This window comes from Anoxybacillus ayderensis, from assembly GCF_013761015.1.
Classification (GTDB): Bacteria; Bacillota; Bacilli; order Bacillales; family Anoxybacillaceae; genus Anoxybacillus; species Anoxybacillus ayderensis.
The window spans coordinates 57,672-115,342 of the sequence record NZ_JACDUV010000006.1 but is presented as its reverse complement, the minus strand read 5'-3'; the positions used below and the strand labels follow the sequence as shown (position 1 = coordinate 115,342).

Annotated in this window: 64 protein-coding genes and 1 CRISPR repeat array (2 of these 65 cut by a window edge); of the genes, 12 read left to right on the top strand and 52 right to left on the bottom strand. The window is 41.8% G+C overall.

The genetic code is table 11. From position 1 onward, the window contains the following. Positions 1–210: the 5' end (the start) of a metal ABC transporter ATP-binding protein gene (locus HNR63_RS09945; protein WP_181520596.1), read on the bottom strand. 546 nt of this gene lie to the left of the window's left edge; only the first 210 of its 756 coding nucleotides appear in the window; its start codon is at positions 208–210; the stop codon falls past the left edge of the window. 58 nt (positions 211–268) lie between these two features. Further along, positions 269–1,162, bottom strand: a complete 894-nt coding sequence (locus HNR63_RS09940) for a YitT family protein (protein ID WP_181520595.1) — start codon at positions 1,160–1,162, stop codon at positions 269–271. Positions 1,163–1,228: 66 nt separating this feature from the next. Between HNR63_RS09940 and HNR63_RS13885 the strand changes: the two genes are divergently transcribed. Continuing rightward, positions 1,229–1,483 carry a DUF2624 domain-containing protein gene (locus tag HNR63_RS13885; protein WP_021095181.1) on the top strand — a complete coding sequence of 85 codons (255 nt, stop codon included), beginning with the start codon at positions 1,229–1,231 and terminating at the stop codon, positions 1,481–1,483. A gap of 23 nt (positions 1,484–1,506) precedes the next feature. On the opposite strand, the gene HNR63_RS09930 is transcribed toward HNR63_RS13885, so the two are convergent. Further along, positions 1,507–2,394, bottom strand: coding sequence for a deoxyribonuclease IV (locus HNR63_RS09930; RefSeq protein WP_181520594.1), 888 nt, complete (start codon positions 2,392–2,394; stop codon positions 1,507–1,509). A 13-nt stretch (positions 2,395–2,407) separates the two neighbouring features. After that, the gene (locus tag HNR63_RS09925; protein ID WP_085788238.1) at positions 2,408–3,685 is read right to left on the bottom strand and encodes a DEAD/DEAH box helicase; all 1,278 of its coding nucleotides are present in this window, start codon (positions 3,683–3,685) and stop codon (positions 2,408–2,410) included. Between the two features lie 157 nt (positions 3,686–3,842). Here HNR63_RS09925 and vrrA point away from each other — a divergent pair, with 157 nt between their 5' ends. Together vrrA and HNR63_RS09915 are read left to right on the top strand one after the other, a co-directional pair. Next, on the top strand, positions 3,843–4,313 hold the full coding sequence (vrrA, locus tag HNR63_RS09920) for a VrrA/YqfQ family protein (RefSeq protein WP_181520593.1): 471 nt from the start codon (positions 3,843–3,845) through the stop codon (positions 4,311–4,313). Between the two features lie 67 nt (positions 4,314–4,380). Further along, on the top strand, positions 4,381–5,328 hold the full coding sequence (locus HNR63_RS09915) for a 4-hydroxy-3-methylbut-2-enyl diphosphate reductase (RefSeq protein ID WP_009374006.1): 948 nt from the start codon (positions 4,381–4,383) through the stop codon (positions 5,326–5,328). Between the two features lie 9 nt (positions 5,329–5,337). On the opposite strand, the gene HNR63_RS09910 is transcribed toward HNR63_RS09915, so the two are convergent. The 33 genes from HNR63_RS09910 to gpr all read right to left on the bottom strand — a co-directional run bounded on the left by HNR63_RS09910 (position 5,338) and on the right by gpr (position 35,019). Beyond that, positions 5,338–6,456, bottom strand: coding sequence for a Nif3-like dinuclear metal center hexameric protein (locus tag HNR63_RS09910; protein ID WP_181520592.1), 1,119 nt, complete (start codon positions 6,454–6,456; stop codon positions 5,338–5,340). Beyond that, positions 6,453–7,163 carry a tRNA (adenine(22)-N(1))-methyltransferase gene (locus tag HNR63_RS09905; protein WP_220127487.1) on the bottom strand — a complete coding sequence of 237 codons (711 nt, stop codon included), beginning with the start codon at positions 7,161–7,163 and terminating at the stop codon, positions 6,453–6,455. The genes HNR63_RS09910 and HNR63_RS09905 overlap by 4 nt, the downstream gene beginning before the upstream one ends. A gap of 84 nt (positions 7,164–7,247) precedes the next feature. Further along, positions 7,248–7,610 (bottom strand): cytochrome c550, encoded by a 363-nt coding sequence (cccA, locus tag HNR63_RS09900; protein ID WP_181520591.1) that lies wholly within the window; start codon positions 7,608–7,610, stop codon positions 7,248–7,250. Between the two features lie 110 nt (positions 7,611–7,720). After that, positions 7,721–8,254, bottom strand: a complete 534-nt coding sequence (locus tag HNR63_RS09895; protein ID WP_181520590.1) for a hypothetical protein — start codon at positions 8,252–8,254, stop codon at positions 7,721–7,723. A 74-nt stretch (positions 8,255–8,328) separates the two neighbouring features. Next, complete coding sequence (gene rpoD, locus HNR63_RS09890; RefSeq protein ID WP_085788233.1) at positions 8,329–9,447, bottom strand: RNA polymerase sigma factor RpoD; 1,119 nt, start codon at positions 9,445–9,447, stop codon at positions 8,329–8,331. Next, positions 9,440–11,251, bottom strand: coding sequence for a DNA primase (gene dnaG, locus HNR63_RS09885; protein WP_085788232.1), 1,812 nt, complete (start codon positions 11,249–11,251; stop codon positions 9,440–9,442). Before dnaG ends, rpoD begins: the two co-directional genes overlap by 8 nt. Before the next feature lie 296 nt (positions 11,252–11,547). Then, entirely contained in the window at positions 11,548–12,354 is an 807-nt protein-coding gene (locus HNR63_RS09880; RefSeq protein ID WP_042534258.1) for a pyruvate, water dikinase regulatory protein, read from the bottom strand. Between the two features lie 12 nt (positions 12,355–12,366). Continuing rightward, complete coding sequence (gene ccpN, locus HNR63_RS09875) at positions 12,367–12,996, bottom strand: transcriptional regulator CcpN (protein WP_181520672.1); 630 nt, start codon at positions 12,994–12,996, stop codon at positions 12,367–12,369. Between the two features lie 90 nt (positions 12,997–13,086). After that, positions 13,087–13,848, bottom strand: coding sequence for a DNA repair protein RecO (gene recO, locus HNR63_RS09870; RefSeq protein WP_085788231.1), 762 nt, complete (start codon positions 13,846–13,848; stop codon positions 13,087–13,089). Positions 13,849–13,867: 19 nt separating this feature from the next. Beyond that, complete coding sequence (locus HNR63_RS09865) at positions 13,868–14,011, bottom strand: YqzL family protein (RefSeq protein WP_019416900.1); 144 nt, start codon at positions 14,009–14,011, stop codon at positions 13,868–13,870. A 99-nt stretch (positions 14,012–14,110) separates the two neighbouring features. Then, positions 14,111–15,019, bottom strand: coding sequence for a GTPase Era (gene era, locus HNR63_RS09860; protein ID WP_181520589.1), 909 nt, complete (start codon positions 15,017–15,019; stop codon positions 14,111–14,113). A gap of 66 nt (positions 15,020–15,085) precedes the next feature. After that, a complete protein-coding gene (locus HNR63_RS09855; protein WP_021095106.1) occupies positions 15,086–15,472 on the bottom strand; it encodes a diacylglycerol kinase family protein in 387 nt (128 codons plus the stop codon). Between the two features lie 6 nt (positions 15,473–15,478). Further along, complete coding sequence (gene ybeY, locus HNR63_RS09850; protein WP_085788230.1) at positions 15,479–15,946, bottom strand: rRNA maturation RNase YbeY; 468 nt, start codon at positions 15,944–15,946, stop codon at positions 15,479–15,481. Positions 15,947–16,006: 60 nt separating this feature from the next. Then, positions 16,007–16,969, bottom strand: coding sequence for a PhoH family protein (locus tag HNR63_RS09845; RefSeq protein WP_181520588.1), 963 nt, complete (start codon positions 16,967–16,969; stop codon positions 16,007–16,009). 3 nt (positions 16,970–16,972) lie between these two features. Continuing rightward, on the bottom strand, positions 16,973–18,160 hold the full coding sequence (gene yqfD, locus HNR63_RS09840; RefSeq protein ID WP_181520587.1) for a sporulation protein YqfD: 1,188 nt from the start codon (positions 18,158–18,160) through the stop codon (positions 16,973–16,975). An 11-nt stretch (positions 18,161–18,171) separates the two neighbouring features. Then, positions 18,172–18,456: a sporulation protein YqfC gene (gene yqfC, locus HNR63_RS09835; protein ID WP_021095110.1), complete on the bottom strand. Its 285-nt coding sequence runs from the start codon at positions 18,454–18,456 to the stop codon at positions 18,172–18,174. A 53-nt stretch (positions 18,457–18,509) separates the two neighbouring features. Continuing rightward, positions 18,510–18,842, bottom strand: a complete 333-nt coding sequence (locus HNR63_RS09830; RefSeq protein ID WP_181520586.1) for a hypothetical protein — start codon at positions 18,840–18,842, stop codon at positions 18,510–18,512. A 7-nt stretch (positions 18,843–18,849) separates the two neighbouring features. After that, a complete protein-coding gene (gene floA, locus HNR63_RS09825; protein ID WP_021095112.1) occupies positions 18,850–19,839 on the bottom strand; it encodes a flotillin-like protein FloA in 990 nt (329 codons plus the stop codon). Then, positions 19,836–20,498: an NfeD family protein gene (locus HNR63_RS09820; protein WP_181520585.1), complete on the bottom strand. Its 663-nt coding sequence runs from the start codon at positions 20,496–20,498 to the stop codon at positions 19,836–19,838. The genes floA and HNR63_RS09820 overlap by 4 nt, the downstream gene beginning before the upstream one ends. Before the next feature lie 92 nt (positions 20,499–20,590). Then, complete coding sequence (locus HNR63_RS09815) at positions 20,591–21,034, bottom strand: GatB/YqeY domain-containing protein (protein WP_003393899.1); 444 nt, start codon at positions 21,032–21,034, stop codon at positions 20,591–20,593. Between the two features lie 14 nt (positions 21,035–21,048). Then, positions 21,049–21,222: a 30S ribosomal protein S21 gene (gene rpsU, locus HNR63_RS09810; protein WP_003393897.1), complete on the bottom strand. Its 174-nt coding sequence runs from the start codon at positions 21,220–21,222 to the stop codon at positions 21,049–21,051. Between the two features lie 99 nt (positions 21,223–21,321). Further along, positions 21,322–22,674 (bottom strand): tRNA (N(6)-L-threonylcarbamoyladenosine(37)-C(2))-methylthiotransferase MtaB, encoded by a 1,353-nt coding sequence (gene mtaB, locus HNR63_RS09805; RefSeq protein WP_085788224.1) that lies wholly within the window; start codon positions 22,672–22,674, stop codon positions 21,322–21,324. Positions 22,675–22,684: 10 nt separating this feature from the next. Beyond that, entirely contained in the window at positions 22,685–23,434 is a 750-nt protein-coding gene (locus HNR63_RS09800) for a 16S rRNA (uracil(1498)-N(3))-methyltransferase (protein ID WP_181520584.1), read from the bottom strand. A 14-nt stretch (positions 23,435–23,448) separates the two neighbouring features. Further along, a complete protein-coding gene (prmA, locus tag HNR63_RS09795) occupies positions 23,449–24,387 on the bottom strand; it encodes a 50S ribosomal protein L11 methyltransferase (protein ID WP_085788222.1) in 939 nt (312 codons plus the stop codon). A 23-nt stretch (positions 24,388–24,410) separates the two neighbouring features. Continuing rightward, complete coding sequence (dnaJ, locus tag HNR63_RS09790) at positions 24,411–25,532, bottom strand: molecular chaperone DnaJ (protein WP_085788221.1); 1,122 nt, start codon at positions 25,530–25,532, stop codon at positions 24,411–24,413. A gap of 131 nt (positions 25,533–25,663) precedes the next feature. Beyond that, on the bottom strand, positions 25,664–27,481 hold the full coding sequence (dnaK, locus tag HNR63_RS09785) for a molecular chaperone DnaK (RefSeq protein ID WP_009374037.1): 1,818 nt from the start codon (positions 27,479–27,481) through the stop codon (positions 25,664–25,666). Positions 27,482–27,494: 13 nt separating this feature from the next. After that, positions 27,495–28,076, bottom strand: a complete 582-nt coding sequence (grpE, locus tag HNR63_RS09780) for a nucleotide exchange factor GrpE (protein ID WP_021095118.1) — start codon at positions 28,074–28,076, stop codon at positions 27,495–27,497. A gap of 66 nt (positions 28,077–28,142) precedes the next feature. After that, on the bottom strand, positions 28,143–29,177 hold the full coding sequence (hrcA, locus tag HNR63_RS09775; protein ID WP_085788219.1) for a heat-inducible transcriptional repressor HrcA: 1,035 nt from the start codon (positions 29,175–29,177) through the stop codon (positions 28,143–28,145). A gap of 77 nt (positions 29,178–29,254) precedes the next feature. After that, positions 29,255–30,397, bottom strand: a complete 1,143-nt coding sequence (gene hemW / locus HNR63_RS09770) for a radical SAM family heme chaperone HemW (RefSeq protein WP_181520583.1) — start codon at positions 30,395–30,397, stop codon at positions 29,255–29,257. Between the two features lie 47 nt (positions 30,398–30,444). Beyond that, positions 30,445–32,271 carry a translation elongation factor 4 gene (gene lepA, locus HNR63_RS09765; protein ID WP_085788217.1) on the bottom strand — a complete coding sequence of 609 codons (1,827 nt, stop codon included), beginning with the start codon at positions 32,269–32,271 and terminating at the stop codon, positions 30,445–30,447. A 95-nt stretch (positions 32,272–32,366) separates the two neighbouring features. Next, positions 32,367–32,672 (bottom strand): YqxA family protein, encoded by a 306-nt coding sequence (locus HNR63_RS09760; RefSeq protein ID WP_181520582.1) that lies wholly within the window; start codon positions 32,670–32,672, stop codon positions 32,367–32,369. Positions 32,673–32,681: 9 nt separating this feature from the next. After that, positions 32,682–33,851 carry a stage II sporulation protein P gene (gene spoIIP / locus HNR63_RS09755; protein ID WP_425485172.1) on the bottom strand — a complete coding sequence of 390 codons (1,170 nt, stop codon included), beginning with the start codon at positions 33,849–33,851 and terminating at the stop codon, positions 32,682–32,684. 64 nt (positions 33,852–33,915) lie between these two features. Beyond that, entirely contained in the window at positions 33,916–35,019 is a 1,104-nt protein-coding gene (gpr, locus tag HNR63_RS09750; protein ID WP_085788214.1) for a GPR endopeptidase, read from the bottom strand. Between the two features lie 192 nt (positions 35,020–35,211). On the opposite strand from gpr, the gene rpsT reads away from it, so the two are divergent. Both rpsT and HNR63_RS09740 read left to right on the top strand, forming a co-directional pair. Beyond that, a complete protein-coding gene (gene rpsT, locus HNR63_RS09745) occupies positions 35,212–35,478 on the top strand; it encodes a 30S ribosomal protein S20 (RefSeq protein ID WP_181520581.1) in 267 nt (88 codons plus the stop codon). Between the two features lie 59 nt (positions 35,479–35,537). Then, a complete protein-coding gene (locus HNR63_RS09740) occupies positions 35,538–36,221 on the top strand; it encodes a Crp/Fnr family transcriptional regulator (RefSeq protein WP_181520580.1) in 684 nt (227 codons plus the stop codon). A gap of 9 nt (positions 36,222–36,230) precedes the next feature. Here the strand turns inward: HNR63_RS09740 and holA are convergent, their stop codons facing one another. Further along, positions 36,231–37,211, bottom strand: a complete 981-nt coding sequence (holA, locus tag HNR63_RS09735; RefSeq protein WP_425485171.1) for a DNA polymerase III subunit delta — start codon at positions 37,209–37,211, stop codon at positions 36,231–36,233. A 239-nt stretch (positions 37,212–37,450) separates the two neighbouring features. Between holA and HNR63_RS09730 the strand changes: the two genes are divergently transcribed. After that, positions 37,451–37,585: a YqzM family protein gene (locus HNR63_RS09730; RefSeq protein WP_003393868.1), complete on the top strand. Its 135-nt coding sequence runs from the start codon at positions 37,451–37,453 to the stop codon at positions 37,583–37,585. Positions 37,586–37,633: 48 nt separating this feature from the next. Here the strand turns inward: HNR63_RS09730 and HNR63_RS09725 are convergent, their stop codons facing one another. The 3 genes from HNR63_RS09725 to HNR63_RS09715 all read right to left on the bottom strand — a co-directional run bounded on the left by HNR63_RS09725 (position 37,634) and on the right by HNR63_RS09715 (position 40,985). Beyond that, a complete protein-coding gene (locus tag HNR63_RS09725; protein ID WP_343047710.1) occupies positions 37,634–39,808 on the bottom strand; it encodes a DNA internalization-related competence protein ComEC/Rec2 in 2,175 nt (724 codons plus the stop codon). Positions 39,809–39,880: 72 nt separating this feature from the next. Then, positions 39,881–40,348: a ComE operon protein 2 gene (locus HNR63_RS09720; protein ID WP_181520577.1), complete on the bottom strand. Its 468-nt coding sequence runs from the start codon at positions 40,346–40,348 to the stop codon at positions 39,881–39,883. 46 nt (positions 40,349–40,394) lie between these two features. Continuing rightward, entirely contained in the window at positions 40,395–40,985 is a 591-nt protein-coding gene (locus tag HNR63_RS09715) for a helix-hairpin-helix domain-containing protein (protein WP_085788210.1), read from the bottom strand. A gap of 77 nt (positions 40,986–41,062) precedes the next feature. On the opposite strand from HNR63_RS09715, the gene comER reads away from it, so the two are divergent. Beyond that, complete coding sequence (gene comER, locus HNR63_RS09710; protein ID WP_181520576.1) at positions 41,063–41,893, top strand: late competence protein ComER; 831 nt, start codon at positions 41,063–41,065, stop codon at positions 41,891–41,893. Between the two features lie 52 nt (positions 41,894–41,945). Here comER and HNR63_RS09705 read toward each other — a convergent pair whose 3' ends face one another. Genes HNR63_RS09705 through HNR63_RS09670 form a run of 8 tightly spaced genes read right to left on the bottom strand, consistent with a single transcriptional unit; the run spans position 41,946 to position 46,933 of the window. Beyond that, positions 41,946–42,686 (bottom strand): class I SAM-dependent DNA methyltransferase, encoded by a 741-nt coding sequence (locus HNR63_RS09705; RefSeq protein WP_181520575.1) that lies wholly within the window; start codon positions 42,684–42,686, stop codon positions 41,946–41,948. Then, positions 42,683–43,039 carry a ribosome silencing factor gene (gene rsfS / locus HNR63_RS09700; RefSeq protein WP_021095133.1) on the bottom strand — a complete coding sequence of 119 codons (357 nt, stop codon included), beginning with the start codon at positions 43,037–43,039 and terminating at the stop codon, positions 42,683–42,685. The genes HNR63_RS09705 and rsfS overlap by 4 nt, the downstream gene beginning before the upstream one ends. After that, complete coding sequence (gene yqeK, locus HNR63_RS09695; protein WP_181520574.1) at positions 43,036–43,611, bottom strand: bis(5'-nucleosyl)-tetraphosphatase (symmetrical) YqeK; 576 nt, start codon at positions 43,609–43,611, stop codon at positions 43,036–43,038. Before yqeK ends, rsfS begins: the two co-directional genes overlap by 4 nt. Beyond that, positions 43,601–44,167, bottom strand: coding sequence for a nicotinate-nucleotide adenylyltransferase (locus HNR63_RS09690; protein ID WP_021095135.1), 567 nt, complete (start codon positions 44,165–44,167; stop codon positions 43,601–43,603). The genes yqeK and HNR63_RS09690 overlap by 11 nt, the downstream gene beginning before the upstream one ends. Positions 44,168–44,177: 10 nt before the next feature. Further along, a complete protein-coding gene (gene yhbY / locus HNR63_RS09685; RefSeq protein WP_021095136.1) occupies positions 44,178–44,471 on the bottom strand; it encodes a ribosome assembly RNA-binding protein YhbY in 294 nt (97 codons plus the stop codon). Continuing rightward, positions 44,465–45,292 (bottom strand): shikimate dehydrogenase, encoded by an 828-nt coding sequence (aroE, locus tag HNR63_RS09680; protein ID WP_181520573.1) that lies wholly within the window; start codon positions 45,290–45,292, stop codon positions 44,465–44,467. Before aroE ends, yhbY begins: the two co-directional genes overlap by 7 nt. A gap of 19 nt (positions 45,293–45,311) precedes the next feature. Further along, complete coding sequence (gene yqeH, locus HNR63_RS09675) at positions 45,312–46,415, bottom strand: ribosome biogenesis GTPase YqeH (protein WP_181520572.1); 1,104 nt, start codon at positions 46,413–46,415, stop codon at positions 45,312–45,314. 5 nt (positions 46,416–46,420) lie between these two features. Beyond that, positions 46,421–46,933 carry a YqeG family HAD IIIA-type phosphatase gene (locus HNR63_RS09670; RefSeq protein ID WP_043965468.1) on the bottom strand — a complete coding sequence of 171 codons (513 nt, stop codon included), beginning with the start codon at positions 46,931–46,933 and terminating at the stop codon, positions 46,421–46,423. Between the two features lie 279 nt (positions 46,934–47,212). On the opposite strand from HNR63_RS09670, the gene sda reads away from it, so the two are divergent. Next, on the top strand, positions 47,213–47,353 hold the full coding sequence (sda, locus tag HNR63_RS09665) for a sporulation histidine kinase inhibitor Sda (protein ID WP_021095140.1): 141 nt from the start codon (positions 47,213–47,215) through the stop codon (positions 47,351–47,353). A gap of 11 nt (positions 47,354–47,364) precedes the next feature. On the opposite strand, the gene HNR63_RS09660 is transcribed toward sda, so the two are convergent. Beyond that, positions 47,365–48,162, bottom strand: coding sequence for a phosphatidylserine decarboxylase (locus HNR63_RS09660; RefSeq protein WP_042534230.1), 798 nt, complete (start codon positions 48,160–48,162; stop codon positions 47,365–47,367). Between the two features lie 124 nt (positions 48,163–48,286). Here HNR63_RS09660 and pssA point away from each other — a divergent pair, with 124 nt between their 5' ends. The 3 genes from pssA (at position 48,287) to motB (ending at position 50,486) form a co-directional block, all read left to right on the top strand. Continuing rightward, on the top strand, positions 48,287–48,826 hold the full coding sequence (gene pssA / locus HNR63_RS09655) for a CDP-diacylglycerol--serine O-phosphatidyltransferase (protein ID WP_009374081.1): 540 nt from the start codon (positions 48,287–48,289) through the stop codon (positions 48,824–48,826). Positions 48,827–48,946: 120 nt separating this feature from the next. Further along, positions 48,947–49,747 (top strand): flagellar motor stator protein MotA, encoded by an 801-nt coding sequence (gene motA / locus HNR63_RS09650; RefSeq protein ID WP_181520571.1) that lies wholly within the window; start codon positions 48,947–48,949, stop codon positions 49,745–49,747. Continuing rightward, positions 49,731–50,486, top strand: coding sequence for a flagellar motor protein MotB (gene motB, locus HNR63_RS09645; RefSeq protein WP_181520570.1), 756 nt, complete (start codon positions 49,731–49,733; stop codon positions 50,484–50,486). The genes motA and motB overlap by 17 nt, the downstream gene beginning before the upstream one ends. Before the next feature lie 26 nt (positions 50,487–50,512). Here motB and HNR63_RS09640 read toward each other — a convergent pair whose 3' ends face one another. Beyond that, positions 50,513–51,826, bottom strand: coding sequence for a TrkH family potassium uptake protein (locus tag HNR63_RS09640; RefSeq protein ID WP_181520670.1), 1,314 nt, complete (start codon positions 51,824–51,826; stop codon positions 50,513–50,515). A 178-nt stretch (positions 51,827–52,004) separates the two neighbouring features. Here HNR63_RS09640 and sigK point away from each other — a divergent pair, with 178 nt between their 5' ends. Next, on the top strand, positions 52,005–52,718 hold the full coding sequence (gene sigK / locus HNR63_RS09635; RefSeq protein WP_042534225.1) for an RNA polymerase sporulation sigma factor SigK: 714 nt from the start codon (positions 52,005–52,007) through the stop codon (positions 52,716–52,718). A 30-nt stretch (positions 52,719–52,748) separates the two neighbouring features. Here sigK and HNR63_RS09630 read toward each other — a convergent pair whose 3' ends face one another. Continuing rightward, positions 52,749–53,516 carry a DUF4405 domain-containing protein gene (locus tag HNR63_RS09630; protein WP_181520569.1) on the bottom strand — a complete coding sequence of 256 codons (768 nt, stop codon included), beginning with the start codon at positions 53,514–53,516 and terminating at the stop codon, positions 52,749–52,751. Between the two features lie 141 nt (positions 53,517–53,657). Further along, a CRISPR array of direct repeats spans positions 53,658–57,671; the repeat unit is 29 nt; unit sequence CTTTACATCCCACTACGTTCAGATAAAAC (it continues 1,261 nt past the right edge of the window).

Genomic DNA, 57,671 nt, shown 5'->3' with positions numbered 1-57,671 from the left:
CTGCTCAATCGGCGTGCCGAATAAAAAAATGCGCCCTGTTTGCGGTTTTAACAACCGCAAAATGCATTTTAATAGCGTTGATTTCCCTGACCCGTTCGGGCCAACTAAACCAACGAAAGCGCCTTTCGGAATGCGAAAATCAATATGTTGTAGCACATCTTCATCATCATATCGAAACGATACGTCTTCTATCCGTAAAATATCATCCATCGTTTGACCACCTTAATTCAAAATGATTCCGATTCATAGTATAACGCATTTGTTTTCATTAATGAATAGCAGACTTAAATTTCGCTCCACGCACTTCTTGTGTATTCATAATCGTAATAAAGGCATTTGGGTCAATTTCATATACAATTGATTTCAGCTTCGTCACTTCCAGACGAGTAACAACAGCATAAATCACTTCTTTTTGTTCGTCCGTATATCCGCCTTTTCCCATCAACTTCGTCGTTCCACGGCCAAGTCGGTTTAAAATAGCATCTGACACTTCTTCATAACGATCTGATACGATGAGCACTGCTTTTGTTTCATCTAATCCTTGAATGACGGTATCAATCGTTTTAAAAGCGATATAATAAGTTAAAACGGAGTACATCGCTTGCTTCGGTCCGAATACAAATGCGGCCCAAGTAAAAATAAAAACGTTTGTAAACATGACAAATTCTCCCACAGAAAACGGCAACTTTTTCGTCATTAAAATACCTAAAATTTCTGTGCCATCTAATGAACCACCATGGCGAATTACAAGCCCTACACCTGCGCCAAGAATAGCTCCGCCAAACACCGTTGCTAAAATGGAATCTGTTGTAAATGGGGATACATGATGAAACAACCGCTCCATCACAGCTAATACAACGATTGAATAGAGGGAAGAGAGCATAAACGTTTTTCCGATTTGTTTATAACCGAAATACATAAACGGCGCATTGAGTAAAATGACAAGCGTGGCAAAGTTCAACCATGCGTAGTTTGGAAGAATGCGATCAAGAATAAGCGATATACCGATGACCCCACCATCAATAATTTCATTAGGCACTAAAAACAATTCAATCGATAACGCAGCAAGCGTCGCGCCGACCGTCATCATTACAACACGATACATTAAATGGCTAATGGTCTCTTTTTTATGTTGTCTTTTCAAACAAATCTCCCCCTTCATCTATTTCATTATACCATTGCACCCTTCCTTCTTTCCTCTCATATGGTAAATAAGGAGGGATGTTACGTGAATGTGTATCATAAAATCGTCCAGCATAAAATGAAATCCATCACCGCAAATGAATTAATGATGTATGCCAAGGAATACAACGTTTCGCTTTCCCAAAAAGACGCGGAAACGATCATTCAAATGATGCGCGAAAAAACGATCGATATGTTTAATGAACAAGCGAGGAAAAATTGGATTCGTGAACTCGCCCAGCGCACATCACCACAACTTGCTAAACAAGCTAATGACTTCATTCGACAATTTATACAGTAAGAAGGCTGCCTACAGACAGCCTTCTACTCCGCAATTTTTTCCCGAACGTTTCGGTCAAACTGTTGCGCACGCAACATCGCAATTTCAAATTGATATGGCGGTTTCGCATCTTTTTTCTCTCCAACATATGGCGTTTCTAAAATTTTTGGCACGTGCATAAGCTGCGGGTGATGGACAATATAATTTAGCGCATCAAAACCGATATAACCAAAACCGATATTTTCATGACGGTCTTTCCGACTTCCACACGGATTTTTACTATCATTAATATGCAATACTTTTAGACGATCAAGCCCGATAATGCGATCAAATTGTTCTAATACGCCATCAAAATCGTTCACAATATCGTATCCCGCATCGTGTGTATGACATGTATCAAAACAAACAGAAAGCTTATCGTTACGCGTGACACCGTCAATGATTTTTGCTAACTCTTCAAAGCGGCTGCCACATTCAGACCCTTTTCCTGCCATCGTTTCTAAAGCAATTTGCACTTGTTGGTCATTGGTAATGACTTCGTTTAACCCTTCAATAATTTTTGCAATGCCTGCTTCCACGCCTGCACCGACGTGCGCACCAGGATGGAGGACGAGCTGCTTCGCACCAATCGCTTCTGTTCGTTCGATTTCCGAACGTAAAAAAGAAACGCCAAGCGAAAACGTGTCTGCATTGATTGTATTGCCGATATTAATAATGTACGGGGCGTGCACAACAATTTCTTCAATCCCATGTTGTTTCATATGGGCAAGCCCTTGATCAATGTTTAGTTCTTCGATTGGTTTACGTCTCGTATTTTGTGGCGCACCGGTATAAATCATAAACGTATTTGCTCCATATGATACTGCTTCTTTACTTGCGGCTAACAACATTTCTTTTCCGCTCATCGATACGTGTGAACCGATTTTTAACACGTCTTTCTCTCCCTTATTTCTTTTTCGCTCTTTGTTTTTTCAACTGTTCTCGCAATTTTTTCTTATATCCCGGTTTGACTTTCTTTTGTTTTTTCGCTATTTTTTCAACGAGTTGCTCAACTTCATCTTTTTTCTCTTTTTTCCGCCCGTTCCATGCATCGAGCTCAATCCATTCGCCATGACGGAAATCGCGATGAAGGAAATGAATTCCCTTTTTCTCTAACTTCACTAGCGCATGTTGATCAGATGGTTCGTAAATCGTTGTTGCTGTACCAGCATAACCTGCACGGCCCGTTCGGCCCGTACGATGTACGTAAAAATCTAAATCCGTTGGCAGTTCATAGTTGATGACGTGGCTGACGCCTTCAATATCAATTCCACGCGCCGCCAAATCTGTTGCGACAATGTATTGAAATTGTAAATCACGAATCGCTTTCATCATCTTTTTCCGCTCGCGTGGAGTTAAATCTCCATGTAACACTCCTACTTTTAATCCTTTTTCAATTAAACCGTTCGCTACTTCATCGGCCGTTTTACGCGTGTTTACAAAAACAATCGCTAAATATGGGTTGTAACTAACTAATATATCGTGTAAAAGCTGCAAACGATCACGATGGCGAAGCGGGATTAAAATATGTTCAATGGCTGGTGCGGCTACTTGTTTCGGAGCAATATGAATATGTGTTGGGTGCTCCATATATTTTTTCAAAAACGGCTTTAACTTTTCTGGAATCGTCGCTGAAAAGACGAGCATTTGTAAATCTTCTGGCATTCGTCCTGCCACTTGGTCGACATCTGTAATAAATCCCATATCAAGCATGACATCTGCCTCATCAATAACAAGCATCCGAGCCGTATGAACAAATAGCGCTTGTTCGCGAACGAGATCATACACGCGCCCCGGCGTGCCAATGACGATATGAGGTTGTGTTTTCAACTTTTCAATCGATCGTAATTTATCCGTTCCACCGACAAAACAACGCGCTGTAATGCGATGATCATTTGGACAAAATTTCGTTATTTTTAACACTTCATGATAAATTTGTGTAGCTAACTCACGCGTCGGCGCTGTAATAACCGCTTGTACTTCATCAACGTGTGGATCAATGCGCTGAATGATTGGCAATAAATATGCATGCGTCTTTCCTGTTCCCGTTTGTGATTGTCCGATCACGCTCTCTCCACGCAAGACAGCGGGAATGACACGCTCTTGAATGGGTGTTGGTTTATGAAACTTTAAATGATGAAGCGCCTCTATAATAAACGGATGAAACGAAAAACGTTCAAACATAGTTTCTCATCCCCTTTCTTCTTCAGTAAAAAAATAGACCAGTTACATATTATATACGAACATAAACGGTTCATTCAACTATATGAGCTTTTCTGCATATCGTAGTATAGATAAGAAAAGCGCAAACCTTCACTTCATACAGAAAGGAGGAACTTCATTGCGACATCCATTTATGTTTCCACCTTCCCGTTCGCCTATGCCGCCTATGTGGCAGCAACCGATGATGCGCCAAGTACAAGGGGGCATGTTTTCCCGATTGTTTGGAAGCCAATTTCCTGCTCAAACGTTTGGTGCTGGCGGTGCATTGCCAAGTATCGATTCGATGTTAACGAATGTACAAAAAATGTTAAACATGGTCCAAACGATTACACCAATGGTGCAACAATACGGTCCACTCATTAAAAGCGTTCCATCGATGATGCGCCTTTTTCGCGAATTTAAACAATCAGACACAACAAACGAAACAACTAAAACAGCAAGCGAAACAAACGAAACAGCACGCGCAACGAGCGCGGCAACGACAGAGCAACAACCCCTAAAAAAACAATGCCCAATTCCAACAAAACGCCAACGAAAACAAGAAAAAACGAATGAAAAAGGGAAATCTGTGCCAAAACTATATATTTAACTTTTGTATGTTCGCTCCTTCTTTTATATAATGAATACGACAAACACGCCAAGAAGGAGCGATCCATATGGAAGTCATTAAAATTACGCCACGCGGATATTGTTACGGAGTCGTTGATGCGATGGTCATCGCCCGCAACGCCGCCCTTGATCCGACGCTGCCAAGACCGATCTACATTTTAGGCATGATCGTTCATAATAAACATGTGACAGATGCGTTTGCAGAAGAAGGAATTATTACACTTGACGGTCCAAATCGACTTGAAATTTTAGAAAACATTGACCGCGGCACAGTCATTTTTACTGCTCACGGCGTTTCACCTGAAGTAAAACAGCGAGCAAGAGAAAAAGGGCTTGTCACTATTGACGCTACATGCCCAGATGTGACAAAAACACACGAGCTTATTCGCGAAAAAGTGGCGAACGGATACGAAGTCATTTACATCGGAAAAAAAGGGCACCCTGAACCGGAAGGGGCTGTCGGCGTTGCGCCACACGCCGTTCATTTAATTGAAAAACCTGAAGATGTAGAACAACTAAATATTCAAGCCAAACATATTATTGTGACGAACCAAACGACAATGAGCCAATGGGACGTTGCACATATTATGGAAAAAGTAAAAGAAAAATATCCACATGTTGAAATGCATCGTGAAATTTGTTTAGCGACACAAGTGCGGCAAGAAGCGGTCGCTGAACAAGCAAAAGAAGCAGATGTCACGATCGTTGTCGGTGATCCGAGAAGCAATAATTCAAACCGACTTGCTCAAGTATCTGAAGAAATTGCTGGAACGAAAGCATATCGTGTAGCGGATGTGACTGAAATCGACATCGAATGGATTAAAGACGCCAAAAAAGTTGCAGTTACTGCCGGTGCATCTACACCGACACCGATTACGAAAGAAGTCATTGACTTTTTGGAACAGTTTGACCCGAACAATCCTGAGACATGGAAAAGAGAACGAAAAGTTCCGCTTACAAAAATTTTACCAAAAGTGAAAAAAAGAGGCGAATAAGCCTCTTTTTTATATAAACATAAACGGTTCCGTTTGGGCTTGTGATATGTATATATCGACATCAAATTTTTGTTTCGTAAACATCGTTCTTAATACGTTTGCTACCCCTTCTTTCATCACTTTTTCGACATGATGTCCCGGATCAACGACATTCAAACCTAACATTAACGCATCATGGGCGACATGATAATATAAGTCGCCAGTGACATACACATCCGCACCGCTCATTTTTGCTTGATGAATATATTTATTTCCATCTCCACCGATAACTGCAACTTTTCGTACGCGACTCGTCAATTCACCAACAACACGAACAGCTGGTACATGTAATGCAAGTTTGACATGTTCAGCAAATTGTTGCAATGTCATTTCTTCGCTTAACGTCCCAATTCGTCCAAGCCCATATGTCGTTCCTTTATTTTCAAGCGGATATATATCATATGCCACTTCTTCGTACGGATGTGCTTGTAACATCGCTTGAACGACTTTTCTTTGCAGACGGGCAGGAACAATCGTTTCTACGCGCACTTCTTCCACTGTTTCTAACGTTCCTTGTTGACCGATAAACGGATTAGCGCCTTCCTCTGGTCGAAACGTTCCGATTCCTTCGCTATTAAATGTACAATGGCTATAATTTCCGATATGTCCAGCCCCCGCATCACCAATCGCTTTTCTTACTGCATCCGCATGTGTACGCGGCACATATACAACAAGCTTTTTCAGCGGTTCTTCATACGTCGGAACAAGGACGTCAACGTTTTGCAATTGAAGCGCTTCAGCGAGCCAATCATTTACCCCACCTTTTGCAATATCTAAATTTGTATGCGCCGCATAAATCGCAATATCATGTTTTATACATTTTTCAATCATACGACCGTACGGCTGATCGGTAACAATATGTTTGAGGGGACGAAAAATCGGCGGATGGTGCGCAATAATTAAATCAATGTTTTGTTCGATCGCTTCATCGACAACATGTTCTAATACATCTAACGTAATCATGATACGGCGAATCGGTTTATTTAGCGTGCCGATTTGCAACCCGATTTTATCATCTTCCATCGCCAAATGTTTTGGGGCAAACTGTTCAAATAGTTGAATGACTTCATATCCGTTTGGTGTCTTCATCGCTTCAAAACCTCCTCTACCATTTGTAATGTGTCAACAAATTGTTGTCTTTTTTTGACCGCTTCTTCCGTTTTCGCATATTTCAATTGCTCGATAACGTTTTGCCAATGCTTCATTTCCATTGCCCATTTTTTTTCAAATACTTCGTTTCGTTCTTTCAATAAAAACGGACCGAGCAACAGTTCAACACGAAGCTGCGTGTACGGACGATAAGGATCGCCACGCTCTGCAACGAGCACTTCATACGTTTGCCCATCTTCCTCTAAAATGCGTTCATCAATTAATTCCCACTCATTGTCTAGCAGCCATTTTCGCACAATATGCGCACCGACATTCGGTTGTAAAATTAAACGTTGAACGGATGTCAATTTTTCCTTTCCTGCTTCTAAAATGTTTGAGATGAGCGTTCCTCCCATCCCTGCAATCGTTACACAATCGACTTCATTCGGCGCTACAACTTGTAGCCCATCCCCTTTTCGAACGGAAATGACGTGAGAAAGCCCACACTTTTCGACTTGTTGTTTGGCAGAGCGAAACGGTCCGTCCGCTACTTCCCCTGCCACTGCTTTTGTTATGTATCCGTGCAAATACGCATAACACGGCAAATACGCATGGTCTGAACCGATGTCTGCTAGTACGCTTCCTTTTGGAATAAATGAAACAACTGTTTGCAATCGCTTAGATAGCTGTAATTCGTTCACGATCATCACCACACTTTTTTCTTCAGTTTATCATGTTTTATAAGAAACGAAAAATCCCTTCACCGAAGTAAAGGGATCTTTCCTCTCCGCTTATTTTAATTCAGCAAGCCATTTTGCCATTTCTTCTGCTTGATCTGCAGGAACTAATCCAGCTGGCATGCTTCCGCGACCGTTTGTTATCACTTCTTTAATTTGGTCAACAGATAGACGATCACCGACACCTTTTAATGACGGACCAACGCCACCTTCATAGTTCGCGCCGTGACATGCAACACAGCTTTTTTTGTAAATGTCTTCTGGACCTGCAGCTGCTGTTTCTTCTGTCTTCGCGCCGCCTTCTTTCTCTTTCGCAACTTCTTTCATATCCCCAAGGCCTTTCACAGACAGAAAGAAAATGAGACCAATTCCCATCACCATAATGAGTGCAAATGGGATTAACGGATTGCGATTCATACTTTACCCTCCCTTATGTAATAAAGCATGTTTTTCAAAATGAAAACGTTACAAACAATTTTATTGTACTTTAAATTCCCATAAAGGAAAAGCCCTGTATGTAAATTTTTTTAAATGAAAAACGAAGAAAAAAGAAGAACGATGCCGATCACGCCCGAAATGACGAAATACATAAGCGAAAAACGCCAACCGATAAACAACCAGACGAAACAATTGCCCATCACGGTGAGCGCTAATGCGCTTGTGCTCCCAGAAAAATAAACATCGCATGCGCGAATAGAGAGCAGAAGAAGTGATAAAGCACCACCGATAAGAGCGATATGAACAACGATTTTATGTTTTGCAAAAAAACGAACTGAAACAAAACAAATTATGACAAAAAGTGACAAAATGAGCGTTTGCAAAACGAACGACAATTCAGTAAAATAAATGACAAGAAGGGCGAAAAGTAAACATATACCGATCATCGCTGCGGTTGCACGAATCGCCCACGCTGGAACTTGCTTCGTTGGTGTCTCAACATCATCGCGATTTCCTTCCGTGTACAACGCAAGCAAAAAATCGCAATATTGTTCCGGCAGCAATCGCGTTTGTTTCCAATATTTAATTTCATTAATAATGATTTCTTTTCGTTTTTGTTCCATTGAATACGCATTCCTTCCTAAATAAAGAAATAGCTTACTTCCATTGTAAGAAGTAAACTATTTCTTGTAAACGGTTATTCTAAAAAGTCTTTTAAACGTTTGCTACGGCTTGGGTGGCGTAGTTTTCGCAACGCTTTTGCTTCAATTTGGCGAATGCGTTCGCGCGTAACACCAAACACTTTGCCCACTTCTTCAAGCGTTCGCGTACGTCCATCATCAAGACCAAAACGAAGACGAAGCACATTTTCTTCTCGGTCTGTTAACGTATCTAACACATCTTCGAGTTGTTCTTTTAACAACTCATACGCTGCGTGTTCAGCTGGAGATGTCGCATCTTGATCTTCAATAAAGTCGCCTAAATGAGAGTCGTCTTCTTCGCCAATTGGCGTTTCAAGCGATACAGGCTCTTGGGCAATTTTTAAAATTTCGCGCACTTTTTCCGGCGTTAAGTCCATCTCTTCCGCAATTTCTTCAGGAGATGGCTCGCGGCCGAGGTCTTGTAAAAGTTGACGTTGAACGCGAATAAGCTTGTTAATCGTTTCAACCATATGAACAGGAATACGGATCGTACGCGCTTGGTCAGCAATGGCACGAGTAATCGCTTGGCGAATCCACCATGTTGCATATGTGCTAAATTTATATCCTTTGCGGTAATCGAATTTTTCGACCGCTTTAATTAAACCCATATTTCCTTCTTGAATTAAGTCAAGGAAAAGCATGCCGCGACCAACGTAACGTTTCGCAATACTAACAACGAGGCGAAGGTTTGCCTCAGCTAGACGACGTTTCGCTTCTTCGTCTCCTTGTTCAATGCGTTTCGCTAGCTCAATTTCTTCTTCTGCTGATAATAGCGGTACGCGACCAATTTCTTTTAAATACATGCGAACAGGGTCGTTAATCTTTACCCCTGGGGGAACGCTTAAATCATTTAAATCGAACTCTTCGTCTTTTAAATCATCGAAGTCTGGGTCGTCTAAATCTGCCTCATCTAAATCGGACTCGCCGACGACTTCGATCCCTTGTTCATTTAAATACTCATAATATTCATCCATTTGATCGGAATCAAGATCAAATGCAGATAATCGCTCAGCGATTTCTTCGTAGGTAAGAACGCCACGTTTTTTACCTAGCTCGACTAATTGTTCTTTTGCTTGTTCTAACGTTAAATCGGAATGTGTTGACTTTTCAGCCATTTATTCCCCTCCTTCCAAAATGCAAAGACTTTCGCAACGCAATCATTTCGCTTGCAATGCGTTTCGCGCGCTCATAATCTTTTTGCCGTTCGGCATCGCGCAACTGCGCTTCTTTTTGCTTGAGCAACTGCTCTTTTGGGTAGTTGAGCACGCATTGAATGTAATCTCGTAACTCGGCTGACGAGATGTCTTCGTTGATCGGCATCATAGACAGTTCTGTAACGATGCGTTTTAATTGCGGATCATGAATGCGTTCAAGTAACGAGCTTACATCGGGTTCGTGTCCTTCTTCGTAAAACGCATATAAATAGGCGGCAATAGCGCGATGTTCTTCGACGTTAAATGCGCCTTCAATCGCTTCTTGAACAGCGAATGCAATTGCTTTATCGCGCAACATATGAGCAATTAACATCCGCTCTGCTTTTTGAAAAGCCGGTAACAGTTTCGCCCTCACAGGCACAACAACCGTTTCACGACGTTCTTGCTTTTGTTCTACTTGCTTTTTTCCATAAATCGTCATTTGTTCGCGTAGCGCATCCATAGAAATGGAAAACTCATTAGCTAGTTGTCGTAAATAATAATCCGCTTCAATTGCATTAGATAACCGGCTAATTTCTTTCACTGCTTCTTCAATGTAACGAAGACGCTCACTTTCGTTTTGTAAATGGCGGCCGCGCTTTAAATATTCAAGCTTAAACGCTGTCAGCGACAAACTGGCATCAAGCACATGATGGCGAAAACGATCCGCGCCATATCGGCGTACATACTCATCAGGGTCGAGCCCATCTGGCATCATCGCGACTTTTACATAGCAGCCAGCTTCAACGAGCGTTTCCGATGCTCTCAAAGCAGCGTCTATTCCCGCTCGATCGCCATCATAACAAACAATGACCGATGAAGCATTGCGACGAAGCATGCGCGCCTGTTCTTCCGATAAAGCTGTTCCCATCGTTGCTACAGCGTGGGAAATGCCAGCTTGCACAGCAGCAATCACATCTGCAAATCCTTCAAACAGTACCACTTGCTGTTTTTGACGCATCGGCAAACGCGCTTCATGAAAGTGATATAAAATATGGCGTTTATTAAAAATTGGCGTCTCGGGGCTATTCATATACTTCGGCTCTTCGTTTCCGAGCGCTCTCCCCGAAAAAGCAACTGTTTCTCCTTGATGGTTATGGATGGGAAACATAATGCGATGACGGAAACGATCAAAATATGAGTCCTCTCCCGATTTTTTCACAATGAGTCCGGCCTGTTCCATAAGCGGAAGTGAGAAGCCTTTGTTTGCTAAAAATGTGACAGCTGCATTCCAAGACGGCAAAGCATAGCCAATTTCAAACTGCTCAATGAGCTCGCGCGTAAAGCCTCGTTGAAGCAAATAGTTTAATGCTTCTTCCCCTTCATTTGTATGCATAAGCAAATGATGATAAAACTTTTTTAATAACTCATGCGCAGCAATCATCGTCGCTGTTTCTTTCCGTTCCGCTGTCGGATGCTCATCAACGACGTGCGATAAATCGACATTCGCTCGCGGTGCTAATCGCTTCACTGCCTCTATGAATGTAATCCCTTCGATGTCCATCAAAAACGAAAACACATTTCCGCCTGCTCCACAGCCAAAACAATGATAAATTTGCTTTTCTGGTGAAACAGAAAAAGAAGGTGTTTTCTCCCCGTGGAAAGGACATAACCCAAAGTAGTTGCGTCCTTGCTTTTTTAGTGAGACATACTGTTGGATGATGTCTACAATATCGACTGAGCGACGAATGTGCTCAACCGTTTCCTCAGGAATGCGTTGTCCCATATTTCAACAGCTCCAAACATATTTCGACAAAACTTGTTTCTGAAATAGAAATGTTTTGTATGTTTTTATTTCTCCATCGCGCGAAACAATCCTTCTTTTTAAGAAAAAAATATTGTCGAAAATCCCGATGCATTGTCACTTGACAATTAGCTATAAATAGTTTATTCGTCCTATGTTCAGTCTAAACCTGTTTTATCACAATTTTTTATTATAATATAAAAAACATCAATTGGCTATAAAGTTTTTTATGAAAAAGGAAAAGCACATATCACACGTTGTGACTGTGCTTTGACTGCTTATTTTTCCCTTTTACGCATAATATTCATAATGACGTTCGCTGTTTCTTCGACTGCTTTATTTGTCACATCAATGACTTCGCAGCCCATTTTTTTTACGATCCCCTCAAAATATTGCAGCTCTTCTTTAATTCGATCAATGTTTGCATAAATGGCACGGTCATCTAATCCGAGCGATTTTAATCGCTCACGACGAATTTCATTTAGCTTCTCTGGACTAATTTTTAAGCCAAAACATTTTTCAGGCGGCACTTGAAACAATTCTTCAGGTGGATCTACTTCTGGAACGATCGGTACGTTCGCCACTTTAAATCGTTTATGGGCTAAATATTGTGATAACGGTGTTTTTGACGTGCGCGATACACCAACTAAAACGATATCCGCTCTTAAAATACCGCGTGGATCTCGCCCGTCATCGTACTTGACCGCAAACTCGATCGCTTCGATTTTTCGGAAATAGTCTTCATCTAATACGCGAATAGGTCCAGGTTCGCAACGTGGCTCCATTTGTAATAACTTCGCCATTTGCTCAATAAGCGGTCCGATAATGTCGTATACAGGCACTCCTTCACGTGCCGCTTCAGCTAATAAAAATTGACGCATTTCTGGTACAACTAACGTAAATACAATGATGCCGCGATTCATTTTTGCTAAAGCGACGACTTCCGATAACGTCTCCACATCTTCGACATAAGGAACACGTCGAAATTGAACGAGCGCCCCTTGAAACTGGCTCGCTGCTGCTTTTACAACGAGTTCGGCCGTCTCCCCTGCTGAGTCGGATACGACGTATACGATTTGACTCATGATTTTCCCCCTTTAAAGCACGTCTTCATTCGCTAACGCGACAAGCACCTTCGTCATATTCGTTTTCGTGATGCGCCCTACAACTTCGTACCCTTTGTCCACCTTTTTAACGACGGGCATCGCATCAATTTGTTTTTCAATTAATTTTCGGGCGACATCAATAAGTAAATCATCTTTTTCGCAAAATGTAATATTCGGCATGCGTGTCATAATAATATTGACAGGAATAGATGTCAACTCTTGTTTTCCGATGCTCGCGCGCAACAAATCTTTGCGTGACAAAGCCCCAACAAGCAACGATTCATCATCTACAACAAACAACGTGCCAACATCTTCTAAAAACATCGTGACAATCGCATCATAGACGCTTACGTTTTCGTTAATGACAACAGGAATGGACTGATAATCGCTCACCTTCATTTTTTTAATTTTATCAGCAAGCAGCTGCGTCCCCGTTTTTCCTGTATAAAAATAGCCAACACGAGGTCTTGCCTCTAAGTACCCAGCCATCGTTAAGATAGCTAAATCAGGCCGTAACGTCGCCCGTGTTAAATTGAGCTTTTCAGCAATATGCTCACCTGTAATCGGCCCGTGGTCTTTGACGATTTGTAAAATTTGTTCTTGACGTTTATTGAGTTCGATTGTCGCTCACCACCTTACAATAGGCTACATATAAGATCATATTATAATTCATCTTTATATTTTGCAAACAAAAGTGGGAAGCGGACAACGTTATATTTGTCCGCTTTCACCTTTTAACATATGGAGCTGCTGTAAAAACCGTTTTGTTTTCAGCGAAAGACCTGAATATTCATCGTAATAAGCTGAAATGATCGTTTGTAGTTGTTGTTTCGTTTCTTGTTTGACAGCAATTTGGCCAATGCGAGACAAATCGACGTAGTAAAACAGGCGAAGTAATTTTAAAACCGATGGCGTCATCGGAATGCGGTGTGGATCGTGCTCAAAACAACGGTGACAAAGAAATCCTCCGTGTGCAATCGAAAAGGCAAACGTTCCTTCTTTTTCCCCACAAATAGCACAGCCATCTAACTTCGGATACAGCCCGAATGCCGGAAGCAATTTCATTTCATATATGTACGTTAATACTTCGGCATCGAGCCCTTCATTCATATACGTCAATGTTTGTAAAAGAAGTTCAAACAAATACGGATTTGGTCGTCTTTCTTCCGTTGCTTTATCTGTCAATTCAACAACGTATGAGGCGTATGCTGTTAAAAAAATGTCTTCGCGTATATGGCGCATCGTTGAAAGCAATTCCCCTTGATGTAAGCTTCCGACGCCGCGACTTTTTTGAACGAGATATATGCCGTATGTAAATATTTGCGTAACAGAAGAAAGGCGGCTGCTTGGCTTTTTCGCTCCTCGTGCCATCGCAGCAACCTTTCCCCATTCGCGCGTAAATATCGTTACAATTTTATTCGTCTCTCCATAGTCAATCGTTCGAATAACAATGCCTTCACATTTTTCAAACATATAACATAACCTTCCAAAGTTAAAGGACGTGATAATCTCTTTCAGTTATATGATACGTGGAATCGCTGGCTTGCTCTTGCGTTTCGCGTTCTAGCTCCTTAAACAAAAGATACGTGTCAATATTCCCTGTTTGGCTGAACAGTTTCCAGGTAAAATCGAGCATCGAACCACACCTTTCTCTCGTTAGTTGACGGTGATTGAGCAGCTCACTTGTAGTTTGCCCTTTTTGCGCTGTCGCAATGTCTTTTAAAATTTTACAGCATTAATACTCATCTTCACGATAGCCAAGGTCTCGCAACTGTGCCATTTTATTGCGCCAATCTTTTTGTACTTTTACCCATAATTCTAAAAACACTTTTGAACCGAGTAGCGCCTCAATATCAGCGCGCGCACGTTGACCAATTTCCTTCAACATTTGACCACGCTTGCCGATAATAATTCCCTTTTGCGAATCACGCTCAACGATAATGGTCGCTGCAACATATACCGTATCTCCATTTCCGCGCCGTTCAATCGAATCAATTACAACCGCAATCGAATGTGGCACTTCTTCTCGCGTCAAATGGAGTGCTTTTTCGCGAATGAACTCAGCAATAATAAACCGTTCAGGGTGATCCGTTATTTGATGCGCTGGATAATATTGCGGTCCTTCTGGCAAGTAATGTTTAATTTGTTGCAACAACGTTTCTACATTGTTGCCTTGCAACGCTGAAATAGGGATGACTTCGGCAAATGAATGGAGCGAGCGATATTGCTCAATGAGCGGCAATAAATCGTCCGGGTGCACTTCGTCAATTTTATTAATGACTAAAAACACCGGTGTTTGCACTTGTTTTAAACGTTCAATAATAAACTCATCACCGCGACCGAGCCCCTCGACAGCATTCACCATAAATAAAATTAAATCAACTTCTTGCAACGCGCTTTGCGCTACTTTTACCATAAAATCGCCAAGCTTATGTTTCGGTTTATGAATGCCCGGCGTATCAATAAAAACGATTTGCGCGTCATCTGTTGTGTACACACCTTGAATTTTATTGCGCGTCGTTTGCGGCTTATCGCTCATAATTGCAATTTTTTGCCCGATGACGCGATTTAAAAATGTAGATTTTCCTACATTCGGTCTTCCGATAATTGCTACGAATCCTGATTTATATCCTTCTCGAACCATAAAAACCTCCATCGCATAAAATATGCTTGCTTTTTATTCTACCAAAATATGAACGCGATTTCACTACTATTTATGAAAATGTAAAGAATTTTTAAAAAATACATACAGATAAGGAAGGAAAATGGAAATCCCGATGATCACGGATATAAAAGCAAACACGAGTACAGCGCCAGCGGCTAAATCTTTCGCTTCTTTTGCTAACGGCCGATACTCATCTGTTACTAAATCAACCGTCCGTTCTATTGCGCTATTGACGATTTCTAAACTCATGACTGCTCCAATCGTCAAAAGCAACACGAGCCATTCCATTTTCGAGATACGAAACATCGCTGCAGCAACGATAACAGCAACCGTTGCCACGAGATGAATGCGCATATTTCTTTCATGACAAACGGCAAGACGAATGCCATTTAGAGCATATAATACGCTAGCGACAAACCGCTTCCAACGCATCATCAATCATCTCGTTAAGCCAAATTGTTGTAATAGTTGTTCTTGTTTCGTAAACATCTCTTTTTCTTCTTCTTCTGTTTCATGATCATAGCCAAGCAAATGTAAAAAACCGTGTACAGCTAAAAAACCGAGTTCACGCATAAATGAATGACCGTATTGCTCCGCTTGCTCGCGTGCTTTCGACACAGAAATAATAATATCCCCGAGCACAGGTGGAGCATCTACACCGACAATTTCAATTTCTTCTTCGCCCATTTCTTCAAGGGCGAACGAAATGACATCTGTCGGCTGATCTTTTCCACGATAATCGCGATTTATTTCGCGAATTTTTTCATTGTCAACAAACGTAATGCTCACCTCTGCGCCATCTGGCACACGTTCTTCCTTTGCCGCATGTTGCAATAGTTTTTCAATCAGTTCTACTTGTTCTTCTGTCATCTCATTTGTTTCATCCATAAAATCAATCACTAACATAAAATCTCCCTCTTTCTTTTGTTAAAGTGCAAAAAGGACCCACATCAACATGGGTCACATTTACATTCCAGCATCTTCGTATGCAGCGATAATTTTGCCGACGAGTGGATGGCGTACAACATCAGCTTGCTCCAAAAAGACGAATGAAATTCCGCTTACATTCGTCAAAATGTCTTTTGCAATCGCAAGCCCAGAACGAACTCCTTTCGGTAAATCGACTTGTGAAATATCTCCCGTAATCACCATTTTCGAGCCGAAACCGAGACGTGTTAAAAACATTTTCATTTGCGAAGGCGTCGTATTTTGCGCCTCATCTAAAATGACAAACGCATCATCTAACGTTCGCCCGCGCATATATGCAAGCGGAGCAATTTCAATCGCACCGCGCTCAATTAATCGTTGGGTATGTTCATGACCAAGCACGTCATGAAGCGCATCATAAAGTGGGCGTAAATACGGATCGACTTTTTCCTTTAAATCCCCCGGCAAAAAGCCTAAATTTTCCCCTGCTTCCACAGCTGGACGCGTCAAAATAATTCGCTTGACTTGTCCGTTTTTTAACGCTTGTACAGCCATCACAACCGCTAAATACGTTTTTCCTGTTCCTGCTGGCCCAATGCCGAAAATTAAATCATGGCGCTGGATAGCAGAAACGTATTGACGCTGACCGAGCGTTTTAACACGAATCGCTTTCCCTTTCGCATTTTTTCCGATTTCTTCATTGTACAGTTCAATAAAGTAAGAAATCGTTCCATTTTTCGCCATTTGTAGCGCATAAAGCACATCACGCTCGCTAATGACAATGCCTTTGCGAACAACAAGCAACAAATGACGCAACAACGCATCAACAAGCTCAATATGTTGTTTGTTTCCTGACACGCTTACCGATTCGCCACGCGTCACAATCGAAACACCAAGTTCTTGTTCAATGCGTTTCAAATGAACATCGTGCGTACCGAACAAAGCGAGCGCTTCATCTGCATTTTGTACGTTAAGGTGAATCGTGACAAACTGTTCCGACATTCCTCAGTCTCCTTGAATAATTGGTTGTGGTATCGCAATGTTTTCAATGACTTGGTAATGCATTTCTACTTTTACTTTACCATTCTCCTTCGCCTCATGCAAAACTTTTTCACCTTGAATGTTCGCATCCGCAGGTAGTTGTCGCTGTAACTGCTCGCGCGCAATTTGTTTCGCTACCGCTTTTGCTTGTTCGTACGAATACTCACGAACGGCTACTTCTTTTTCACGCCACACGACTTTTTCATAAACAATCGGTAACGTCCATGTGAAAAAGCGAAACGTTTTTTCATCTACTTGTTTTTCAAATTGTGAAAACTGCTCTTCATGATCCCAAAAAATTGGGATTTTCCACGACCAAAAACGAACGTAATGTGTTTCACGCTTTTTTCCCGTCAACATATAAAACGTCGTTTTCATCGGAACAGCAACAGTAGACTTGTACCATGTCTCGCCTAAAATTTGACCGCGCGCTGGCACGATCTCTGTCTGTCCTTCTTTTCCAATAAAACCGGAAACGAGCAATTGCCCCGGAACGACATGATCATTCACTTCTACAACCGCCTGACCTTGTTCAACAAACATGTACGTAATGACTGCTTTTTTCTTCGCAACAAGATGCTGTGGGGTATTCGATTTCGTTTCTGTTGGCCGCTTTTTTTCAACGACTTGACAATATAACGTCGTTCCACGCCACTCCACACCAATCCACGTAATCGCGTCTATATTGTTGATTACCGTTCGCTGAATCGTCTCAGGAGACGGAATGACAAATTGCAATGCACCGCGCTCAACCCCTATTTTTTTCAACTGCTGCCTAACAGTATGTTCGACTTCTGGATTCGCCCCTGTCACTTCAATACGCCAAATCATGTTAGATAATATAAACACGATACATATAAACGTAACGACTCCGACAACGATACCGCTATTTTTCCACGATGCTTTTAACCAAAACGGCGCACCTCGTCGATCGAGAACATATAATTTACAACCGCTTTTTCTCATCGCCCCTCGCACATGATGAATATCGCGAAGGAGCATATGGCACGTTAGCGAATTTTCCCCTTCCCGCTTCACGTTCCATACGTATATCCCACGACGTGTAAATTCATTTAATAACCGTTCTAATCCTTTTCCAACGATACGCACCCGTAAATTTCCAGTTAACTGATACATCCATTCGTTTTTCACACCCGCCCCCCCTATTCTTCCAAATATAAAACTTGACTAATTTTCCCCTCGAGCAAAATTTCTTCTGGCAAAATGGTTTTAATGGTAAACGATTCCCCTTTGACAAGCAACTGCCCGTTTTTCAGCAACAAGCGCAATTCGCGATCTGTAAACAAAAGCAAACCGCGATGATTTTCTATGTAGATATGAATATGTCCAATCATCGTAATACGGGGGAGGTCAGCGACAACATCCGCAGGCAGTTCCATTTGATTCGTTAGCCATTGTCGCATTTTGTTTTTCCATTTTCTGATCATAAACAAAACCCCCTTTCATCTCATATGTATGAGTGAAATGGGGGTTATAGCACTTATTTTCTACCGAACGGACGCTTTGCCCGCGGTGGACCGAGCACTTCTGAAAAAATTACACCTTGTACGAGCGGGTGTTTAGGTAATTGTTTCCTCTCCACTCGTTGCTCTTCCGTTCGTTGTGACACAATCATTTGCTCTTTTTCTTTCTTCACTGGGCGTCTTGTTCGTGGTTCCTCTTCGATCATAACGACTGTCGGCTTTTGTTCTTGTTGTTGTTTTTCAACTGTTTCTTCTGTCATTTTTATTCGTTTTCCAACCCACGAAACAAACGCCGCGAAAACAAAGACAAAAAATATGTTGTTAAGGAGCCAATCAATTAGCGCCATCATGTATTCCTCACTTTTTCTCGTCATCCGGATGTTGTGTCAATTTCCCAATGGAATCACGCATGTTCGTATCTGCCATAATGTTTTTTAAGTTCATGTAATCCATCACACCAAGTTTACCGGAACGGAGCGCTTCCGCCATCGCAAGCGGCACTTGCGCTTCCGCTTCCACAACTTTCGCCTGCATTTCTTGCACGCGCGCTTTCATTTCTTGTTCAAGCGCAACTGCCATCGCCCGACGTTCTTCCGCTTTCGCTTGGGCAATCTTTTTATCTGCTTCCGCTTGGTCTGTTTGCAATTCGGCACCAATGTTTTTCCCGATATCAATATCAGCAATGTCGATTGATAAAATCTCAAACGCCGTTCCTGAGTCTAGCCCTTTTGCTAATACGGTTTGTGAAATCATATCTGGATTTTCAAGTACTTTTTTATGATCGTCCTGGGACCCGATCGTAGAAACAATCCCTTCCCCTACACGTGCAATAATCGTTTCTTCTCCCGCACCACCAACTAATCGATCAATATTCGCACGTACAGTGATGCGTGCTTTCGCTTTCACTTCAATACCGTCCATCGCTACACCAGAAATAAACGGTGTTTCAATGACTTTTGGATTGACGCTCATTTGTACCGCTTCTAATACATTTCGACCAGCTAAATCAATTGCCGCACAACGTTCAAACGTTAAATTAATATTCGCTCGCTGCGCAGCAATTAACGCATTAACGACACGGTCGACATTTCCTCCCGCTAAATAATGGCTTTCTAATTGGTTAGTTGTGACATCAAGCCCTGCTTTTTTTGCCTTAATTAACGGATTAATGACACGCGATGGAATGACGCGGCGCAACCGCATCCCAATGAGTGTAAAAATGCTAATTGGCACACCCGAAGCAAGTGCGGAAATCCAAAGCATAACGGGAACGAACGAAAAAAATACAGCTAGCAACACAAGCCCTAACGCAAGCGCAATAATAAATAAAAGTTGATCCGGTGTCATACGATTTCCTCCTCTTTTTTACATTCTCGAACGACAACTTTTAACCCATCTACATCAACAACTTCAATCGGACGATGTCGTTCAATATATTCCCCTTCTGTGACGACATCTACACGTTCGTCATCAATGAGCGCCGTTCCTGCTGGCCGCAATACAGTGATTGCCACTCCGCGCTTTCCGATTAAATCAACGCGCGCTTCATGAGACACATACCCTTCTTCATTCCGTTGTTCATCAGTAAGCACGATTTTTTCAAAAAGCGCCATCTTTTTTTTGCTCACTCGACTGAGCCATATGCCCATCATAATCGCACTCACGACAGCTATGGCTAATGACACTGTAACGAAAGGGGAATGTTTTGCGGCTAAAAATAAGCTCCAGACGAGCGTACCAAGCCCGAAAAAGCCAATGACCCCACCCGGCACAAACAACTCAATGACTAACAAAATAAGGCCAATAGCAAACAACATCATCGCCCCAACGCTTGTTAAACCAGCTACTAAATGCGATGAGAAAAAAAGTAAAAAACAAATGATGCTTACAGTTCCTTTCCATCCCCAACGCGCATCGTACAGTTGCCAAACGAACGTGACGCTGCCGGCAATTAACAAAAGCGCGGCAAGAAATGGATGGGTGAAAACAACAATTGGACCGGCCATGCTTTTTCCTCCCTTCACCTTTATTATGTACGTATGAAAGAAGAAAAAGTTTCAAAAATCAAAAAAACACCTTACGATATCGTAAGGTGTTTTTAGCTTAAATGTTGTTGAACAAGCTTGTTGACGAGCGAGCCGTCCGCTTTTCCTTTCACTTTCGGCATGATCGCTCCCATCACTTTACCCATATCCGCTTTCGAGGAAGCGCCGACTTCGGCAATCGTTTCTTTGACGATTTGCACTAGCTCTTCTTCGCTCAACTGCTTCGGCATGTAAAGTTCAAGAACCGTAATCTCTTCCTTGACTTTATCAACAAGGTCTGTGCGACCAGCTTTTTCAAATTCTTGGAGGGAGTCTTTACGCTGTTTTAATTCGCGAGAAAGTACGGTTAATTCTTCATCTTCGGTCAACGTTTTGCCAAGTTTAATCGCTTCGTTTTGCAAAGCGGATTTCACCATGCGAATGACCGACAATTTGTCCTTCTCTTTGTTTTTCATCGCTTGCTTCATATCATTGTTCAAACGTTCGAGAAGACTCATAAATACACCCTCTTTTAATATTTGCGCTTTCTAGCCGCTTCAGACTTTTTCTTACGTCTTACGCTTGGCTTTTCATAGAATTCGCGCTTTCTTGCTTCTTGCAACGTACCTGTTTTTGAAACCGCACGTTTGAAGCGACGAAGAGCATCTTCAAGCGACTCGTTTTTACGAACGATCGTTTTCGACATCCTACTTCCCTCCCTCCGAACAAAACCGCTAATCCTTGGTACATGTGGAACATGTACTTTCAAAGTATAATATAACCAAGTTCATAAGTCAACTTCTTTTTATGAGCTTAACCGAACGATCTCATGATGATCATTTATCACGCGCACAAATTCCCCTTCATTATACGGATAACCTGCTTTTGTAATTTTCACTTTAACAAGTTGACCGACCATCTCTTCTGTTGCTGGGAATTTTACTTTTAAGTAGTTGTCCGTATAGCCAACATATAAGCCGCTTGTTGGATCTTCTTTGTACAGCTCTTCTGGAATGACTTCAAGCACTTGTCCTTCAAACTTCGATGCATATTCTTTCGCTAGCTGATCAGAAAGTGTAATTAAGCGATGAACGCGCTCATTTTTCACTTCCTCATCTACTTGATCTGGCATTCTTGCTGCTGGGGTGCCTGTCCGCTTCGAATATGGGAAAACATGCAATTCAGAAAAACGTTGTTCACGAATAAACGTATATGTCTCCATAAATTCTTCTTCCGTCTCACCCGGGAAGCCGACAATGACGTCGGACGTAACAGCTAAATCTGGAAATACTTCACGCAAACGCGCTAACCGTTCCGCAAAAAATTCCGTTGTATATTTGCGACGCATCCGCTTCAATACCGTATTTGATCCTGATTGCAACGGAATGTGTAAATGGCGGACGATTTTATCGGATTGTTTCAATACCTCGATCACTTCATCGGTAATTTGGCTCGCTTCAATCGACGAAATACGCAATCGTTTTAATCCTTTCACTTGCTCATCGATGTCGCGCAACAACATGGCGAAATTGTAGTCTTTCATATCTTCTCCATATCCACCTGTATGGATGCCTGTTAATACAATTTCCTTATAGCCTGCATCAACAAGCTGTTGCGCTTGGCGAATGACTTCTTTCGGATCGCGTGAACGCATTAAGCCACGCGCCCATGGAATAATACAAAACGTACAAAAGTTATTGCATCCTTCTTGGATTTTAAGCGATGCGCGCGTTCGATCTGTAAATGCAGGCACATCCAATTCTTCATATACGCGCGTTTTCATAATGTTGCGCACACCGTTAATCGGCTCACGCTGTTGTTTAAACTGCTCGATGTACTCTAAAATTTTTCCACGATCTTGTGTGCCGATGACGATATCGACACCTGGAATAGCCATCACTTCCGCTGGAGAAGTTTGTGCATAACAACCTGTTACACAAACGACCGCATCTGGATTGCGACGCACTGCACGCCGAATGACTTGGCGGCTTTTTTTATCGCCTGTATTCGTGACTGTACATGTATTAATAACATATACATCGGCATGGCTTTCAAAATCTTTTCGCTCATATCCTGCTTGTTTAAACAATTGCCAAATCGCTTCTGTTTCGTAATGATTTACTTTGCATCCTAACGTATGAAATGCAACCGTTGGCATATATATCACCTCACTTAAGTTCCCATTCATAAGACGCCGCTGACAACGCATATAACGGTGCCGTCTCCGCTCGTAAAATGCGCGGTCCAAGACTACATGTCATGAAACCATGTTGTTTTAATAACGTCACTTCTTGCTCGGATAAACCGCCTTCTGGTCCAAAAACAAGAAGAAGTGACTCACCTTCATTCATCGTTTGAAGAAGGTGGGCAAGTACACTGTGCCTTCCCTCTTTCGCTTCTTCTTCGTAAGCGATACATTTATAATCCATATCGTTCGCCCACGCAATGAGTTCACGAATCGTCATCGGAGCATAAACAGACGGCATATGTGCCCGGTGGGATTGTTCAGCTGCTTCTTTCACAATTTTTTGCCAACGTTCCACTTTTTTATCGCCTTTTTTCTCGTCCCATTTGACGATCGAACGAGATGTAATGAGAGGAAGGAAGCCTCTCGCTCCAAGCTCTGTTCCTTTTTGTAAAACGAGTTCGTATTTATCTCCTTTTAACAGTCCGCTTGCGACATAAATGTGCACAGGCAGTTCGACATTTGCCTCTATCCATTGTATAATACGGCATCGGACAAAATCATTGGAAATTTGTTCGATCTCACAAAGCATCGTTTCACTACGCTCATTACAACAAAGAAGACGATCACCTTCATTCATGCGCATGACCCGCCCGATATGATGGACGTCATCGCCAGAAATCATGACGTGATCGCCAACGATTTGCTCGTTACGTACGAAATATCGTTGCAATGCGAACACCCTTTTTATTGTTTTTTCGCAATAAATGCGATCCAATCTTCCATCGTTAACGTTTCTTCAATTGTGAAACCAGCGCGAAGAAGACCTTCTTTCACTTCTTGTTTTTTCGTTTGAATAATGCCCGATGTAATAAATACGCCTCCCGAACGCAACAAACGATACGCATCATCGACAAAACGAAGAATAATTTCAGCTAAAATGTTCGCAACGATGACATCTGCTTGCTCATCGACTCGATCAAGTAAATTGTTTTGCGAAACGGTGACGACATCGTGCACTTTATTTAACTTCACGTTCAATTTTGCACTTTCTACTGCGACAGGATCTAAATCGAGCGCATGAACACGTTTCGCTCCTAACATCGCAGCAGCAATACTTAAAATGCCTGAACCGGTACCGACATCGACGACCGTATCGCCTTCTTTGACCGTCTTTTCAAGCGCTTGAATACACATTACTGTCGTCGGGTGCGTCCCTGTGCCGAACGCCATGCCTGGATCTAATTCAATAATTAATTCGTCGCTTGAAACGGGTTCATACGTTTCCCATGTCGGAACGATCGTAAATCGCTCAGAAATTTTGACCGGATTGTAATACTTTTTCCACGCTGTCGCCCATTCCTCTTCGTTCACTTCGCTAATCGTAATTTTGTTTCGTCCAATATCGATGTTATATAACATTAAATTGTTAATCGCCTGTTTAATTTCTTCGACCGTTTCACCTAAAAAGCTATTTACCGGCAAATACGCTTTAATAATAACTCCTTCTTCGGGGTAATCGTCAGGATTGAGTTGGTAGATTTCCCCGTAAGTCGTTTCTCGTTCTTTCGTTAATTCAAACGGATCTTCAATGACGACGCCACCCGCACCTGCTTCATGTAAAATATTTGAAATCGCCTCGACCGCTTCGTGTGTTGTATGAATGCTTATTTCAGACCATTTCATGATCTACCAACTCCTCCTTCACGTTACTCCCCTTTAAATGCTCGCTTCACTTTCGCAAAAAAACTATCTTCTTGTCCATGCCCTTGACTGAGTTGTTCAAACTCACGCAACAATTGTTTTTGACGTTCGGTTAACTTCGTTGGTGTGACAACACGAACACGAATATGTTGGTCTCCTTTTCCATATCCATGCACATTCGGTACGCCTTTTCCTTTTAAACGGAATTTCGTACCTGTTTGCGTACCTGCTGGAATTTTCAATTTCACTTTTCCATACAACGTCGGTACCTCAATATCCGCACCAAGCGCGGCTTGCGTAAACGTAATTGGCATTTCACAATAAATATCATCGCCATCGCGTTCAAAAAACTCATGCGGTTCAACATAGAAAACGATGTACAAATCTCCAGGCGGTCCACCGTTTATTCCTGGTTCACCTTGACCTGCTAAGCGCAATTGTTGACCGTCATCGACACCGGCAGGAATTTTGACGTGAATTTTTTTCCGTTTTTTCACACGACCTGTTCCATGACATGTCGAACATTTTTCTTTAATAAAGTGTCCTGTGCCACCGCAATGATGACACGGGCGACGATTTACGATGCGACCAAACGGCGTCGCTTGTTCAATCGTTAATTGACCTGTACCGTGACAATGTGCGCACGTTTCTTTTTTCGTTCCTGGCTTCGCTCCAGAACCATGGCACGTATCGCACGTGTCTTCACGTGGAATTTCAATGTCCGTTTCTTTTCCAAAAACCGCTTCTTCGAATGTAAGTCTCATCGTATATTGCAAATCTGCCCCTGCACGCGGTGCGTTCGGATCACGTCGACGCCCACCGCCAAAAAAGCTACTAAAAATATCTTCAAAGCCGCCAAACCCACCGAAGTCAAAATCAGCCCCGCCAAATCCACCAAACTGTTGATTCGGATCCGTATGGCCGAATTGATCATAGTGGGCACGCTTTTGGTCATCGCTTAACACTTCGTATGCTTCTTTAATTTCTTTAAACTTTTCAGCTGCATCGGGCGCTTTATTAATATCTGGATGATACTGTTTTGATAACTTTCGATATGCTTTTTTAATTTCTTCTTTTGTTGCGTTTTTACTCACGCCGAGCACTTCATAGTAGTCTCGTTTACTCATGATCACCCACTCCCGACTCGTTCACATGAACGTAATTTTATCATTGTCTGAACTTGTTGCGCAATATATTTGATGTTTCCATAGCAAAAAAGTCAAAGCCAAGGCAGGCCTGACTTTGACTTTTTGTTTGTTTACTTATCTTCTTTCACTTCTTCAAATTCCGCATCGACGACGTTGTCGTCTTTTTTGCCTTCGCTTTGTTGTGCTTGCGCTTGTTTAGCCGCTTGCTCATATAGCTTAACAGAAAGCTGTTGCACAACTTCTTGCAACGCGTTTTTCTTCGCGCGAATGTCTTCGATATCTTTGCCATCAAGCGCTGCTTTTAATGCATCTTTTGCTTCTTGCGCTTTTTTCACATCCGCTTCGTCTACTTTTCCTTCTAATTCTTTTAACGTTTTTTCTGTTGTGAAAATGAGATGGTCTGCTTCGTTGCGAAGTTCCACTTCTTCTTTTCGCTTCCGGTCTGCTTCTGCATTTTCTTCTGCTTCTTTAATCATGCGTTGAATTTCTTCTTCAGACAAACCAGAAGAAGATTTAATTGTAATCGATTGCTCTTTATTTGTACCTAAGTCTTTCGCGCGCACGTGCACAATACCGTTTGCGTCAATGTCAAATGTGACTTCAATTTGCGGTACACCGCGCGGAGCTGGCGGAATGTCTGTTAATTGGAAGCGACCGAGCGTTTTGTTATCGGCAGCCATCGGACGTTCACCTTGTAAAACGTGAATGTCTACAGCCGTTTGGTTATCTGCTGCCGTTGTGAAAATTTGCGACTTGCTTGTCGGAATAGTTGTATTGCGCTCAATTAATTTTGTAAAGACGCCACCCATCGTTTCAATACCGAGCGAAAGTGGTGTTACGTCTAATAATACGACGTCTTTTACGTCCCCTGCGATTACTCCACCTTGAATCGCTGCACCGATCGCAACAACTTCGTCTGGGTTTACTCCTTTATGAGGCTCTTTGCCAATTTCTTTTTTAATCGCTTCTTGAACAGCTGGGATGCGCGTTGAACCACCAACAAGAATGACTTTGTCGATATCTGCAGGCGTCAATCCAGCGTCTTTTAACGCTTGACGAACAGGTCCCATCGTGCGCTCAACTAAGTGCGCCGATAATTCTTCAAATTTTGCGCGCGTTAACGTCATTTCTAAGTGAAGTGGACCGTTTTCATTTGCGCTAATAAACGGCAATGAAATTTGCGTTTGCATCACGCCAGAAAGCTCTTTTTTCGCTTTTTCTGCCGCGTCTTTTAAACGTTGCAACGCCATTTTATCTTTTGATAAATCAATGCCGTGTTCTTTTTTGAACTCTTCAACTAAATAATCGATGATGACTTGGTCAAAGTCGTCACCACCGAGGTGGTTGTCACCAGCCGTCGCTTTGACTTCGAATACGCCATCACCTAACTCAAGAATCGATACGTCAAACGTACCTCCACCAAGGTCGTATACGAGAATCGTTTGATCTTCGTCCATTTTATCTAATCCGTATGCTAACGCAGCCGCTGTTGGCTCGTTAATGATGCGCTCGACTTCTAAACCAGCGATGCGGCCAGCATCTTTTGTCGCTTGACGTTGCGCATCGTTAAAGTAAGCTGGAACAGTAATCACGGCACGTGTGACAGGTTCACCTAAGTACGCTTCCGCATATGATTTTAAGTATTGCAAAATCATTGCAGAAATTTGTTGTGGTGTATATTCTTTTCCTTCTACTTGTACTTTATAGTCTGTACCCATATGGCGCTTAATCGAAATAATTGTATTTGGGTTCGTAATGGCTTGACGTTTTGCGACTTCGCCGACTAAACGCTCACCGTTTTTAAACGCAACGACAGATGGTGTCGTGCGACCTCCTTCTGGGTTTGGAATAACTTTTGGCTCGCCGCCTTCTAACACAGCGACGCAAGAGTTTGTTGTACCTAAGTCAATGCCGATAATTTTGCTCATACATAATCCCTCCTCATTGATTTACTTTGACCATTGCTGGACGAATGACACGATCTTTTAATTTGTAGCCTTTTTGGAACTCTTCCACAACTGTATTTGGCTCATAATTTTGATCATCCACTTGCATCACTGCTTGGTGCACATGCGGGTCGAACGGTTTTCCAACCGATTCAATGACTTCGACCCCTTCTTTTTTGAGCGCTTCAACTAATGAGCGATAAACCATTTCCATTCCTTGCAATAACGACTTTGCTTTTTCATCTTCTACTTGCACTTGTAACGCGCGTTCAAAGTTATCTAAAATCGGCAACAAATCGGAAACTAAACTTTGCGCGCGGTATTTTTCAGCAGCTTCCATATCTAAACGCACACGGCGACGATAGTTGTCAAAATCGGCATGCAGGCGAAGTAAACGATTTTCTGTTTCTGCTAACTTCGCTTCCAGTTGAGCAATTTTTTCATATGCAAGCGCTAGCTCATCTTGTTCTTCTTGTTGTGTTTCTTCACTTTGCACTTGCTCCTCTTGCGCTTGCTCGTCTTGTACGTCTTCCAATTGTTCAACCGTTTCATCATATGTACGCTGTTCTTTCTCCATCTTCTCACCTCCCTCAAGCACTTGAAAAGCGGATGGGGAAATTCCCCATCCATAATATTGACATCGCTAATCTTTTTGATACCACACCGATAACACCTTCGACAAATCCGTCGCAACAAGGTTTAATAGTGAAATGACGCGCGAATATTCCATACGAGTCGGTCCAAGAACAGCAATCGTACCAAGCTTTTCTCCATCGACAGAATATGTCGCTGTAATTAAACTGCAGTTTTCCATTCCTTCTACATCGTTTTCTGTGCCGATTTTCACTTGAATGCCTTGTTGCTTATGCTTTCTCAACAAACGATAAAACTCTTTTTCTTGTTCAATGACATTCAGCAATGCGCGAAGCTTATCGATGTCGCTAAATTCCGGTTGACGAAGCATGTTCATTTTTCCGCTTAAAAACATTTGCGCAGGCGCGTTTAAATCTAAAGAAGACGAAATCATTCGCAACATGTGGTCGTAGCTTTGGATATGTTCGCGAAGCACGTGCGCAACTTCCGTTTGAATTTTATCTGTTAAATCTTCTAAAGGTACACCTGTCAACCGCTCGTTTAAAATGTTGACCATTTTTTCAACGTCCGATGGTGGAATGGACGATGGCAACGTCACAACATGCTTTTCTACATATCCTGTATCGGTCACAATAATCGCAACTGCTGTTTCAGCATTCAGCGGAACGATTTGAATCGTTTTTAATTTATGTTCTTTCACCGAAGGACCGAGGACAACGGTTGTATAGTTCGTCAAGTCCGATAAAATTTGCGCCGATTTTTCAATGAGCTTTTCTAATTCATATATTTGTTCATGGAAAATGGACTGGATCGTTTGTACATCTTTTTGTGTTAACTGGACAGGTGGCAATAAATGGTCAACGTAATAACGATATCCTTTTTGAGAAGGAACGCGACCAGAGGAAATATGCGTCTTTTCAATAAAACCTAGCTCCTCTAAGTCCGCCATCTCGTTACGAATCGTTGCTGAACTAAACGTAATTTGCTCTTTTTTCGATAACGTTCGTGAACCAACAGGTTGCCCAGAACGAATAAAATCATCGACAATAATTTTTAAAATTAACAATTGGCGATCTGTTAGCAACGCTCATCACCTCTGTTAGCACTCTAATGAAGCGAGTGCTAAATCTACTATTAAGGTATCAAATTGCACTTGTCGTGTCAAGATGAAACGCCAAGAAACGATTGAAATACTTCATTTCCAAGCAATTTGCCGCGATGAGTAAGGAAAATTGCTTCCTCTGTCTCTTCAAGCAATCCGTTTCGTTTTTGCAAGGCAATGGCTTCACCGAACACGTCATGCACCGTTTTTCCATATCGCATGAAAAATTCATTTTTATTAACCCCTTCGATTTTTCGTAAACCAAGAAACATATGCTCTTCCATTTGCTCCTCTTTCGACACAACATGCGTGTCCACATGTGGCAACTGTCCTTGCTCAATGAGCTGTATATATTTTTTAATCGGTCCAGCGTTTACATGTCTTATGCCGTTCATATAGCCATGGGCGCCTGCACCAAATCCGTAGTAATCGTCGTTATTCCAATATGTCATATTATGACGGCTATCAAACCCTTTTTGAGCGTAATTACTTAGTTCATATTGTTTATATCCGTGTTGCTCCATCTGTTCCATAATCATTTCATACATATATGCTTCTTCTTCTTGACTTGGCAACGGCAACGTCTGCTTTTTCATTAAGTTGTAAAATACTGTTTTTGGCTCAATAATGAGCGAGTAGGCAGACACATGTTGAATCGGCAACGAAAACGTCACACGTAACGTTTCTTTTAGATGGTCGATCGTTTGTGTCGGCAATCCGTACATTAAATCGATATTTATATTATGAAAGCCGAGCTTGTGCGCGCGCTCAATCGTCTCGATCGCTGTTTTTTTCGTATGGGTACGTCCGATGCGTTGGAGCAATTCACGATCGAACGTTTGCACGCCAAAACTGAGGCGGTTCACTCCCCACTGCTTAAGCACGTATAACTGCTCATCGCTCACTTCATCCGGATTCGCTTCAACGGTGAACTCGACATCGGAAGCGAGCGAAACGATGCGGTGAATGGCACGCAATAATCGATCAAGCTGTCGAACGGTCAATGACGTCGGCGTTCCTCCTCCGATAAATACGGTTTGTAATTGCGGTGTCGGAACACGTTCAAACGTCCGTTCCATTTCGATGATTAACGCGTCGATATAAGCGTCGACCGGTTGTTGATGTAAAAATACTTTATTGAAATCACAATAATGGCATATGTGCGTACAAAACGGAATATGAATATATGCTGCTTGAATCATTTGTTTCACCCTTTTCTATGCAAAAAACCGCAGAAACATTCTGCGGTTTATTTTTGATCGTCCATCTTTAACACAGCCATGAACGCTTCTTGTGGCACTTCAACGGAGCCGACTTGTTTCATGCGCTTTTTCCCTTCTTTTTGCTTCTCAAGCAACTTTCGCTTACGGGAAATGTCTCCACCGTAACATTTCGCTAATACGTTTTTGCGCAACGCTTTAATTGTTGAACGCGCAATAATTTTATTGCCGATAGCAGCTTGCACAGGTACTTCGAATTGTTGACGCGGAATTAAATCTTTTAACTTTTCAACGATGACTTTTCCGCGATCGTATGCTGAGTCGCGATGGACGATAAACGATAAAGCGTCGACTTTTTCACCGTTTAATAAAATGTCCATTTTTACAAGTTTAGACGGCTTATAGCCAATCAACTCGTAGTCAAACGATGCGTATCCTTTCGTGCTCGATTTTAAAATGTCAAAGAAATCGTACACAATTTCAGCAAGCGGCAATTCATATGTGAGCGTCACACGTCGCTCGTCTAAATATTGCATATCGCCAAAAATGCCTCGTTTCTTTTGGCATAGTTCCATGACAGGACCGACGAAATCGTTCGGTACCATAATCGTTGCTCGCACGTACGGCTCTTCGACGCGATCAATTTTTTGTGGATCTGGCATGTTTGACGGGTTATCGACCGCTAACTCTGTTCCGTCCGTTAAATATACTTTATAGATAACGCTTGGCGCTGTCGCAATAATATCAATGTTAAACTCGCGCTCTAATCGCTCTTGAATAATTTCCATATGCAAAAGCCCTAAAAAGCCGCATCGGAAACCGAAACCGAGCGCTTGGGACGTTTCTGGTTCAAACTGCAACGCTGCATCGTTTAACTGAAGCTTTTCTAACGCCTCACGCAAATCGTTGTAGCGCGCTGTATCGATTGGATACAAACCGCAAAATACCATCGGATTTAAACGACGATACCCTGGAAGCGGTTCGCTTGCTGGATTGTCCGCATGCGTAATCGTATCCCCGACGCGTGTATCGCTTACGTTTTTAATCGATGCCGTTAAGTAGCCGACATCCCCAACGGTCAATTCGTCAACGACTTTCGCTTTCGGTGTGAATACCCCGACTTCAACGACTTCAAATTCTTTTCCTGTCGCCATCATTTTAATTTTTTGACCTGCTTTCACCGTTCCTTCTACGACGCGGATGTATGCGACAACACCGCGATACGGGTCATAAAGCGAGTCGAAAATAAGCGCTTTAAGCGGGGCATCTGGATCTCCAGACGGGGCAGGAATTTTTTGAACGATTTGCTCTAAAATTTCATCAATTCCAATGCCGACCTTCGCTGATGCTAATACAGCTTCTGATGCGTCAAGACCGATCACATCTTCAATTTCTTGGCGAACACGCTCAGGGTCCGCACTTGGTAAGTCAATTTTATTAATGACCGGCAAAATTTCCAAATTGTTATCAATCGCTAAATATACGTTAGCAAGCGTTTGTGCTTCGATGCCTTGCGCCGCGTCAACGACTAAAATCGCCCCTTCACACGCCGCTAAACTACGCGACACTTCGTACGTAAAGTCGACGTGACCAGGTGTATCAATTAAATGTAAAATGTAATCTTCTCCATCTTTCGCTTTGTAATGAAGCTGGACTGCATTTAATTTAATCGTAATGCCGCGCTCGCGCTCTAACTCCATCGAATCGAGCGCTTGTTCTTTCATTTCGCGTTCAGATAGCGCACCCGTCTTTTCAAGAATGCGGTCGGCAAGCGTAGATTTGCCGTGGTCGATATGTGCAATAATGGAAAAGTTGCGAATGCGATCCCTTCTTTTTAGTCTCTCTTCACGATTCATCTATGTTCCACTCCTATAATTTCCGAAATACGCTAGCTTTGATTATAGCAACAACGTTTGCAATATTCAACGCAAAATGAAGAAAAGGCGGATCGTTATCCTGCCTTTTGCATAAACGAAAGCATATGTTCAACGAGCGAATGAACGAATGTCGCAAGTTTTTGTCCTGCCTTTGAAAACATGTTAAATGCCTCAATTTGTTGTAATTTTTCTTTTTTTTCTTCAATCGATTGCCCGAGCACGATCGTTTCTTCTTTTGATACGTGTATGACCCGCTCAAGCGACGGATCGTTATACCCTTTCATTTTCCGCATTCCTTCGTTCGCTTGCTGCATGCCGAGCAATACACCTACTAAAAAAATGACGGCGATGAGTAAACTTTGAATCGTAAATTTCACCATCTTACTCACCTACTTTTTTTCTGCCGGTTGAGTCGCATTTACTTTTTCTGCTTGCCAATAATATTCGCTAAATACATCTGCCACAGCTGATGCCGTTCGATACAATTCTTGAAACGTATTATCGACTCCGCCAAACTCGATTAAAATCGCGTTCTCCGATAAATCTTGATTAAACTTTCCATTTGTTCCGACCCCTTTTTTCTCAAATGTTCCGCGGCTTAACCCAGGATATTTTTTTTCAAGCAGTTCGTGCAATTTCGTCACAAGCTGTAAGTTTTTTTCATACTTTGCGTTCTCCCCACCGATAATAAACGACACTCTCGCATAGTCAACGCCGTTAATCGTCACGGTCGTATCATTGCGACGCCGGGAATCACGGTGAATGTCAATGAGATATTGAACGTCTCGATTGTTTGCCATCGCTTCGACAACTGTTTTACGCGACATATCATACGCTTGATAATATTGCATATTATTTTTTAACAACTTCCCGATAAAATCGGTCGTATCAACAACAACACCGATGCCGCGCTTCTCCAATTCTTCCCCTAATTTTTTTCCGACTTTCGTTACATTCACCGTCGGATGATGCGCAAAGTTTGGATTCGTCACCCCTTTTAACGCTGGCAAGTACGATTCTTGTGTATGTGTATGATAAATGTAGACAACTTTCTTTCCTCCTGTCGTTTGGGAAGGAGCAGGAGCAGGAGGTGTTTCTTCCTCTTGAAGCTGCTCTTGTGCCGCTTCTCGCTCAGCAAGCAACACTTCTAAAGGAGGGGGCGACTCGTACGGAATGTTCGTAAAGTTCGTTCCTTCACCAGCTAAAATAATTTCGCTATCATACAGTGAAAAGCCGGGCAACTCCCGTCCTAACAAACTGCGCGGATCATGAAAATTCACGCTTGTTGTCATTTGAAAAAAATATGTAGAATACGGCAGTTGCTGTTTTTCTTTTGGTAGCATTTCACGAAAATACACATTTTCAAATGAAAGTACATATACAAGCGACTCCGTCGAAAAACGATTCGTCATTTCATGAACAGAAGAAGAGGAAAGGCGATATGTTGACGTCGCTGTCATTGTCGCGACAACTGTTATCGTACTAATAAACGTAAACAAAATGAATATAATCCACTTTTTTATGCTTGTTCCGTGAACGGTCACCATCATTTTCTTCACTTCACCCTTTCAAAGCTTGTCTACTCTATCAATATGACAACGCTTTGAAAGATAGAACGAAAAACTAATGCGTATATGCCCCAACGTTTTCTTGATCAATGCGGTGATGTAGGGCAGCATTCAACCCGCCTGCTAATATGTTTGCCATTTCCTCAATAAATACATCGACCTCTTTTGGCGTAACCATTAAATTATGGCCGATCGGGGCGAGCACTTCGTAAATTAACTTCCGTTTTTCTTCTTCATCAAGCATGCCGACCATCCCTAAAAAAGTAGAACGATCCGATTCGCTCGGTAAATCTTCTTCCGTCAACTTTTTTTTCTTCCCGAATACGAGACTCGCCGGGGCAAGAGCACGGGCAGGTTGATTGCCTTCTTTCATCTCGCGACCGAGATGTTTTAACAATAAGTCAATCGTGTCGCTTGCAATTGACACAGCATCAACAACCGTCGGCACACCAATCGCAATGACAGGAATACCTAACGTTTGTTTACTAAGTTCTTTTCGTTTATTTCCCACTCCTGATCCCGGGTGAATGCCTGTATCAGAAATTTGAATGGTAGCATTTACTCGTTCAATCGAACGCGCAGCTAACGCATCAATGGCAATAATAAAATCCGGTTGAATTTTTTCAACAATGCCGGCAATGACGTCGCTCGTTTCAATGCCTGTCATCCCCATGACCCCTGGAGCGAGCGCACTGACCGACCGAAATCCGTCTTGAACACTTTCTGGTTGCAGTTGAAATAAATGGCGCGTCACGACTAAATTCGATACAGCTAACGGACCGAGCGCATCAGGGGTTACTTCCGCATTCCCTAATCCGACAACAAGACAACTTGCTTCTTTCGAAATGCCAAGCTGCTGTAAAAAGGCATGAAAATGTTTGGCGAATAGCTTCTCCACTTTTTGCTGCAAATCGGTATCTTGTGTTCGAATGCCTTGCGCCTCTATCGTCAAATATTTTCCAGCTTTCTTCCCTAACGTTTTTGCACCTTCCTCTGTCACTTCGACAAACGAAAAATGAATGCCATCTTCTTCCCAATCGCGAATGAATACCCCTTCCAGCGACGTTTGTTTTTCGTTTTGCAATCGTTCTTCAATGGCTATTTCGTGCGCTTCAATGGCTAAATCCGTTCGTACGCTATACGGTCGTAAATCAATCATACGGTCTCCTCCATGTATTTTTTATCATTTGTTTTATCCATTTTCCTCCTTTTTCATACAATCGCACTTTTCCGGCTTTGCCCTATTGCATAATTAAGAGCAGTTTGGTAGAATATCACTTGTTCTTATTGTTCATCGAACTGTCGCGTATTGAACGTATATATTTGCGATCGGTTAACGGAGGTGAAAAAAATGGCAAACATTAAATCTGCAATTAAACGTGCAAAAACAAGCGAAAAGCGCCGCGCTCATAACGCAGCTATGAAATCAGCAATGCGCACAGCAATCAAAAAGTTTGAAGCGCTTGTTGAGTTAAAAGACGTGGAAAAAGCAAAAGAAGCTTTCGCACTTGCAACGAAAAAAATTGACAAAGCAGCTAGTAAAGGCTTAATCCACAAAAATGCTGCAAATCGCTATAAATCACGTTTAGCGAAAAAATTAAACAGCATTACAGCATAATGAAAAAACAGCTTGTCATACGCGGCAAGCTGTTTTTTTCATTTCGGGAGGGGAGATATATGTTTCATTGGGTAAAACAACAGTTAAAAACGATTTCGCTATTTTCCCAACTATCTGATGAAGAACTAGAGGCGATCGTACATATCGCAACCGTTCGAACGTATAAGCCGAAAATGCTTGCGTTTCTGCAAGGCGAACCGCTTGAGCGCGTCTTTTTTATCGCTCGTGGGACAGTAAAAATTTACAAAACAGATGTAAGCGGAAAAGAACAAATTGTATCTATTTTACAAGAGGGAGATATGTTTCCACACACCGGCTTTTTTCGGCGTGGCACGTATCCTGCACATGCGGAAATGATGGACGAAACAACACTTATTGTCATTCCGATTGAGCAATTTGAACAAACACTCATTTGTTATCCACAGCTATGTATCAAGCTTTTTCGCATCATGGGCGAAAAAATTATTGAATTGCAAACACGATTAGAAGAACTTGCTTTTCACAATACAGCTGAGCAATTGGCACGGCTTTTCATTCGATTAGCAACAACAAACGGCGTATATATGAACGGTCGTTATCGCCTAAAAACATTGCTCACAACGCGAGAATTAGCCAATATGATTGGCGCCGCGCGCGAAACGGTCAGCCGTGTACTAAGCCAACTCAAACAGCAAGGGATCATTACGACAGATGATGATGGCTACTATATGATCGATGTCGATGCGTTACAACAAAAGCGGTAGATAAAATCTCTACCGCTGCAACTTTAAGAAAAACAACTGCAATATCAACTGTTTATCCATTGCGCTACTTTTTAGCGCATAGTCGGTTTCTGCTAAATCGTATAAAATGCTCATGAGCTGTTGTTCTGAAAATCCGCTCGCATAACTTGCCGCTACTTTCACACGAAACGGATGAACACCTAACATCGAGGCGATTTGTTGTTGACCGTACCCTGTTTTCATCAGTTCCTTCACTTCATAAATAAGCCGAAATTGACTTGCTAATAGAGCAACAAGCTTAATTGGTTCTTCATTTTGGCGCAACAAATCTTGAAGCGTTTGCAACGCAGCTGGGACGTCTCGCTTTGCCATTTGTTCAACGAGGGTAAATACGTTTTGTTCCAGCGTGCGCGACACAAGTAACCGAACATCACTTGCTGTAATGGAGCGCTGCTCAGCAAAAAGCATAAGCTTTTCAATTTCATTCGCTAATGTCGCTAAATCTGTGCCGGCTAATGTAAGTAACACATCGATCGCATCATCGTCGATTTGACATTGTCCTTTTACCCATTGCTTTAATTCTTTTTCGTTGAGCGGTTTGGCGACGATCACGTGCGCTTTTTTTAATAACGCTTTCGTCACTTTTTTCCGTTCATCCAACTTTTCATACATTCCAACGAAGATGACGCTAGAAAACGGAGCGGGCTTTTCAATATAAGCTTCTAACCGTTTTATATCGTGTTCCACTTTTTCTTTCCCTTTTTCCGCCGTTAAAAAATACGGTTGCTTCACAATCACGATTTTGCGCTCACCGAAAAACGGAAGCGTTTCCGCATCTTCAAGCGCCACTTCAATTGGTGTTTCTTCACAATCGTATGTACTAACATTCCATTCACGTTCTTCATCTGACAACGCCCGGCGAACAATTTGTTCATACGCTTGCTTCATTAAAAAATGCTCCGTGCCATATATGACATATAGTTGTTCCATGTTCTCTTCCCCATTCTTCATCCATTTTCTTTAAAGAACATACAACGTTTCGGAGCATTTTACAAGGGAGTTAGCAGATGAAAATCGCCAACTCCCATTTATTTAAACGTTGGAAAACAAGCCCTAGGAACTCATTTGTCCAACGGGTATCCTTATCTTTTCCGATCTCGCACGAACTATTTGTGACAACTGTTGTCAACGATGTAGATTTTCTCTCTTTTTTCCCTTATACTAATGGTGAGAAAATAGGAGGGATGGTCATGAACGAATTTGAAAAAAACGTTCAATGTACGCGCAACGATGCCGTTGACTCGGCTGTTGGCTTCATCGTATCATTCGGCTTTTTTGCCACTATGTTCATTATTGCTACACTTGTTAAATTTTTCGGCGCATAATGAACACCCGAAAGAGATTGCACGTTGCAGTCTCTTTTTTCTTTCATTTTATGGGGAAAACGTTTGAATGGTGCTTATCCGTTTCGAAAAACGAATGACGATCGCACCATGTTCATCCGTACGAAACGTACGAACGTGATAGTCACGCAAACGGTCGATCACTTCACGATGCGGATGACCGTATCGATTGCGACGTCCGACTGAAATAAGCGCCACTTTCGGACGAATATGTCGTAAAAATGGCTCAGATGTCGATGTGTTACTTCCGTGATGCCCGACTTTTAATATGTCAACGGGCAATGAGCGGTACATCGTTATGAGTTGTTGTTCTCCTTTTTCTTCTAAATCACCTGTAAATAGCCAGTATGCTCCTCCCATAAACGCATACAGCACAATCGAACCGTCATTCGTCGTCTCTTCATTTCCAAATGGAGAAAGAATGTGAAATTGCGCCTTCCCAACCGTCCAACGATCGCCGCTTTTCACCATTTGAACATGCGTCCCTTTATTGATCGCATGTGCCATGACCGTTTGCAGCAAATCATTTTTGTGCATACCGACAAACAATTTTCGCACACGGACAGCATTTAATACATCGCTTGCATCCCCAATATGATCGAAATCACCATGTGTCACAATGAGCGCATCAAGTGCCCGAACCCCCTTTGCTTTCAAAAATGGAACGATGACATCTTCTCCGACACGAAACGATTGCTTCCTTTTTCTCCACGGCTCATCGCCAAATGACATCGTTCCGCCCGTATCAATCATATAAATGGCTTTTCGATACGGCAATTCGATATATATACTATCTCCTTGTCCAACATCTAACATGACGACTTCACCACTCGGACGAAAAAACGGCCAAACGAAATGGACGATGATCACAAAAAGAAACGAAAAACGAAAGATGATTTGTTTATACTCAAACGAAAGAAAAAAGAGAGCAATCGAGATGATATAAGCGATCAATAGCCATGTTGGCGGACGACCGAGGGTGAGCAAAAACGGATCTGCTAATGAAGTGACAAGTTTGTTTGTATGTTCAATTACAAACGTCAATACATATGTGATGATCGGGCTAACAAACGGCACAAAAACGTGAATGAACCATGCGAGAAATGAGAGCGGCAAAATGACAAAAGAATAAAGCGGAACAAAAATGATGTTTAATGGAATCGATAAAATGGAAACTTCATAAAAATGGTAAAGCAAAATCGGCAATGCCCCTATTTGTGCAATAAACGACGTCATAAACAACTGACGAATCATTGAACGTTCGTTTTGAATAAACGAAGAACAAATGATTAACGCGAAACAAACGAGAAAAGATAATTGAAAACCGAGATGAAATATCATATATGGATCTTTTAGTAGTAAAAGAAGACAAGCGACGCTTAATGCATCAAGCGTACGAAGACGAGAGGAAAAGAGAAGAAAACAACTTGTCATCACTGCTGCGCGCATCACTGACGGAGCCGCCCCTGATAAAATGACGTATAAAGGAATAAAACATAATAAAATCACGGTTGCTCGTTCTCGTGTGATTCCGAAACGAATGAATAAATAAAAACAACCACCAGCAAGCAATGTCATATGCAAACCTGAAATCGCTAGCAAATGGATAAGCCCTAACTTTTGATAGCTCGCAAGAACGGTTGGCTCTATATCGCTTCGTTCACCATAAATTAGCGCCTGCATAAACGCGCCTACGTCATGAGGAAAATGGCTTTGAATGTAGCGAATGCCTTGTTGACGAATGATTTGTAATCGTTCCACCCATGTCACATGTGTGCGCATGCACCGTTCAAGCGAAGTAGGGCGAACGATCCAATGGATACGATGATAAAATAAATATTGGCGATAATTGAACGCATACGGATTCGTCGGTAAAGATGGACGTTCAAGCGCTCCTTTCACCAAACAGGCTGTACTGATTTGAAGCGCATCCCATTCTTGTTTTTCTTCTTCTGTACGAAGGCGATAAATAAGCTGTAAACGTTCTTGTTTCCATTGTACAACCGTTTTTATTCGATCCCCATCGATATAAATCGGAGCAACAAATCGCACGAAAAACGCTGTTTCATGTCCTAAAAGTGTCGTCACGTTATGACGATCGATCCAATGGCTCCATAACGAAAAAAACAAATAACCGCTAGCACAAACGAAAAAGAACGCCCGCTTCCGCCAAAACAAAAACAAATGATACGCAACCGAGAGCACAAAGCAAACAACCGATTTTGTCAATATAGACAGGACGGCCAAAACGGCCGCCATCGCTACATAAACGATACATCATCTCCCCTTCGCATGTAGAAATGTCGGAATAGATTCCACATCAAACGGGACGTGCTTGACCGTTACTCCTGCTTGTTCAAACAATTGCAAAGCAAACGGATGATTTTTATAGTCATTCGCATAATAAACAGCTTTCATCCCGCTTTGAATAATCGCTTTACAACATTGTAAACAAGGAAAATGGGTGACGTATATTTCCGCCCCTTCTGTTGGCACACCAAACTTTGCGCATTGTAAAATGGCGTTCATTTCCGCATGAATCGTACGCACACAATGGTTATCGATGACATAACATCCTTCGTCTATACAATGCGCCCCGCCTGCGATTGAGCCGTTATATCCCCCTGCAATGATACGTTTATCGCGCACGATCGTTGCGCCGACCGCCAGCCTTGTGCACGTGCTACGTAACGCTAATAAATGGCTTTGCACCATAAAATATTGATCCCATGTAATTCGGTTCATATCGCTTCTCCCCCTTGTCCATTATGCCTTTAGTTTATCGCCAATTTTAACGCACAACAATTTGTTCTTTTATTTTTTCAAGCGATTTTTGCCCAATTCCGCTTACATTCAACAAATCTTCCGCTTTTTGAAACGGTCCGTGCTCTTCGCGATATGCAATAATGGCAGCGGCTTTCGCAGGCCCGATGCCTTGTAACGTTTGCAGTTGCTCTGCTGTGGCTGTATTAATGTTTACTTTTCCGTTTGATCCGTCTGTCGTCGTATGCGTGTCCGCTAATTCGCTTATTTCTTCGCCTTTTTTCGGCACGTAAATGACCATTTCATCACGCACTTTCATCGCCAAATTCACTTTCGTTTCATCCGCTTCTTCTGTTAATCCTCCTGCTATTTCAATCACATCTCGAATACGGCTTGTCGATGCGACTTCATATACTCCAGCTCGCTTGACCGCTCCTTTCACATCGACGAAAACAGACGTTTGCTCTTCTTGTTTCTCCGCCTGTTCTACTTGTTGTTCATTTTGTTCTAACGGCAACGGTTGTATCGTCGTTTCTTCTCGTTGCGTCACCCAAATGATCGCTCCAACGACAAGTGCCCCAATATATATCCAACGCTCATACGTTTTTATCCACTTCATACGTTCACCCTTTCATAAAACGTGTCATCGTCGCATACATATGACATATAGTGGTGACGGATAAGGGGGGAGTACCGTTGAATATAGGGTTTATCGGAACAGGAAACATGGGAACGATTTTAATTGAATCGTTTATTAACAGCAATGCTGTAAAGCAAGAACAACTATTTATTACGAATCGGACGCTTGAAAAAGCGTACAGTATACAACAACGTTACCCAAACGTTCATGTCATACAAACGAACGAAGAAATAGCAAAACATGCAACGATTATTTTCATTTGCACAAAGCCGTTACATATGCCTGCTGTTTTAAAGCAACTACGTCCACATTTAACAGATGATCATTGCATCGTATCGATTACGAGCCCCGTCTCTGTTCAACAGCTCGAATCGCTCGTGCCATGCCACGTCATTCGCGTCATTCCGAGCATCACAAACCGCGCACTCGCAGGGAGCTCTTTAATTACCGTCAGCGAACGTTGCGCAGATGCATATCGGACAACAGTTGAACAGCTGTTTCGTTCCATTTCTCGTCCAATATACATAGACGAGCCTATTACGCGCATCGCTTCTGATTTAACGAGCTGCGGACCGGCCTTTTTTAGCTACTTAATTCAAAAATTTATCGATGCAGCTGTGCAACAAACGTCCATTACAAAAGAACAAGCAACGATGTTAGCGACAGAAATGATGATCGGGCTAGGTGCCTTGCTTGCACAACAATTGTATACGTTGCCGACATTGCAAGAGAAAGTGTGCGTCAAAGGTGGCATTACAGGGGCTGGCATTGACGTGTTAGAAAAAGAAGTCGGGGACTTGTTCGTTCACATTTTTCAAAAAACACATGAAAAATTTGACGAAGAAAAAGAAAAGGTGCGCCAACAAATCGATTATATTCGCGATTAATAAAAAAAATCCTGCTAAATAAAACGTCCCAAAAGCAAACACTTTTGGGACGTTATTTTTGCGCAATGAAAAAAATGCGCTCGCTTTCATTTGTCGGCTGTTGTTCTGTAAAATCCGCCCATATGTGCAACAAGCGAAAACCAGCTTGCTTTAGCCATGTGGCATATCGATCTACATCGTACGTGCGTTGCACATGCATTTCATCAACTCGCTCATATACCCCTTCGTCTAATCGGACAAAAAACGTCAATTCATGTTCGACGCTATGCGGCCACGAGCCCGGATAACAGTTCCATATATAGCTCACTTCGTCATCATTGCTCGCAAACGTCCCATGTTGTAAAAAGACGTTTTCCATTTTAAATAAAGAATGAACGTCAAATAAAAACAATCCACCTGACTTCAATTGATCATATACGCGCGAAAACGTAGCGACCACATCTTCTTCCTGCAATAAATAATTGAGTGAATCGCAAAAAATGACGATCGTATCAAACGGCTCAAACGGACCAAAATCGCGCATATCTTGCTGAAAAAATGAAAGATCGACTCCGCGTTCTTGCGCTTTCATTTGCGCAATCGCCAACATTTGTTCCGATACATCAATACCTGTCACGTCAAATCCTTTTTCAGCTAAACGAAGGGCAAGCTCTCCTGTGCCGCATCCGAGATCAAGCATTCGCTTTCCTGTCTGGTAAGATGACACCGCTCGTTCGACGAGCGCACACCATTGATCATACGGGGCATCGCTCATTAATTGATCATACCAACTCGCAAACCGTTCGTACGTCATGCCCGAAGATCACTCTCAATTTGTTCAAGCGGCGCATCGCCCCATAACCGTTCGAGATTGTAATATTCCCGGTCTTCTTTATGAAACACATGGACGACGACATCTCCTAAATCAACTAAAATCCAACGCGCTTCGTCAAATCCTTCCACACGTTTGACTACAACATCATGTTCTTCCGCTTTTTCTTTAATTTCACGCGCAATCGCCTGCACTTGTTTATCTGAATTGCCGTGGCAAATCATAAAATAATCGGCAACGAGCGAAATGCCTTTCATATTTAATGCTACAATGTTTTCTGCCTTTTTCTCATCTGCTGCTTTGACTGCGATGCGTAAAATATCTCGTTCTGTCACGATGAAACCCCCTTTAATTTTTTTGCTATATCATTATACGTATGAAACGTATCTGGGTAAATGGGCTCGCATTTGTCCATCAAAAATTGAATCGTATTTTGAAGCGCACGGAAAAGCGCTTGATCTAAATGTTCTCGCGCTAGCGCTCGCACTTCATCAACGCCTGGAAACGAACGATTCGGCTCAATATAATCAGCGATATACACAATTTTTTCAAGCAACGTCATATTCGGTCGCCCGGATGTATGATAACGAATTGCCTGCAAAATTTCTTCATCTTGAATGCCGACTTCCGTTTGTACTAAATATGCCCCAACAGGCGCATGCCATAATTCCGGACTATATGCTAACAAGTCTTGTGGCATTTGTTGTTCTACAATGATGCGCTTCATTTCTTCTTTTGTACGGAATTTCGCGTAGTCGTGAAAAATGGCAGCTAATTCCGCCTTTTGAACATCAGCTCCGTATAATTTCGCTAGCTCAATAGCTGTTTCCATCACACCTACCGTATGAACGTACCGCTGTTCTTTTAATTGCTTGCGCACGATAGCTAACGCTTCTTCACGTTTCATACAACCGATTCTCCTTTATATATAATTGAACCGCTTCTGGCAACAAATACGTCACACTTTTTCCGGTTTGAATGCGTTCGCGAATGAGCGAAGAAGAAACCGCAAACGTCGGCACGTCCACTTCTATAATGGGATACGGTGTACAAAGGGAATAACCCGGACGTTTCACGCCGACAAATTGAATGAGCTGAACGAGTTCGTCAATGCGATACCAATGCGGCAAATATTCGACCATATCTCCGCCAATAATGAAGTAAAATGCCGTATGCGGATATCTTTTTTTTAACAAAACGATCGTGTCGTACGTATACGATCGCTCTTTCCGTTCTAATTCAATCGTTTCAACGCGAAAGTGTGGTTGATTGGCAATTGCCATACGCAACATATTGACACGATGCACATGATCGGTCACCTGTTTATCTTTATGCGGCGGAATGTAGTTTGGCATAAACCATATTTCATCGAGCTTTAATTCCGTTCGTACATCATCTGCAATTAATAAATGCCCATAATGAGGCGGATCAAACGTCCCACCTAAAATGCCTACTTTTTTCACTGCATCGCTCCTATTTTGGTAACACAATTTGCTTTCGTTCACGAGACTCTTTGTATAACACAATCGTATGACCGATCAGTTGAACGACTTCCGCCCCTGCTCCGCTCGCTAGCTGCTCGGCAATCACTTCTTTTTCTTCCTCGCAGTTTTTTAATACACTCACTTTAATGAGTTCTCTCGCTTCGAGGGCATCAACAATTTGTTTAATCATATTGTCGTTCACACCGCCCTTTCCGACTTGAAAAATTGGCGTTAAATGGTGGGCTAAAGAACGTAAAAATCGCTTTTGTTTTCCTGTTAACATGTTTTTCCTCCTAACTGTTGCATTACAACTTGTTCCATTCGTTTTGTATTCGGAAAGATCCCTGTCCATTTTTCAAACGCTAGTGCACCTTGGTAGACGAACATGCCGACGCCGTTTTGCACGCGCGCTCCCTTCTCTTTTGCTTCTTGCAGCCATTTTGTCATCAGCGGATTATAAATAATATCGCTGACGATCGTCCCTTTTTTTAACGTTTGAAGAGAAATAGGCATCGCATCGACATGTGGATACATGCCGACAGACGTTGTATTAATAATAATATCATACTCCCCTAAACGTTCCTCTGCTTCCTCAAGCGAGTAAACAGAAGATGTTTGTTTTGCAATAAACGTCTCCGCCTTTCCTGCGGTACGATTACATACATCCACAGCAGACACACGATGTTTCAAAAGAGTAAAATAAATGCCGCGCGCCGCCCCGCCTGCACCAACAAGCAAAATGCGCGCACCCGATAAGTCGATGTTCATTTGCTCACATAACGCTCGGACAAACCCTTCACCATCTGTATTATAACCAATCCATTTCCCATTTTCATTGACGACTGTATTGACTGCACCCATTTGTTTTGCCGTTTCATCAAGTTCATCCATATACGCCATCACCGCTGTTTTATGTGGAATCGTCACATTAAACCCTGCACATTGTAACGCTTTTAACCCTTGCACTGCCTCTTTTAACAGGTGAGGTTCAACATGAAACGCATGATAATGCGCATCGATACGTAACGATTGAAACGCATCGTTATGCATAAGCGGTGATAAGGAATGATGAACAGGACAACCAATTAGGCCGAATAATTTCACGTTCCTCTCCCCCTCTTTGTTAAATGAGCGATCGACGCAACATGACACCGACACCTTTTGGCGCATACGCAACGACATGAGCGCCAGGTTCATGACATGTCACCCAACCGAGCCCTGAAAAAACAATATCTGTTTTCGGTTCTTTTAATGTGAAATGATGGGCAACAAGCGGTGGCAATTGCTCGCAATAGCTTTTGCGCGGCGGCTGCAACAATTCCCCAAGATGTTTCTCATACAACTCATCCGCATGGTCGCGCTTCGTTCGATGAATAAACAATTCATTTGACATATAACATACAAATGGACGTCTTCCACCGCTTACATAATCTAACCGAGCTAGCCCTCCGAAAAATAACGTTTGTTGTTCATTTAATTGATACACTTTCGGTTTAATTTCTTTCTTTGGCGTAATGACTTTTAAATCTTTTTTATCGACGAAATGCGCCATTTGATGATGATTAATAATTCCCGGCGTATCATAAAGAGCCGAGCCGTCATCAAGCGGTATTTCAATCATATCAAGCGTCGTTCCCGGGAAATACGATGTCGTAATGACATTGCCTTTTCCTGTCGCTTCTTTAATGATGCGATTAATAAACGTTGATTTCCCAACGTTCGTGCAACCGACGACATACACGTCTTTTCCGTTGCGGTATTCATCAATCGCTGCCATCACTTCTTTTATTCCATATCCTTTATTGGCGCTCACTAAAAAGACGTCACGCGGCTGCAAACCGAGCTCGCGAGCGGATTGTTTCATCCATCGCGTTACTTTTTCGTATTTTACTGATTTCGGCAATAAATCAATTTTGTTGCCGACAAGAAGTACATCTTTTTTTCCAACAAAGCGATGCAATCCCGGCAGCCAGCTACCGTTAAAATCAAAAATATCGACGATTTTCACGACTAATCCGTCCGCTTGTCCGATGCCGTGCAAAATGTTTAAAAAGTCGTCATCCGTTAACGACACGTCTTGCACTTCGTTGTAATGTTTTAACCGAAAACAGCGCTGACAAATAATTGGATCTTTCTCTAGCGCTGAAGGAGGCGCATATCCGATTTTCGTTTCATCTTCCGTTTGAATCGTTACTCCACATCCAATACAAATCATTTGTTCACTCATTTTCATCACTCCCAATGAATCATACCTTTTTTTCGCATTATATTTAAAATTTTTCGTTCAATGTTTCGGTTCATTCGAGTAAAAAAACCGTCTGTTTGTGCAACAGGAACGACTAAAATCGTATGTAGCCCAAGCCGGTTGCCACCAAATACATCGGTGAGAAGTTGATCGCCAATGACGACGACTTCTTCTTTTTTCAATTTCATGTCGCGCAACGCTTGTTGAAACGCTCGCGTCAACGGCTTGCGCGCTTCAAAAATAAACGGAATGCCAAGCGGCTTAGCGAACGCTTCCACTCGCTTTTTATTGTTATTGGATACGACGGTGACTTGAATGCCGCTTTGTTTCATTTGTTCAAACCACCGAACAACGTCAGGCGTCGCAAGCGGACGATCCCATTCAATTAACGTGTTATCTAAATCTGTAATAATTCCTTTTATTCCTTTTTGTTTTAAATGTTCTGGGGTAATTTCAAAAATACTTTTCGCATGTTCGTTCGGCAAAAAATATTTTAACATACGTCCTCATTCCTTCTCTCTTTTTTACATAAATAAACAAATTGTAAAATTTTTCGACAAAATCCGACGTTTTTCACATCGTGTGGATAACTTTATACACATGATCCACATTCATTTTTCAACGTTTCTTCATCGTTATAAACAACAAATCCACAACTTATCCACCAACACATGTGGATAATTAGAACAATTGTTCTTATGTTTGATTTATGGTAAAGTGAAGATAAACCTACCATTATATGTATACATCTTTCCATGTATACCGAGGAGGCGAAAAAAATGAAATGTTTGCCTGACGACTTGTTAATTGAGTCATACTACAAAGCGAAAGAATTACAATTAAGTAAAGAATTTATTCAACTCATTGAACGTGAAATTTTCCGTCGCCATTTGGACCATAAAATTAAACAGTCTTCATAACGAGCCCTTAGTTACTGGCTCTTTTTCTTTTGCGCAAAAAAGCCGAGACGTTGCCCCATTTTTACTTCAAGTGGCGGAATAATTTGTTCATCTAGCGTAAATGCGCCTTTTTCAAACAATAACACAACGGTTGAACCGAACGAAAAATATCCGATTTCCTCCCCCTTGTTCACATAGTCGTGTTCATGTGTTAATTCAATGCTGTTGACAAACATCGCTCCGACTTTCACAATGGCTGTATGCATGCCATTTGTACACAGTTCAGTAATTCTTCTGTAATTTTTAGAAAGTGGATCTTTGCCATACTTTAATCCGAGGCGGTTGACAGGGTATGACTTGCCGCCGAGCGTCCATTGCTTCACAACTTCCCCACATATTGGGCTATGAATGCGATGATAATGGCTTGGACTTAAATACAAAATAATAAACGTTCCATGCAAATACTTTTCAGCTATGTGGTCATCACCGAGCATTTCACGAATGGAATACGTTTTTCCTTTGACGATTATTTCTTTCTTGTCCGTAATGATGCCAACATCTTCGATCACCGCATCGACAGGACTTACGACACTATCTGGATGTTCATCGATCGGACGAAGCCCTTCTTTTAAGGAGCGAACGAACAATTGTTGAAGCGTTTCATATTCGTGCAACTTTTTTTCCATTTCTTCTTCATTGACTTTATATACTTTCGCATAAGATGGAATAACTAAGCGACTCCATTTTGAGCGCGTAAACGAAGCGAGCCACTTCGATGTCAAAGGATGATTTGTTAATTCAATAAATAGGCGATATAGCCATTTAACCAACGATTTTCCCTCCTAAAGTAAAGAATATCCTTTACTAGTTTGCTTATTATCAATAAAATATTAGTAACCGAGTGATATTTTTGGCAAGTGGGTCGGCACGATTTTAATAAAGGAGTGAACGTGTATGTTTTTATCTGATTATATTGATCATACCATCAAAAAACTTAAAGCGCATACGGCAAACGTATTGACGTTGACAAATTTAAGCTTAGGTGGCTTTGCCATTTTATTTGCGGTGAAAGGCCAGCTAAACGTATCTGTATTGTTTATTTTTTTAGCGGCACTTGCCGATCGTTTTGACGGAACAGTCGCTCGGAAAATGAACATTGAATCTGACTTAGGGAAGCAATTGGACTCAATGAGTGATATTATATCATTTGGAGTAGCGCCTGCACTATTACTTTATCAAGGATTATTGCACGAATTTGGCGCACCCGGCTCATTTTTTACGATTTTTTATATCGGTTGCGGCGCTTTTCGCCTAGCACGATTTAACATTACGGAAAGCAACGGATATTTTACCGGTTTGCCGATCACAGCAGCAGGTTGTTTGTTGACGCTTAGTTATTTAACGATTCACTATTTTCCACCTTACGTCTTTATTTTTATTATTTTTACGCTTTCGCTTTTAATGGTCGGTTCATTCCGATTAAAGAAAATGTAACCCTTGAAGTTTCCCACTTCGAGGGTTTTTTTCGTACAAATTTCCCTTTTCAAACATTCGGATAAGTTATATGATAAACTTGGATTTATTTTTCATTCTACAACAACTAGAGGTGATAACATGGACCGTACGTCCTTAATCGGTCTCATTCTTGGCATTATCGCTGTCGGTGTCGGAATGGTGTTTAAAGGGGTAAGCCCGGCCGTGCTCATTAACCCCGCTGCGATTTTAATCATTTTATTAGGGACAGCGGCCGCCGTCACGATCGCCTTTCCAACAAAAGAAATTGCAAAAGTCCCAAAGTTATTCGGGGTCATTTTTAAAGAGTCAAAAACGCCAAAAATTGAGGAACTCATTCCGCTGTTCGTTGAGTGGGCAAACATCGCTCGCCGCGAGGGGTTGTTAGCATTAGAAGCAAAAGTAGCTGAAATCGATGACCCATTTTTACGTAACGGATTAAGTTTAGCGATTGACGGACAATCACAAGAATTTATTCGCGATGTCATGACTGAAGAAATTGAAGCGATGGAAGAACGCCATTTAGCGAATGCAACGATTTTTACGCAAGCAGGAACGTATGCTCCAACGCTTGGGGTACTTGGTGCCGTCGTCGGATTGATCGCTGCCCTTCAAGATATGTCCGATATCGAACGTCTTGGTCACGCAATTAGTGCAGCGTTCGTTGCGACGCTCATGGGAATTTTTACAGGATACGTGCTTTGGCATCCATTTGCGAACAAGCTAAAACGCAAATCGAAAGAAGAAATTAAAGTGCGGCAAGTGATGGTTGAAGGCGTGCTTTCGATCATTGAAGGACAAGCGCCGCGGGCGATTGAACAAAAATTAGCTTCTTATTTACCGATGAGCGAACGTCAAAAACTTTTAGGACAAGGAGCTCAAAATAATGGCGAAAAAGCATAAAAAACATCATCATGAGGAACATGTCGATGAAAGCTGGTTAATTCCGTACGCCGACTTATTAACGTTGTTGCTTGCGTTATTTATCGTTTTATTCGCAAGTAGTCAAATTGACTCAAAAAAATTTATGGAAATTGCACGTGCGTTTAATAGCGTATTCACAGGTGGCACAGGGGCGCTACAATATTTAAGTCCGGTTGAACGAGAAGAAATGGACTCGATTATTAAAGATTCGCCAAATCAAAAACCGTATGTCAAAATTTCAAAAGAAGAATACGAGGAATTAAAAAAGATTCAAAGTAAATTTAACGAATACGTCAAAACGAATCAACTAAGTGGAGAATTGTCTGTCGCGATGACAGAAGAAGGATTGCTTGTGACGATTGCAAACGATGTGTTGTTCGACTCAGGGAGCGCTGATATTAAACCACAATATCGCGATGTCGCAAAAAAAATATCGAACTTGCTTGTCATGAATCCGCCGCGCAATATCGTCATTAGCGGACATACCGACAACATGCCGATCAACAATGCGAAATTTGCTTCGAACTGGGAATTAAGCGTTATGCGCGCCGTCAACTTTATGAAACTATTGCTTGAAAATACAAGGTTAGACCCGCAGTTATTTAGCGCAAAAGGGTATGGAGAGTTTAAACCGATCGCCTCAAATGCGACACCTGAAGGACGCGCGAAAAACCGACGGGTAGAAATTTTAATTATGCCGCAAGAACCAGCCCAATAAAAGCGAGGGAGTCTCCCTCGCTTTTTTCATCCTGTCAATATATCGCCATTCGGATAACGAATGTTTGTCTTTTTCGGCTTCGCAATCGAATATACGAGCGTTAACGGGCCTAATTTCCCAAACAACATGACGCAAATAATGAGCACTTTTCCGATCGCTGATAAATGCATCGTCATATTCATCGACAGTCCAACTGTGCCAAATGCGGATACAACTTCAAATAAAAGCGCAAGAAGCGAAGCATCTTCCGTAAGTGTCAATATCATCGTCATAACAAAAATAAACAACATGCTCATGGACGCGATGGCCAATGCTCGTAAAATAATCGTATGGCGAATCGTTCGCATCCACACGACCGTTTCTTCTTTTCCTTTTAAAAAACTTATCACCGCAAAAATAATGACCGCAAACGTCGTCAGCTTAATTCCTCCGCCTGTCGACGTGCTTCCTGCTCCGATAAACATAAGAAAAATCATAAGCATCGCCGTCGGTTGTTCAAGTGAACCGATATCAATCGTATTAAATCCCGCTGTTCTCGGCGTAATGCCTTGAAAATACGATGCCCATAGTTGTTCACGAAGCGAAAGAGAGCCAAGCGTTTTTGGGTTGTTATGTTCGAATAGAAAGAAGGAAATGATCGCTACAATGTTCACAACAAGCGTCATGACTAACATCAGCTTCGTATGAATAGATAACTTTCTCCAACGGCGCTGATACAATACGTCAAATACGACGGTAAAACCGAGCCCGCCGATGATAATTAATAACGTGACCGTCACATTGACGATCGGATCACCGACGAAACGCGATAAATTATCAGGCCATAACGCAAATCCAGCATTATTGAACGATGCAATGGTATGAAAAAGACTGTAATATAACCCTTTCGTCCAGCCCATTTTCGGAACCCAATCGATTGCCAACAACGCCGCCCCGACGAGTTCCATAAACAAAGAAAACAACAGTAAATTGCGCGCCAAACGAATGACACCACCGAGCGATGGCTGATTTAACGCCTCTTGCATCAACATGCGTTGCTTCATCCCGATTTTTTTTCCGAGCACAATGACGACAAGCACTGCAAATGTCATAATACCGAGCCCACCAACTTGAATAAGCACCATTAAAACAACTTCTCCAAATACAGTAAATGTCGAACCGGGATCAATCGGTGCTAAGCCGGTTACGGTTGCTGCGGATGTCGATAAAAAGAACGCATCGAGCCAACTAATTTCCTTTTCTGTGGCAATCGGCAACTTCAACAGCACACCACCGACAACGACAAGAAAAAGAAACATGCTAGCTAACAATTGAGGTGGGGTGAGCTTTAACGGTTTCATCATTGCCCTTCTCACGCTTCATCCTTCTTTCGTATGTATGTTACATGTTCCGATTATACAAGATTTTCTGTTCACAAACAAAGGGGAAAAAAGAAAAATGATGTGTCCAAACACGAACAAGTTTTCTAATGCATATACATACATAAGCAACAAAAGACCACCTGCGAGGTGAACGATGATGGGTACCATTTTTTCTGCACTTGCTTTGTTTATAAAGGAGCTCGTCTTTTTCGTATCTTATGTGAAAAACAACGCCTTTCCACAACCGCTTGATGCAAAAGAAGAAGCGATGTATTTAAAACAAATGGCAAAAGGGGATGAATACGCACGCAACAAGCTCATCGAACACAATTTGCGCCTCGTTGCGCACATTGTAAAGAAGTTCGAAAACACCGGAGAAGATCCAGAAGATTTAATTTCCATCGGCACAATCGGCTTAATTAAAGCGATCGAAAGCTATTCAACAGGGAAAGGGACGAAACTAGCGACATATGCTGCTCGTTGTATTGAGAATGAAATTTTAATGCACCTTCGTTCACTGAAAAAAACGAGGAAAGACGTTTCTTTGCACGATCCGATCGGGCAAGATCGCGACGGAAATGAAATTAGTCTACTCGATGTATTAAAATCAGAAGATGAAGACATTATCGACATGATTGAAAAAAATAATGAGCTTGAAAATATCGCTCAACATTTACACGTCCTTGACGATCGTGAACGACAAGTCATCGTTAGCCGCTTCGGCTTAAACATGCAACCTGAACGCACCCAGCGCGAAATCGCTAAAGAACTTGGCATTTCCCGTAGCTACGTTTCACGCATCGAAAAACGGGCATTAATGAAGCTATATCACGAATGTTATAAGCACGATAAAGGAAAAAAAGGTTCATAAAACAGGTGTCCCAACATCACGGGACACCTTTCATACGGTAAGTTTTCGTTTCTTGCGCATTCGTTTTTCGATGTAGTAAACAGGAACAATAACAAACGTCCAAATAGTAAAGTGACTAAAAATAACAAGGAGCGGCTGGCTGTTGCCATGATGTTCTTTATGTGGAAACTCCCTTTCTCGAAATCCCGCTGGCGCAGTCATCTCCCCCGCTTGAGCTACTTTATGCTCAAATTTCGGTTTCAACGCTTCTTCATTCGGTTTCACATTCACCGCAAGCCATTGCATACTTGCCACAAATAACAAAAGTAAAAAAGCAATAATCGCAAGCGAACTTTTGCGCCAATACCCTTCTTTCGTTTTACATATTTTTCGAAACACACCCATGATCCATTGCCAATGTAATGCAATATGGACACCGACAAGCACAAGCGTCACTTTCGAAAAAATATCATGAAGCTCCCTTAGCGCATGATTTTCCCCACCTGAAAAATGCGGAAATACAACTTTCGAAATAAGAATACCGGTCACGATAATAGCTGCCATCGAAACAAGCAACAACACATTTAATAAAAAACCAAATCTCGCCTTCCCCGAAAGCGAACGATTGAATATGTTTTTCACCGTATTGACAACCCATTTGTAGTTTAAACCAATATGGATCAAAACAGCCACACCAATCACTAGACCTGCCACTTCATGAAACGGCAATCCGTTAAACACTCTCGGATTCATTAACAACACAAACGTAATCGCCAACGAAATATCCAATATCATTTTTACGATGTTTTTCTTCAACACATATCCCCCCTGATTCACCATATCATGTACTGTATACCGTAAGTGTACGAGTGAATGGTGAAAATGAAGTGAAAAAGGGGGATATTTCACTACGTTTAGATAAAACAGCTTGCTGGAGCGTTGAGAACGCTAGCGCCTTACCTTTACATCCCACTACGTTCAGATAAAACTTGAATGTTGACTTAAAGTGCAACATAATAGATACGCTTTACATCCCACTACGTTCAGATAAAACTTTAAAAACCCCCAACGCCTAAATTTTTCGCCTAATTCGGCTTTACATCCCACTACGTTCAGATAAAACCTCATCCTGCTCTACTCAAAGAATAGGCTTACTCTACTTTACATCCCACTACGTTCAGATAAAACGTTTAATCGCTTCTACTCCATCAATCATTCCACTACATCTTTACATCCCACTACGTTCAGATAAAACAATTTTAGAAGTGACATCTAACTTAAAAGTCGGCTTCTTCTTTACATCCCACTACGTTCAGATAAAACGTTTAATCGCTTCTACTCCATCAATCATTCCACTACATCTTTACATCCCACTACGTTCAGATAAAACAATTTTAGAAGTGACATCTAACTTAAAAGTCGGCTTCTTCTTTACATCCCACTACGTTCAGATAAAACTTATGGGAATTTATTAGCTGAGAAAGTTGTGGGTGCTTTACATCCCACTACGTTCAGATAAAACCTTGATTCAACACTTTCATGAATGGTCTAACGTTCTTATCTTTACATCCCACTACGTTCAGATAAAACACGCCCGTCAGTAGAAACGAAACAGATCTCTTTTCGCAACTTTACATCCCACTACGTTCAGATAAAACCTTCACCAACTTGTCCATGTCCTCACCTCCTCATCACACTTTACATCCCACTACGTTCAGATAAAACGATGCGCAAGTGCTTGCGTTCGTTTCGGATTCACGCCTTTACATCCCACTACGTTCAGATAAAACCATTTTGACACGCAAAAAAAGGTAACGAGGCATGGCTCTTTACATCCCACTACGTTCAGATAAAACGTAACTGACTGTCCCCTTGAAAGCCAAGTGTTTCTTTCTTTACATCCCACTACGTTCAGATAAAACAAGGAACATTAGAAACGTCTGGAATATCAGACTGACTAATCTTTACATCCCACTACGTTCAGATAAAACCATTTTGACACGCAAAAAAAGGTAACGAGGCATGGCTCTTTACATCCCACTACGTTCAGATAAAACAAGGTTGAGAAGGAGGAAGATGTACTATGCTTTACTTTACATCCCACTACGTTCAGATAAAACCCATCATTGTACACCCCCTTTCAACGCCGCAAAAACAACTTTACATCCCACTACGTTCAGATAAAACTGTCCAATACAGTAGTTGCACTAGCTTTTTCTTTTCTTGCTTTACATCCCACTACGTTCAGATAAAACAAAAATAGTCCGTCAAGAAAATTATTCTAATCGCAACGCTTTACATCCCACTACGTTCAGATAAAACCCGACCATGTGTGGGACAGCATTGCGATCGGGCTATGTCAACTTTACATCCCACTACGTTCAGATAAAACATCAGCTTCGCCTGCAGTTAACGGGCGTAACACAAGCTTTACATCCCACTACGTTCAGATAAAACAGAAACAAACGCCGCGGACCAAGCGGACCTGACATGCTTTACATCCCACTACGTTCAGATAAAACACAAAAGGTTGAGAAGGAGGAAGATGTACTATGCTTTACTTTACATCCCACTACGTTCAGATAAAACAAGTTTCACTCAAAGCATTTCACCTACTTTTTAGCGGCTTTACATCCCACTACGTTCAGATAAAACGATGAGTGTCGCCTTTGATTTCTTTTACTTTTAATCTCACTTTACATCCCACTACGTTCAGATAAAACTGTATGAAAAGCAAGAAGGAATGCGATATAATAGTTACTTTACATCCCACTACGTTCAGATAAAACTCGAAGCATTTTCTAACACTGTTGAAGCGACGTTTCTTTACATCCCACTACGTTCAGATAAAACGCGGTTGCGTCGGTTTATTCTGCGTTTTTTCTCTCACTTTACATCCCACTACGTTCAGATAAAACAAAAATTTATTTATTTTAGCCCATAGAGGTAGAGATATCTTTACATCCCACTACGTTCAGATAAAACAGACCATGCACATCGTCATTGGTGGATTGTTGATCCTCTTTACATCCCACTACGTTCAGATAAAACATCGGAATCGCTGTTTCGTCGATCACGTCAACACTCTTTACATCCCACTACGTTCAGATAAAACCAAACAAGAACAACAAATCGACATGAATCAAAAAGCTTTACATCCCACTACGTTCAGATAAAACATGCGGTAGAGTACATGGCGCCAGGGACGCAGCTGCTTTACATCCCACTACGTTCAGATAAAACACTAAAAAATACACAATATTTAAAAACCGATTACTACTTTACATCCCACTACGTTCAGATAAAACGAGTCGCGCAATCGAAATTCTGACAGGTAAACAAAACTTTACATCCCACTACGTTCAGATAAAACTATAAGTTGCTTAAGGTTGTTGGCTAATACAGTTTACTCCTTTACATCCCACTACGTTCAGATAAAACCTTACAGGACGTGCGCGACCTTAGAAATGCTTTTCTTCTTTACATCCCACTACGTTCAGATAAAACTCGTCACCCCAGCTCCCATTGTTGTTTTCGCTCCCGTTCCTTTACATCCCACTACGTTCAGATAAAACCGTATCTGATGGACGGTAACATTTCTCCGCTACATTCTTTACATCCCACTACGTTCAGATAAAACATGATGAAATCTGTTCCCTCGATGATTAGACCTTTCTTTACATCCCACTACGTTCAGATAAAACTTCATCGCACCGACTCGGTCATCGTTTGTTGTGTATCTTTACATCCCACTACGTTCAGATAAAACAGGCTACGAGAAACACTTGAACGCACTTACTGAACTTTCTTTACATCCCACTACGTTCAGATAAAACTGACAATTCGATATTTGCCACTCGAACGCCAGCGGCAACTTTACATCCCACTACGTTCAGATAAAACAGAAATATAATCAATCGCTTCAATACCTTTAAGTTCAACTTTACATCCCACTACGTTCAGATAAAACGCAAAAGTTCGTCAATGAGAATGATGACGCGAAAAAGCTTTACATCCCACTACGTTCAGATAAAACTTCGATTGCAGCCAAAATGCGCGGAACGGATGTTTTCTTTACATCCCACTACGTTCAGATAAAACTTCCCGCTCGAGTTAGCGAAAAACGGCATATGGTTCGTCTTTACATCCCACTACGTTCAGATAAAACTTTGGTCGGGTTACGAGCCACTGAGTCGATGAACCGGCTTTACATCCCACTACGTTCAGATAAAACATGAAAGTACGAAAACTTCCGAAAAACTTCAAAAATCTTTACATCCCACTACGTTCAGATAAAACAGGAATTATGAGTATCCTACTCGAAGTCGGGAAAAGCATCTTTACATCCCACTACGTTCAGATAAAACTCATTGTTGACGGTTTTGGTTTCTCATTTGAATGAGGCTTTACATCCCACTACGTTCAGATAAAACTGTGTCATGCGACTACGGAACACAGAACCCGACAACGTTCTTTACATCCCACTACGTTCAGATAAAACCGGCTTCATGGAATTTTTACACATCTTGTTGTAAAACAACTTTACATCCCACTACGTTCAGATAAAACAACAAACCTACGTTACCTTGATTACGGTTAATGTAACTTTACATCCCACTACGTTCAGATAAAACATGTCGTCTAGTATCAACAAAGGCACTTCTTTCATTTTCTTTACATCCCACTACGTTCAGATAAAACACTTATCCACAATACTATGCTATGATATAAGTAACCTGCTTTACATCCCACTACGTTCAGATAAAACTGACCATATTGAAATTTACTTGGATTATGAGTACATCTCTTTACATCCCACTACGTTCAGATAAAACATTTCAAGAAGTTTATTAAGAGAGCTCGCTATTTTTACTTTACATCCCACTACGTTCAGATAAAACAAAAATGGCAAACTATGAGTTTAAAAAGTTTAGGCAACTTTACATCCCACTACGTTCAGATAAAACGTCAATA

Bases quoted from the DNA above. Each gene is read 5' to 3' on its own strand.
- HNR63_RS09940 (WP_181520595.1), bottom strand. From the start codon at position 1,162: ATGAAGGGGGAGATTTGTTTGAAAAGACAACATAAAAAAGAGACCATT.
- HNR63_RS09925 (WP_085788238.1), bottom strand. From the start codon at position 3,685: ATGTTTGAACGTTTTTCGTTTCATCCGTTTATTATAGAGGCGCTTCAT.
- HNR63_RS09915 (WP_009374006.1), top strand. From the start codon at position 4,381: ATGGAAGTCATTAAAATTACGCCACGCGGATATTGTTACGGAGTCGTT.
- HNR63_RS09910 (WP_181520592.1), bottom strand. From the start codon at position 6,456: ATGAAGACACCAAACGGATATGAAGTCATTCAACTATTTGAACAGTTT.
- HNR63_RS09905 (WP_220127487.1), bottom strand. From the start codon at position 7,163: ATGATCGTGAACGAATTACAGCTATCTAAGCGATTGCAAACAGTTGTT.
- cccA (WP_181520591.1), bottom strand. From the start codon at position 7,610: ATGAATCGCAATCCGTTAATCCCATTTGCACTCATTATGGTGATGGGA.
- HNR63_RS09895 (WP_181520590.1), bottom strand. From the start codon at position 8,254: ATGGAACAAAAACGAAAAGAAATCATTATTAATGAAATTAAATATTGG.
- rpoD (WP_085788233.1), bottom strand. From the start codon at position 9,447: ATGGCTGAAAAGTCAACACATTCCGATTTAACGTTAGAACAAGCAAAA.
- dnaG (WP_085788232.1), bottom strand. From the start codon at position 11,251: ATGGGACAACGCATTCCTGAGGAAACGGTTGAGCACATTCGTCGCTCA.
- HNR63_RS09880 (WP_042534258.1), bottom strand. From the start codon at position 12,354: ATGAGTCAAATCGTATACGTCGTATCCGACTCAGCAGGGGAGACGGCC.
- recO (WP_085788231.1), bottom strand. From the start codon at position 13,848: ATGTTTGAAAAATGTGAAGGCATTGTTATTCGAACGATTGACTATGGA.
- HNR63_RS09865 (WP_019416900.1), bottom strand. From the start codon at position 14,011: ATGCTCGATTTTACCTGGAAACTGTTCAGCCAAACAGGGAATATTGAC.
- era (WP_181520589.1), bottom strand. From the start codon at position 15,019: ATGGTTCGAGAAGGATATAAATCAGGATTCGTAGCAATTATCGGAAGA.
- HNR63_RS09855 (WP_021095106.1), bottom strand. From the start codon at position 15,472: ATGCGTTGGAAGCGGTTTGTCGCTAGCGTATTATATGCTCTAAATGGC.
- ybeY (WP_085788230.1), bottom strand. From the start codon at position 15,946: ATGTTAGTGATTGATTTTATGGATGAAACAAATGAGATGACAGAAGAA.
- HNR63_RS09845 (WP_181520588.1), bottom strand. From the start codon at position 16,969: ATGTCGGAACAGTTTGTCACGATTCACCTTAACGTACAAAATGCAGAT.
- yqfC (WP_021095110.1), bottom strand. From the start codon at position 18,456: ATGATCAGAAAATGGAAAAACAAAATGCGACAATGGCTAACGAATCAA.
- HNR63_RS09830 (WP_181520586.1), bottom strand. From the start codon at position 18,842: ATGATGGCGCTAATTGATTGGCTCCTTAACAACATATTTTTTGTCTTT.
- floA (WP_021095112.1), bottom strand. From the start codon at position 19,839: ATGACACCGGATCAACTTTTATTTATTATTGCGCTTGCGTTAGGGCTT.
- HNR63_RS09820 (WP_181520585.1), bottom strand. From the start codon at position 20,498: ATGGCCGGTCCAATTGTTGTTTTCACCCATCCATTTCTTGCCGCGCTT.
- HNR63_RS09815 (WP_003393899.1), bottom strand. From the start codon at position 21,034: ATGAGTCTTCTCGAACGTTTGAACAATGATATGAAGCAAGCGATGAAA.
- rpsU (WP_003393897.1), bottom strand. From the start codon at position 21,222: ATGTCGAAAACGATCGTTCGTAAAAACGAGTCGCTTGAAGATGCTCTT.
- mtaB (WP_085788224.1), bottom strand. From the start codon at position 22,674: ATGCCAACGGTTGCATTTCATACGTTAGGATGCAAAGTAAATCATTAC.
- prmA (WP_085788222.1), bottom strand. From the start codon at position 24,387: ATGAAATGGTCTGAAATAAGCATTCATACAACACACGAAGCGGTCGAG.
- dnaJ (WP_085788221.1), bottom strand. From the start codon at position 25,532: ATGAGTAAACGAGACTACTATGAAGTGCTCGGCGTGAGTAAAAACGCA.
- dnaK (WP_009374037.1), bottom strand. From the start codon at position 27,481: ATGAGCAAAATTATCGGCATTGACTTAGGTACAACAAACTCTTGCGTC.
- grpE (WP_021095118.1), bottom strand. From the start codon at position 28,076: ATGGAGAAAGAACAGCGTACATATGATGAAACGGTTGAACAATTGGAA.
- hemW (WP_181520583.1), bottom strand. From the start codon at position 30,397: ATGATTCAAGCAGCATATATTCATATTCCGTTTTGTACGCACATATGC.
- lepA (WP_085788217.1), bottom strand. From the start codon at position 32,271: ATGAATCGTGAAGAGAGACTAAAAAGAAGGGATCGCATTCGCAACTTT.
- HNR63_RS09760 (WP_181520582.1), bottom strand. From the start codon at position 32,672: ATGGTGAAATTTACGATTCAAAGTTTACTCATCGCCGTCATTTTTTTA.
- gpr (WP_085788214.1), bottom strand. From the start codon at position 35,019: ATGATTGATTTACGACCGTATAGCGTACGAACGGATTTAGCCATTGAA.
- rpsT (WP_181520581.1), top strand. From the start codon at position 35,212: ATGGCAAACATTAAATCTGCAATTAAACGTGCAAAAACAAGCGAAAAG.
- HNR63_RS09740 (WP_181520580.1), top strand. From the start codon at position 35,538: ATGTTTCATTGGGTAAAACAACAGTTAAAAACGATTTCGCTATTTTCC.
- holA (WP_425485171.1), bottom strand. From the start codon at position 37,211: ATGAAGAATGGGGAAGAGAACATGGAACAACTATATGTCATATATGGC.
- HNR63_RS09730 (WP_003393868.1), top strand. From the start codon at position 37,451: ATGAACGAATTTGAAAAAAACGTTCAATGTACGCGCAACGATGCCGTT.
- HNR63_RS09720 (WP_181520577.1), bottom strand. From the start codon at position 40,348: ATGAACCGAATTACATGGGATCAATATTTTATGGTGCAAAGCCATTTA.
- HNR63_RS09715 (WP_085788210.1), bottom strand. From the start codon at position 40,985: ATGAAGTGGATAAAAACGTATGAGCGTTGGATATATATTGGGGCACTT.
- HNR63_RS09705 (WP_181520575.1), bottom strand. From the start codon at position 42,686: ATGACGTACGAACGGTTTGCGAGTTGGTATGATCAATTAATGAGCGAT.
- yqeK (WP_181520574.1), bottom strand. From the start codon at position 43,611: ATGAAACGTGAAGAAGCGTTAGCTATCGTGCGCAAGCAATTAAAAGAA.
- yhbY (WP_021095136.1), bottom strand. From the start codon at position 44,471: ATGTTAACAGGAAAACAAAAGCGATTTTTACGTTCTTTAGCCCACCAT.
- yqeH (WP_181520572.1), bottom strand. From the start codon at position 46,415: ATGAGTGAACAAATGATTTGTATTGGATGTGGAGTAACGATTCAAACG.
- HNR63_RS09670 (WP_043965468.1), bottom strand. From the start codon at position 46,933: ATGTTAAAATATTTTTTGCCGAACGAACATGCGAAAAGTATTTTTGAA.
- sda (WP_021095140.1), top strand. From the start codon at position 47,213: ATGAAATGTTTGCCTGACGACTTGTTAATTGAGTCATACTACAAAGCG.
- pssA (WP_009374081.1), top strand. From the start codon at position 48,287: ATGTTTTTATCTGATTATATTGATCATACCATCAAAAAACTTAAAGCG.
- motA (WP_181520571.1), top strand. From the start codon at position 48,947: ATGGACCGTACGTCCTTAATCGGTCTCATTCTTGGCATTATCGCTGTC.
- motB (WP_181520570.1), top strand. From the start codon at position 49,731: ATGGCGAAAAAGCATAAAAAACATCATCATGAGGAACATGTCGATGAA.
- HNR63_RS09640 (WP_181520670.1), bottom strand. From the start codon at position 51,826: ATGAAACCGTTAAAGCTCACCCCACCTCAATTGTTAGCTAGCATGTTT.
- sigK (WP_042534225.1), top strand. From the start codon at position 52,005: ATGGGTACCATTTTTTCTGCACTTGCTTTGTTTATAAAGGAGCTCGTC.